52 protein-coding genes are annotated in these 56,940 nt (G+C 60.1%); 25 read left to right on the forward strand and 27 right to left on the reverse strand.

Features of this window, described 5'->3' with window-relative positions:
* Positions 1–21: 21 nt before the first annotated feature.
* Complete coding sequence (locus tag MMS95_RS16795; protein ID WP_033632919.1) at positions 22–2,328, reverse strand: FdhF/YdeP family oxidoreductase; 2,307 nt, start codon at positions 2,326–2,328, stop codon at positions 22–24.
* A 282-nt stretch (positions 2,329–2,610) separates the two neighbouring features.
* On the opposite strand from MMS95_RS16795, the gene dacD reads away from it, so the two are divergent.
* Positions 2,611–3,780, forward strand: coding sequence for a serine-type D-Ala-D-Ala carboxypeptidase DacD (gene dacD / locus MMS95_RS16800; protein WP_242141981.1), 1,170 nt, complete (start codon positions 2,611–2,613; stop codon positions 3,778–3,780).
* A gap of 65 nt (positions 3,781–3,845) precedes the next feature.
* Positions 3,846–4,751: a LysR family transcriptional regulator gene (locus MMS95_RS16805; protein WP_033632921.1), complete on the forward strand. Its 906-nt coding sequence runs from the start codon at positions 3,846–3,848 to the stop codon at positions 4,749–4,751.
* A 43-nt stretch (positions 4,752–4,794) separates the two neighbouring features.
* Here the strand turns inward: MMS95_RS16805 and MMS95_RS16810 are convergent, their stop codons facing one another.
* Positions 4,795–5,979 (reverse strand): carboxymuconolactone decarboxylase family protein, encoded by a 1,185-nt coding sequence (locus tag MMS95_RS16810; RefSeq protein WP_033632922.1) that lies wholly within the window; start codon positions 5,977–5,979, stop codon positions 4,795–4,797.
* 17 nt (positions 5,980–5,996) lie between these two features.
* On the opposite strand from MMS95_RS16810, the gene MMS95_RS16815 reads away from it, so the two are divergent.
* Positions 5,997–6,254, forward strand: coding sequence for a hypothetical protein (locus tag MMS95_RS16815; protein WP_004930590.1), 258 nt, complete (start codon positions 5,997–5,999; stop codon positions 6,252–6,254).
* Positions 6,255–6,400: 146 nt separating this feature from the next.
* Here the strand turns inward: MMS95_RS16815 and sapF are convergent, their stop codons facing one another.
* The 5 genes from sapF to sapA are packed head-to-tail and all read right to left on the reverse strand — an operon-like array spanning position 6,401 to position 11,695.
* Positions 6,401–7,213, reverse strand: a complete 813-nt coding sequence (gene sapF / locus MMS95_RS16820) for a putrescine export ABC transporter ATP-binding protein SapF (protein WP_004930589.1) — start codon at positions 7,211–7,213, stop codon at positions 6,401–6,403.
* Between the two features lies 1 nt (position 7,214).
* On the reverse strand, positions 7,215–8,207 hold the full coding sequence (sapD, locus tag MMS95_RS16825) for a putrescine export ABC transporter ATP-binding protein SapD (protein WP_016927551.1): 993 nt from the start codon (positions 8,205–8,207) through the stop codon (positions 7,215–7,217).
* Entirely contained in the window at positions 8,207–9,097 is an 891-nt protein-coding gene (gene sapC / locus MMS95_RS16830) for a putrescine export ABC transporter permease SapC (protein WP_004930580.1), read from the reverse strand. The genes sapD and sapC overlap by 1 nt, the downstream gene beginning before the upstream one ends.
* On the reverse strand, positions 9,084–10,049 hold the full coding sequence (sapB, locus tag MMS95_RS16835; protein ID WP_004930575.1) for a putrescine export ABC transporter permease SapB: 966 nt from the start codon (positions 10,047–10,049) through the stop codon (positions 9,084–9,086). The genes sapC and sapB overlap by 14 nt, the downstream gene beginning before the upstream one ends.
* A complete protein-coding gene (gene sapA, locus MMS95_RS16840) occupies positions 10,046–11,695 on the reverse strand; it encodes an ABC transporter substrate-binding protein SapA (RefSeq protein ID WP_076741183.1) in 1,650 nt (549 codons plus the stop codon). Before sapA ends, sapB begins: the two co-directional genes overlap by 4 nt.
* 204 nt (positions 11,696–11,899) lie before the next feature.
* Here sapA and folE2 point away from each other — a divergent pair, with 204 nt between their 5' ends.
* The 3 genes from folE2 to zigA are packed head-to-tail and all read left to right on the forward strand — an operon-like array spanning position 11,900 to position 14,574.
* Complete coding sequence (gene folE2 / locus MMS95_RS16845; RefSeq protein WP_099982200.1) at positions 11,900–12,826, forward strand: GTP cyclohydrolase FolE2; 927 nt, start codon at positions 11,900–11,902, stop codon at positions 12,824–12,826.
* Positions 12,816–13,376: a carbonic anhydrase gene (locus MMS95_RS16850; RefSeq protein ID WP_015378014.1), complete on the forward strand. Its 561-nt coding sequence runs from the start codon at positions 12,816–12,818 to the stop codon at positions 13,374–13,376. Before folE2 ends, MMS95_RS16850 begins: the two co-directional genes overlap by 11 nt.
* A 10-nt stretch (positions 13,377–13,386) precedes the next feature.
* The gene (gene zigA / locus MMS95_RS16855) at positions 13,387–14,574 is read left to right on the forward strand and encodes a zinc metallochaperone GTPase ZigA (RefSeq protein ID WP_044031137.1); all 1,188 of its coding nucleotides are present in this window, start codon (positions 13,387–13,389) and stop codon (positions 14,572–14,574) included.
* Positions 14,575–14,767: 193 nt separating this feature from the next.
* On the opposite strand, the gene pspF is transcribed toward zigA, so the two are convergent.
* On the reverse strand, positions 14,768–15,775 hold the full coding sequence (pspF, locus tag MMS95_RS16860; RefSeq protein ID WP_242141982.1) for a phage shock protein operon transcriptional activator: 1,008 nt from the start codon (positions 15,773–15,775) through the stop codon (positions 14,768–14,770).
* Between the two features lie 184 nt (positions 15,776–15,959).
* Here pspF and pspA point away from each other — a divergent pair, with 184 nt between their 5' ends.
* From pspA to pspD, 4 genes are all read left to right on the forward strand, one after another.
* Positions 15,960–16,625, forward strand: a complete 666-nt coding sequence (pspA, locus tag MMS95_RS16865; RefSeq protein ID WP_004930555.1) for a phage shock protein PspA — start codon at positions 15,960–15,962, stop codon at positions 16,623–16,625.
* 63 nt (positions 16,626–16,688) lie between these two features.
* Positions 16,689–16,916, forward strand: a complete 228-nt coding sequence (pspB, locus tag MMS95_RS16870; protein WP_004930553.1) for an envelope stress response membrane protein PspB — start codon at positions 16,689–16,691, stop codon at positions 16,914–16,916.
* Positions 16,916–17,275, forward strand: coding sequence for an envelope stress response membrane protein PspC (pspC, locus tag MMS95_RS16875; protein WP_015378011.1), 360 nt, complete (start codon positions 16,916–16,918; stop codon positions 17,273–17,275). The genes pspB and pspC overlap by 1 nt, the downstream gene beginning before the upstream one ends.
* Positions 17,276–17,369: 94 nt before the next feature.
* On the forward strand, positions 17,370–17,633 hold the full coding sequence (gene pspD / locus MMS95_RS16880) for a phage shock protein PspD (protein WP_072008383.1): 264 nt from the start codon (positions 17,370–17,372) through the stop codon (positions 17,631–17,633).
* Between the two features lie 20 nt (positions 17,634–17,653).
* On the opposite strand, the gene MMS95_RS16885 is transcribed toward pspD, so the two are convergent.
* Entirely contained in the window at positions 17,654–19,501 is a 1,848-nt protein-coding gene (locus MMS95_RS16885; RefSeq protein WP_242141984.1) for a hypothetical protein, read from the reverse strand.
* A gap of 308 nt (positions 19,502–19,809) precedes the next feature.
* Between MMS95_RS16885 and MMS95_RS16890 the strand changes: the two genes are divergently transcribed.
* From MMS95_RS16890 to tyrR, 3 genes are all read left to right on the forward strand, one after another.
* On the forward strand, positions 19,810–21,207 hold the full coding sequence (locus MMS95_RS16890; protein WP_033632929.1) for a YcjX family protein: 1,398 nt from the start codon (positions 19,810–19,812) through the stop codon (positions 21,205–21,207).
* Positions 21,204–22,265 (forward strand): YcjF family protein, encoded by a 1,062-nt coding sequence (locus tag MMS95_RS16895; protein ID WP_156865963.1) that lies wholly within the window; start codon positions 21,204–21,206, stop codon positions 22,263–22,265. The genes MMS95_RS16890 and MMS95_RS16895 overlap by 4 nt, the downstream gene beginning before the upstream one ends.
* A gap of 313 nt (positions 22,266–22,578) precedes the next feature.
* Positions 22,579–24,150 carry a transcriptional regulator TyrR gene (tyrR, locus tag MMS95_RS16900; RefSeq protein ID WP_004930541.1) on the forward strand — a complete coding sequence of 524 codons (1,572 nt, stop codon included), beginning with the start codon at positions 22,579–22,581 and terminating at the stop codon, positions 24,148–24,150.
* Between the two features lie 60 nt (positions 24,151–24,210).
* On the opposite strand, the gene tpx is transcribed toward tyrR, so the two are convergent.
* On the reverse strand, positions 24,211–24,714 hold the full coding sequence (gene tpx / locus MMS95_RS16905; protein WP_004930536.1) for a thiol peroxidase: 504 nt from the start codon (positions 24,712–24,714) through the stop codon (positions 24,211–24,213).
* Between the two features lie 225 nt (positions 24,715–24,939).
* On the opposite strand from tpx, the gene ycjG reads away from it, so the two are divergent.
* Complete coding sequence (gene ycjG, locus MMS95_RS16910; protein ID WP_156865964.1) at positions 24,940–25,914, forward strand: L-Ala-D/L-Glu epimerase; 975 nt, start codon at positions 24,940–24,942, stop codon at positions 25,912–25,914.
* 3 nt (positions 25,915–25,917) lie between these two features.
* Here ycjG and mpaA read toward each other — a convergent pair whose 3' ends face one another.
* The gene (mpaA, locus tag MMS95_RS16915; RefSeq protein WP_004930517.1) at positions 25,918–26,625 is read right to left on the reverse strand and encodes a murein tripeptide amidase MpaA; all 708 of its coding nucleotides are present in this window, start codon (positions 26,623–26,625) and stop codon (positions 25,918–25,920) included.
* 206 nt (positions 26,626–26,831) lie between these two features.
* Between mpaA and MMS95_RS16920 the strand changes: the two genes are divergently transcribed.
* Positions 26,832–27,182 (forward strand): hypothetical protein, encoded by a 351-nt coding sequence (locus MMS95_RS16920; RefSeq protein WP_156865965.1) that lies wholly within the window; start codon positions 26,832–26,834, stop codon positions 27,180–27,182.
* A 160-nt stretch (positions 27,183–27,342) separates the two neighbouring features.
* A complete protein-coding gene (locus tag MMS95_RS16925; protein ID WP_198525010.1) occupies positions 27,343–28,977 on the forward strand; it encodes an ABC transporter substrate-binding protein in 1,635 nt (544 codons plus the stop codon).
* A gap of 159 nt (positions 28,978–29,136) precedes the next feature.
* On the opposite strand, the gene MMS95_RS16930 is transcribed toward MMS95_RS16925, so the two are convergent.
* The 3 genes from MMS95_RS16930 to MMS95_RS16940 all read right to left on the reverse strand — a co-directional run bounded on the left by MMS95_RS16930 (position 29,137) and on the right by MMS95_RS16940 (position 31,324).
* Positions 29,137–29,385, reverse strand: coding sequence for a hypothetical protein (locus MMS95_RS16930; RefSeq protein WP_004930507.1), 249 nt, complete (start codon positions 29,383–29,385; stop codon positions 29,137–29,139).
* 194 nt (positions 29,386–29,579) lie between these two features.
* Positions 29,580–30,671, reverse strand: coding sequence for a hypothetical protein (locus MMS95_RS16935; protein WP_156865967.1), 1,092 nt, complete (start codon positions 30,669–30,671; stop codon positions 29,580–29,582).
* Entirely contained in the window at positions 30,623–31,324 is a 702-nt protein-coding gene (locus tag MMS95_RS16940; RefSeq protein WP_156865968.1) for a hypothetical protein, read from the reverse strand. The genes MMS95_RS16935 and MMS95_RS16940 overlap by 49 nt, the downstream gene beginning before the upstream one ends.
* A gap of 154 nt (positions 31,325–31,478) precedes the next feature.
* On the opposite strand from MMS95_RS16940, the gene zntB reads away from it, so the two are divergent.
* Complete coding sequence (gene zntB / locus MMS95_RS16945; RefSeq protein WP_044031144.1) at positions 31,479–32,462, forward strand: zinc transporter ZntB; 984 nt, start codon at positions 31,479–31,481, stop codon at positions 32,460–32,462.
* Between the two features lie 217 nt (positions 32,463–32,679).
* On the opposite strand, the gene MMS95_RS16950 is transcribed toward zntB, so the two are convergent.
* From MMS95_RS16950 to nifJ, 3 genes are all read right to left on the reverse strand, one after another.
* Entirely contained in the window at positions 32,680–33,078 is a 399-nt protein-coding gene (locus MMS95_RS16950) for a VOC family protein (protein ID WP_004930496.1), read from the reverse strand.
* Positions 33,079–33,224: 146 nt separating this feature from the next.
* The gene (gene ttcA, locus MMS95_RS16955; protein ID WP_004930494.1) at positions 33,225–34,163 is read right to left on the reverse strand and encodes a tRNA 2-thiocytidine(32) synthetase TtcA; all 939 of its coding nucleotides are present in this window, start codon (positions 34,161–34,163) and stop codon (positions 33,225–33,227) included.
* 229 nt (positions 34,164–34,392) lie between these two features.
* Positions 34,393–37,926, reverse strand: a complete 3,534-nt coding sequence (gene nifJ, locus MMS95_RS16960; protein ID WP_242141986.1) for a pyruvate:ferredoxin (flavodoxin) oxidoreductase — start codon at positions 37,924–37,926, stop codon at positions 34,393–34,395.
* A gap of 238 nt (positions 37,927–38,164) precedes the next feature.
* Between nifJ and ssmE the strand changes: the two genes are divergently transcribed.
* Positions 38,165–38,497 (forward strand): multidrug efflux SMR transporter SsmE, encoded by a 333-nt coding sequence (gene ssmE / locus MMS95_RS16965; RefSeq protein ID WP_004930487.1) that lies wholly within the window; start codon positions 38,165–38,167, stop codon positions 38,495–38,497.
* Between the two features lie 477 nt (positions 38,498–38,974).
* On the forward strand, positions 38,975–39,229 hold the full coding sequence (locus MMS95_RS16970) for a DUF333 domain-containing protein (RefSeq protein ID WP_004930482.1): 255 nt from the start codon (positions 38,975–38,977) through the stop codon (positions 39,227–39,229).
* A gap of 24 nt (positions 39,230–39,253) precedes the next feature.
* On the opposite strand, the gene hslJ is transcribed toward MMS95_RS16970, so the two are convergent.
* A complete protein-coding gene (gene hslJ, locus MMS95_RS16975) occupies positions 39,254–39,682 on the reverse strand; it encodes a heat shock protein HslJ (protein WP_242141988.1) in 429 nt (142 codons plus the stop codon).
* Between the two features lie 50 nt (positions 39,683–39,732).
* The gene (locus MMS95_RS16980; protein WP_015377997.1) at positions 39,733–40,725 is read right to left on the reverse strand and encodes a 2-hydroxyacid dehydrogenase; all 993 of its coding nucleotides are present in this window, start codon (positions 40,723–40,725) and stop codon (positions 39,733–39,735) included.
* 467 nt (positions 40,726–41,192) lie between these two features.
* On the opposite strand from MMS95_RS16980, the gene MMS95_RS16985 reads away from it, so the two are divergent.
* Genes MMS95_RS16985 through MMS95_RS16995 form a run of 3 tightly spaced genes read left to right on the forward strand, consistent with a single transcriptional unit; the run spans position 41,193 to position 44,331 of the window.
* The gene (locus MMS95_RS16985; protein ID WP_156865972.1) at positions 41,193–43,805 is read left to right on the forward strand and encodes a YdbH family protein; all 2,613 of its coding nucleotides are present in this window, start codon (positions 41,193–41,195) and stop codon (positions 43,803–43,805) included.
* On the forward strand, positions 43,802–43,999 hold the full coding sequence (locus MMS95_RS16990; RefSeq protein WP_004930472.1) for a YnbE family lipoprotein: 198 nt from the start codon (positions 43,802–43,804) through the stop codon (positions 43,997–43,999). The genes MMS95_RS16985 and MMS95_RS16990 overlap by 4 nt, the downstream gene beginning before the upstream one ends.
* 8 nt (positions 44,000–44,007) lie before the next feature.
* The gene (locus MMS95_RS16995) at positions 44,008–44,331 is read left to right on the forward strand and encodes a YdbL family protein (protein ID WP_015377995.1); all 324 of its coding nucleotides are present in this window, start codon (positions 44,008–44,010) and stop codon (positions 44,329–44,331) included.
* A gap of 118 nt (positions 44,332–44,449) precedes the next feature.
* On the opposite strand, the gene azoR is transcribed toward MMS95_RS16995, so the two are convergent.
* A complete protein-coding gene (gene azoR / locus MMS95_RS17000; protein WP_015377994.1) occupies positions 44,450–45,055 on the reverse strand; it encodes an FMN-dependent NADH-azoreductase in 606 nt (201 codons plus the stop codon).
* A 269-nt stretch (positions 45,056–45,324) separates the two neighbouring features.
* On the opposite strand from azoR, the gene hrpA reads away from it, so the two are divergent.
* A complete protein-coding gene (gene hrpA / locus MMS95_RS17005; RefSeq protein ID WP_076606792.1) occupies positions 45,325–49,212 on the forward strand; it encodes an ATP-dependent RNA helicase HrpA in 3,888 nt (1,295 codons plus the stop codon).
* 96 nt (positions 49,213–49,308) lie between these two features.
* Here hrpA and MMS95_RS17010 read toward each other — a convergent pair whose 3' ends face one another.
* The 3 genes from MMS95_RS17010 to asr all read right to left on the reverse strand — a co-directional run bounded on the left by MMS95_RS17010 (position 49,309) and on the right by asr (position 50,691).
* Entirely contained in the window at positions 49,309–50,121 is an 813-nt protein-coding gene (locus tag MMS95_RS17010) for a serine protease (protein ID WP_033632938.1), read from the reverse strand.
* Between the two features lie 127 nt (positions 50,122–50,248).
* Entirely contained in the window at positions 50,249–50,380 is a 132-nt protein-coding gene (locus MMS95_RS24250) for a hypothetical protein (protein ID WP_016927581.1), read from the reverse strand.
* A 35-nt stretch (positions 50,381–50,415) separates the two neighbouring features.
* Positions 50,416–50,691 (reverse strand): acid resistance repetitive basic protein Asr, encoded by a 276-nt coding sequence (gene asr, locus MMS95_RS17015; RefSeq protein WP_004930450.1) that lies wholly within the window; start codon positions 50,689–50,691, stop codon positions 50,416–50,418.
* A gap of 184 nt (positions 50,692–50,875) precedes the next feature.
* On the opposite strand from asr, the gene MMS95_RS17020 reads away from it, so the two are divergent.
* On the forward strand, positions 50,876–51,781 hold the full coding sequence (locus MMS95_RS17020) for an alpha/beta fold hydrolase (RefSeq protein WP_156865973.1): 906 nt from the start codon (positions 50,876–50,878) through the stop codon (positions 51,779–51,781).
* A 166-nt stretch (positions 51,782–51,947) separates the two neighbouring features.
* Here the strand turns inward: MMS95_RS17020 and MMS95_RS17025 are convergent, their stop codons facing one another.
* From MMS95_RS17025 to folM, 4 genes are all read right to left on the reverse strand, one after another.
* Positions 51,948–53,447 carry a carboxypeptidase M32 gene (locus tag MMS95_RS17025; protein ID WP_015377988.1) on the reverse strand — a complete coding sequence of 500 codons (1,500 nt, stop codon included), beginning with the start codon at positions 53,445–53,447 and terminating at the stop codon, positions 51,948–51,950.
* Positions 53,448–53,481: 34 nt separating this feature from the next.
* Positions 53,482–54,786, reverse strand: a complete 1,305-nt coding sequence (gene rstB, locus MMS95_RS17030; protein ID WP_031299665.1) for a two-component system sensor histidine kinase RstB — start codon at positions 54,784–54,786, stop codon at positions 53,482–53,484.
* Positions 54,783–55,508, reverse strand: coding sequence for a two-component system response regulator RstA (gene rstA, locus MMS95_RS17035; RefSeq protein WP_004938307.1), 726 nt, complete (start codon positions 55,506–55,508; stop codon positions 54,783–54,785). The genes rstB and rstA overlap by 4 nt, the downstream gene beginning before the upstream one ends.
* A 75-nt stretch (positions 55,509–55,583) precedes the next feature.
* Entirely contained in the window at positions 55,584–56,306 is a 723-nt protein-coding gene (folM, locus tag MMS95_RS17040) for a dihydromonapterin reductase (RefSeq protein ID WP_016927586.1), read from the reverse strand.
* Between the two features lie 184 nt (positions 56,307–56,490).
* On the opposite strand from folM, the gene MMS95_RS17045 reads away from it, so the two are divergent.
* On the forward strand, positions 56,491–56,901 hold the full coding sequence (locus MMS95_RS17045) for a hypothetical protein (protein ID WP_033632942.1): 411 nt from the start codon (positions 56,491–56,493) through the stop codon (positions 56,899–56,901).
* Positions 56,902–56,940: the final 39 nt, after the last annotated feature.

Consider the following 56,940-nt stretch of genomic DNA (forward strand, 5'->3'; position numbering starts at 1 on the left):
GCGTGAACCGGGCGCGCGTTTTCAGGCAATACGCAGCGACGGCTGCTGCTCGCTGCGGCGAATCACCACCGGGATTGACTTCGACGTCGGGGTGCCGGTGCCGTCGCCGAAGCTCGCCAGCGGCACCAGCGGGTTGGTTTCCGGGTAGTAGGCCGCCAGATTGCCACGCGGGATGTCGTAACTCACCAGCTTGAATCCATCCACCTTACGCACCACGCCGTCGTTCCACAGGGTTTCTATCTCTACCCGTTCGCCATCCTGCAGGCCCAGCGCCGCCAGATCTTCCGGATGGATGAACAGCACTTCGCGCTGACCGTAAACGCCGCGGTAGCGGTCATCCAGACCATAGATGGTGGTGTTGTACTGATCGTGCGAGCGCAGCGTCTGCAGGGTAAACGGCGCTTGCACGTCGCCCAGCTGCGGGAACAGAGTAGTCGGCAGCGCGGCGTCGCTGAATTCCGCCTTGCCGCTCGGCGTGGCGAAGCGCAGTTCGGCGGCGGCATTGCCCAGGTAGAATCCGCCGGGCTGCTCGCAGCGCCGGTTGAAATCCTCAAAGCCGGGAATGGTGGCGGCGATATGATCGCGGATCAGCGAGTAGTCGTCGGCCAGTTCCAGCCAGTCCAGCTGCTGTGTGCCCAGCACCGCGTCGGCGATGCCGCAGACGATCGCCGTTTCCGAACGTTGCGTATCCGCCAGCGGTTTGCCGATGCCTTCCGAGGCGTGAACCATGCTGAAAGAATCCTCGACCGTGATGTACTGTGAGCCGCTGGCCTGCATGTCCAGTTCGGTGCGGCCGAGCGTCGGCAGGATCAGCGCGTCTTTGCCGGTCACCAGGTGGCTGCGGTTAAGTTTGGTGCTGATGTGCACCGTCAAATCGCAGTTGCGCAGGGCGCGGGCGGTGCGCTCGGTGTCCGGCGCCGCGGCGGCCAGATTGCCGCCCAGCGCGATCAGCACTTTCACTTCGCCGCGCAGCATTGCTTCGATCGCTTCCACCGTGTTGTGGCCCACCGCGCGATTGGCGGTGAAGTTAAAGTGGCGTTCCAGACTGTCGAGCAGCGCTTTGGGCGACTTCTCATCGATCCCCATGGTGCGGTTGCCCTGAACGTTGCTGTGGCCGCGTACCGGGCACAGACCGGCGCCCGGTTTGCCCAGTTGCCCGAACAGCAGCTGCAGGTTGGTGATTTCACGCACCGTCGCAATAGAGTGCTTATGCTGAGTCACGCCCATCGCCCAGGTGCAGATCACTCGTTCAGCGCCCTGGTAGGTGGCCGCCGCCTGGCGCAATTGCGCTTCGCTCAGACCCGATTGCGCGGTAATGGTCCGCCACTCGGTGGCGTCCACCTGCGCCAGGTATGCCTCCACGCCGACGCTGTGCCGCTCGATAAACGCCAGGTCAAACAGGGGGGGCTCACCGGCGGCCAGCCGCTGGCGGTGGGTTTCAAGCAGCGCTTTCACCATGCCGCGCACCGCCGCCATATCGCCGCCCAGATTCGGTTGGTAATAGGAGGAGCTGATCGGCGAGGATTTTGGCGTCAGCATCTGCACCGGATCCTGCGGATCGGCGAATCTTTCCAGCCCACGCTCGCGCAGGGTGTTAAAGCTGACGATGCGCGCGCCGCGTCGGGCGGCGTTTTTCAGGCTGTGCAGCATGCGCGGGTGGTTGGTGCCGGGGTTTTGACCGAACACGAAGATGGCATCGGCCTTTTCGAAGTCATCGATGCGGATGGTGCCTTTGCCGACGCCGATGCTCTGTTTCAGCCCAACGCCGCTCGCCTCGTGGCACATATTGGAACAGTCGGGGAAGTTGCTGGTGCCGAGCATGCGGCCAAACAGCTGATAAAGGTACGACGCTTCGTTGCTGGCGCGGCCCGAGGTATACAGCTCGATCTGGTTCGGGTTGTCCATGCCGTTGATGTGTTTGGCGATCAGCGCCAGTGCGTCCGGCCAATGAATAGGCTCATAGTGGTCGGTTTCGGCGTTGTAGCGCATCGGATGGGTGAGGCGCCCCTGGTATTCGAGGAAATAGTCGCTTTGCTGCTGCAGGGTGCTGACGCTGTGGGCGGCGAAGAACTCAGGCTCCACGGCGCTGCGCGTCGCTTCCCAACTGACCGCTTTGGCGCCGTTTTCGCAAAAGCTGAAGGTGCTGTGATTATCGTCGCCCCAGGCGCAACCGGGGCAGTCGAAGCCGCGCGCCTTGTTGACGCGCATCAGGTTGCGCATGTTTTTTAGCGTTTGTTTACTGTCGAGGACAAAGCGGGTGGTGGCTTCAAGCGAACCCCAGCCGCCCGCCGGGCCGGTATAAGGCTTGATTGACGGTTTGAATTTCATGGTGACACTTCGCAGGTGGTTGTAGCTAAAAAGTAAACGCTTTTTTATGCGTTTTGCGTATTTATGTCACAAGTTTAGGGGCGCGGCAGGCGGGCGTCTAATCGAATGGTGCAATGGCGGCATAGAGCATATCTATCGCAGATGGATGTTGACCTAAACAAATGGTTGCATAAAGACACCCGCTGCAAAAGAGTAATGGTTTCGCCTGAAATTGAATTCATGCAGTCTATCTCGCGGATTATATTGGCATTTTATTTAGCCTGCGGGCCAGAGGAACACAGCGTGAAGCGTTCAGTATCAGTAGTGATCGGCGGTATGTTACTGCCTTTGGCGGCGCAGGCGGCGGAAACGGCGTCCCATTTTCCCGCCATGACTCCGCCAGCGATAGACGCCGCCTCTTACGTTTTGATGGATTACACCACTGGCCAGGTGTTGGCCGCCGGCAATGCCGACGAGCGGCGCAATCCGGCCAGCCTGACCAAACTGATGACCGGGTTGGTGATCGACCATGCGCTCGATGAGCATAAGATTGGCCTCGACGATGTCGTCACCGTGGGGAAAGACGCCTGGGCGCAGGGCAACCCGGTGTTCAAAGGATCCTCGCTGATGTTTCTGAAGCCAGGTGACAGGGTCACGGTTCGCGATCTCAGCCGCGGCATCATCATTGATTCCGGCAACGACGCGTGCGTGGCGATGGCGGACTATGTCGCCGGAAGTCAGGCCAACTTCGTCAAGCTGATGAATGAGAAGAGCGCCCAGCTGGGATTGCAGAACACCCATTTTGAGACGGTGCACGGGCTGGATGCGCCAGGGCAGTTCACCACCGCCGGCGATCTGGCGGTGATCGCGCGCGCCATCATCATGAGCGAGCCGGCGGAATACCACATGTACAGCGAGAAATCGCTGACCTGGAACGGCATCACGCAGCAGAACCGCAACGGCCTGCTGTGGGATAAGACTCTGCACGTCGACGGCCTGAAAACCGGGCACACCGCCTCGGCCGGCTTCAACATCATCGCCTCCGCCACCGAAGGAGATCGCCGCCTGATCGCCGTGGTGATGGGCGGCAAAAGTTCCAAAGGCCGCGAGGAACAGGCGCGTAAGCTGTTGACGTGGGGGCTGCGCGACTTTACCACGGTGCACCTGTTCAGCGCCGGCCAGAGCCTGGGGGAAGAGCCGGTCTGGTACGGCGAAAGCCACCGCTTGCCGGTCGGCAGTGCGCAGGACCAGTCGCTCAGCCTGCCGAAAAGCGAGGCGGACAAACTGAAGGCGCAGTACGTGATCAATGCTGCGCGGCTGGAAGCGCCGGTCAACAAAGGACAAACCGTTGGCGAGATCCGCATCAGCGATAATGGCCAGGTGGTGAAAACCCTGCCGCTGGTGGCGCTGCAGGCGGTGCCGCAGGGCGGCGTGTTCTCACGCCTGATGGATTACATGAAGCTGAAGCTCTGACTCACCGGGCGAGCGACGACGCCCGGTGGTATACTGAGCGCGAATGCCGATCATTGAGCCGCGCTATGGATATTAAACAACTGATTTATTTGTGTAATTTAGAACGGGAACGCCACTTCGGCCGGGCGGCGGAGGCCAGCTTCGTCAGCCAGCCGACGCTGTCCATGCGATTGAAAAACCTGGAAAAAGAACTGGGCGTTTCGCTGATTAACCGCGGCAACCATTTCGGCGGTTTTACCGCCGAAGGCGAGCGGGTGCTGGCGTGGGCGCGTGAGATCGTCTCGGTTTACCAAGGGCTGAAGCTGGAGGTGGAGTCGCTCAAGCACGGTTTGCACGGTACGTTGCGCCTTGGCGTGGTGCCGCAGTGCAGCATCTCGGTGGCGGAAATGCTCAAGGCGGTCAGCGAGCGTTATCCGCATCTTGATTACCGGCTGGCGGTGCTGAGCGCCGATCAACTGTTGGAGGCGTTGACGGCGCATACCGTCGACATCGGCATCGGCTTTTTCGAGCTGTCGACGCTGAAGGAACTGCATTTTCAATCACAACCGCTGGTGGAAACCGGCGTCGAGCTGGTATTTCATCCGCAACACTTCCCTAAGCTGGTGGGCGACACGCCGTTGCCGCTGGAGGCGGTGGCCGCCTTGCCGCTGTGCCTGGCCGAGCCGACACGGTATTTTCGCCGCTATCTCGATCAGCACTTCCGCGACGCCGGGTTGACGCTGCACCCGCGGCTGGAGACTGCCTCTATCTTCCAGCTGCTCGAGGGCATTTTCGTTGGCTTGGGCTGCGGACTGTTCCCGCGCGGCCAGTTGCAATCGCCGCTGATGCCGGAACTGCAGCGGCGGCCGGTGGCCATCGCCGCCATGCCGCGCCATGCGGCGGTGGTGGTCGATATGGCGGAGCGCGCCACGCCGTTGGCGCAGAAGTTTTTCGATGCCGCCAGCGAGTGGTTGCGGCGGCAAAATATCTGAAGGAAGAATGTATTGCGTCCAGTAATTAGCCGCGTAGTGGTATTCAGTCGGTAGCGCTGAAAGATTCCGCATCGCCCAGCGTTTGGCGCAGGCGATTTTCCCAGGCGTAGAGCGCGGCGGTGAGGATCACTTCCAGCGCCTGCGCCTGATTCAGGCCGCTGTTGAACAACGGCTGCACGCTCTGCGGGGTAAATTTCTCCGGTGCGCGCGTCAGTTCGGCGGCGGTGTGGATCACCGCGCGTTTGACGGCATCCTCGGTAAATGCCAGCCCCTGAGGCAGCCCGGTGAACAGCGCCTGGGCCAGTCCGTCGTCCTGGAGCTCTTGCGTCACCGTGGATGCGCAATAGCGGCTGCCGTTGATGCGTGAGACCGCCAGCGTCGCCAGCGCCTTGAGGCGACTCGATAACCCATATCCTTCGGCATTGATGCCGTTGAACACCCCGTTGCGCTCGCGCAGTGCGGCGGCATCGTGCGCCAACAACAGATAATAAGATTCGGCGCGCGCCTGCGGGTGGCTCTGATCCAGCACGTCAAGCTGTTCGGCGGCGGCGGCTTCCGTGTCGATTGGCGGCAGACGCGCGGTCCAGCTTAACTCTTCGGCACTGAACGCGACGCCATCGGCGTCTTCGACGTTAGGGAAACCGGGCACCACCACTGCCGGCCGGCCGGCCAACGCCGCGACGCCCGCGACCACGCGCGCCTGATAGCTGACAAAACCGATGATTTGCGAAAAGGTGACGATATCCGCCGGGCTCAGCCCGACGTCGCCAAGCTGTTGCAGCGCCTTGCGGCAAATCAGCGTGGGCTGGCTGGCAAGCTGGCGGGCGTATTGGGTGATCTGGGCGAGGCGGATATTGCTTTCCCGGGAAGCGTCCGGGCTGTGCAGCGGGGCGAGGCGGGCGGCATAGTGGCTACAGAGCGACTGCACGCCCGTCACCTGGGCGACGGTCAGCGCGGTGCTAAGGCGATCGTAAGGTGACAATGTCACGTATCGTGATAATGGCACCTGATCGGGAAACAGGGCGTGGTAGCTGGCCAACGAGGCGCTGAACACGCCGGCGCGAGCGCGTAGCGCAGCGTTTAACGCTTCATCGGCGAAGGCGCCCAGCCCCAGCAGAAAGCGATCGCGAAGGGTGGCCGCCTGCGGTTCCAGCGGCGCATCGCCCCGCACGCTGCTTTGGGTTTCGTGATACCACTGGGCATTATGTTGTCGACGGAGTCGTTCCATAGGGTCAATCCTTAATCATGATCAACAGCCGCCGCTGCGCGCGGCAGCGTCGGCTGGACAAAGAGGCAACATGCCCGCAGGCGGGGCGAAAGGCGGTTTTAGCGCAGCTCATCACAGCAGAGGGCGTGGCCGTAAACAGAAAAACCGGCTGCCAGCGTGAGCAGAAACTGCGTAAGGCGGCGATGGCGAATGCTGTTCATCAGTGCGATATCCTGTCGTATGAGAAGTGCAACGTAGGGGATATCCTCACCGATCGCCCTGGCGAGATAAAATAATGTTACGGACTAATCAATAACTGAAAGGAATAAAATATAAGGATATATAACAAGAATGTAATTTGCATGTGCGCTTTCTCGCTAAGCGGCAGGCGCGCAAGGTGATAAAAAACCCGCCGCAGCGGGTTTGTAGGTGAAGGTGTGACTCAGAAGCGGCCGCCGTCGCGCCGCCAGGCATCGGCGGTCAGCGCCTCGCCGAAGTGGCTGGCGATAAGGCGCTTGGTCAATTCGTGCAGCGGCGCCGCCAACACCTCCGCGGTGCTGCCGCGTTCGACGATTTCCCCTTCGTGCATCACCAGCACCTGGTCGCTGATATGCTTCATCATGCCGAGGTGCTGGGTGACGTAGATATAGGAAATACCGTGTTTTTCCTGCAGCTCCAGCATCAGGTTGATGATTTGCGAGCGCATCGACATGTCCAGCGAGGCCAGCGCCTCATCGGCGACGATCACCTTCGGTTGCAGGATCAGCGCACGGGCCAGCGCGACGCGCTGTTTTTGCCCGGAGGCCAGCATGTGCGGATAGTAGTAGGCGTGATCCGGCAGCATGCCGACCTGGCGCAGCGTCTGGTTGATACGCTGCTCGCGCTCGGCGGGCTCAAGATCGGTGTTCAGCCGCAGCGGCGCGTCCAGCAGCTGGCCGATGCGCTGGCGCGGGTTGAGCGAGGTGCTCGGATCCTGAAAAATCATGCGAATGCGCTGGCTGCGGTAGCGATAGTCGCCGAATTCCAGCGGATGATCGTCGATCAACAGTTCGCCGGCGGTCGGTTCTACCATGCCGGAGAGCATCTTCGCCAGCGTGGATTTGCCGGAGCCGTTCTCGCCGATCACCGCCAGCGTCTGGCCTTCGCGCAGGGTAAAGCTGACCGATTTCACCGCCTCGACGTGCTGGCGGCGGAACAGCCCGGTGCGATAGCGGTAGGTTTTGCTCAGGTTGCGCACTTCCAACAGCGTTTCCATGTTATTGCTCCTCCATGTTCAGCGGGAAGTGGCAGGCGAAGAAGTGGTTTTTGACCGGGCGCAGGCGCGGCGTTTCGATGCACTTCTTCTGCGCGTAAGGGCAGCGCGGCCCCAGGCGGCAGCCGATCGGCAGGTGTTCCAGCGAAGGAATGGCGCCCGGCAGCGTATTCAACCGGCTTTTGTGCGGCAGCGAGCGGCCGAAGTCCGGCATGGCGCGGATCAGCGCCTGGGTGTAAGGGTGGTGCGGCGCCGCCAGCAGTTCTTCGCACTGGGCGCTTTCCACCGTTTGCCCGCAGTACAAGACGTTCACCCGGTCGGCCCACTTGCTCATCATCTGCAGGTCGTGACTGATCAGCAGAATGGTGGTGTTGTTGTTCTGGTTGAGACGCGCCAACAGGCGGAAAATCTGCGCCTGCGTGGTCGGTTCCATGGCGTTGGTCGGCTCATCGGCGATCAGCAGGCGCGGTTGGTTGGCCAGCGCGATGGCGATCATCACTTTCTGGCACTCGCCTTCCGTCAGCTCGTAGGGGAAGCTGCCCATGATGTCGTCGTGATCCTTGATGCCGACGCGGTGCAGCAACTCGATGGCGCGGCGTTTGCGCCAGTTGAAGCGCTGCCACCAGTGGCCCTTGTAGGTCCAGCCCGGGATGGCCTGCGCCAGCTGGCGGCCGATGCTCTCGGAAGGGTCGAGACAGGACTGCGGTTCCTGGAAGATCATTGAGACGTTGTGGCCCACCAGCTTGCGCCGCTCGCGCGGGCTCAGCTGCAGCAGATCGATGTCGTCGAAGCGGAAACGATCGGCGGTGACGCGCCAGTTGTCTTTGGTCACGCCGCAGATGGCCTTGGCGATCAGGCTCTTGCCGGAGCCCGATTCGCCCACCAGGCCGCGCACCTCGCCCTCGGTCAGCGTCATGCTGACGCGATCGACCGCCTTGACCGGCCCTTCGGCGGTCATAAATTCAATCGTCAAATTGCGGATATCGAGTAACGGCATTATTCCACCCCGGCATTGATTGCGCGGCGCATACCGTCGCCTAACAGGTTAACCAGCAGCACGCTGACGAGGATGGCCGCGCCGGGCAGCATCACCGTCCAGGGCGCGACGTACACCAGCTCGAGCGAATCGCCGAGCATCGCTCCCCATTCCGGCGAAGGCAACTGCGCGCCGAGATCGAGGAAGCCGAGCGCGGCGATATCCAAAATGGCCATCGACAGCGCGCGGGTGAACTCGGTCACCAGCACCGCCGCGATGTTCGGCATGACCGCGTACCACAGGATCTGCAGCGTGGAAGCGCCGTCAAGCCGGGCCGCCACCACGTACTCTTTCTCCAGTTCGTCGTGCACCGCGCTGTAGATGGTGCGCACCATGCGCGGCAGCAGAGCCAGCCACACCGCCAGCATGGCGTGTTCGAGTTTGGGGCCGATAAACGCCACCACCACGATCGCCAGCAGCAGCGACGGAATCGACAGCAGGGTATCGAGGATATGGTTGAGCACCGCCGAGCGCAGCCCGTGGGTTACGCCGGCGAACACGCCGAGGATCACGCCGCAGAACGCCGCGGCCAGCGTCACCGCCAGCGCGGAACCGAAGGTGGCGGCGGTGCCGGTCAACAGGCGGCTGAGGATGTCGCGCCCGAGATCGTCGGTGCCGAGGAAGAACGACACGTTGCCGTAGCGCGACCAGGACGGCGGCAGCAGTTGATAGCCGAGGAACTGCTGATCCAGCGCGTAGGGCGCCAGCAGGCTGCCGAACAGCGACAGCAGCAGCAGGGCGATCACGCCGTAAAAACCGATCATCGCCAGCGCGTCGCCGTAGAAAATCCGCCAGGTGTAGCGCAGCGGGCTCGGCATCTTTTTCTCGCGGTATACGTTATCGAAGGGCATACCATTCCTTATGTTTCAGCGGGTTGGTTGCCGCACCCAGAATGTCGGCCAGAACGTTAATGGTGATCACCAGCGTGCCGACCACCATCACGCCGGCGGAGATCGCCGCATAGTCCTGCTGGCGAATGGCGTTGATCAGCCACCGGCCGAGGCCCGGCCAGCTGAATACCACTTCGGTGATCATCGCCAGCGTAAGCATGGTGGAGAACTGCAGCCCCAGTTTGGGCACGATCGGCGGCAGCGCGTTGTGCAACACGTGGCGACGAATGATGGTAAAGCGCGACAGGCCGCGGGTGGCGGCGGCCTTGATGTAGTTTTGGCTCAGCACGTCATCGGTACTGATGCGCATCAGCCGCACCACTTCGGTGGTGGGCGCCACCGCCAGCGCGGCGATCGGCAGGATCATGTGGCGCAGCGCGCTGCCGATCATCTCGGCGCGGTACGGCGAGTCCGACAGCCAGGCGTCGATCAGCGCGAAACCGGTGATGGGTTTCACCTGATACAGCAGATCGAAACGGCCGGAAACAGGCAGCCAGCCGAGATGCAGCGAGAAGAACAGCATCAGCAGCAGCGCCAGCCAGAACACCGGCATCGAAAAGCCCAGCAGCGCGAAGGTGCTGATGGCGGTGTCCTGCCACTTGCCGCGCAGCACGCCGGCGATGATGCCCAGCGGAATGCCGATAAACAGCGCCAGGGCGAAGGCCAGCAGGCACAGTTCCATGGTGGCCGGGAACACTTCGCGCAGCTGTTCGCTGATCGCCTGGCCGTTGATGCTGGAGACGCCGAAGTCCCAGTGCAGCAGGCTGACGAAGTAGAACTGATAGGCGTCCAGCAGGGCGGCGCCGTTCAGCGGCGCGCGCGGCGTGAAATAGCTCAGGCTGAAGCTGACCAGCGTCAGGAAGAACAGCGTGATCAGCAGCAGCAGAATGCGGCGCAGGGTAAAGATAATCACTTTTTCACCTCCGGCGCGGATTCACGGTATACCCCGGCGAACGAGGCGTTGCCGAACGGGCTCAGCACCAATCCCTTGATGTCGTAACGATAGGCCTGCAGGCGCAGGGAAGACGCCAGCGGCAGCACCGGCAGTTGCTGCTCGAGGATTTTCTGCGCCTTGCGGTAGTTGTCGATGCGCTGAGACAGTTGCTGCGACAGCAGCGCGTTCTGCAGCACTTCGTCAAAGCCCGGATCACACCAGTGAGCATAGTTGGTTTGCGAACGGATTGCCGCGCAGCTCAGCAGCGGCCGGAAGAAGCTGTCCGGATCGTTGCTGTCGGTGGCCCAGCCGGTCAGGGTCAGATCGTGGTTCATCTCCATCAGGCGCGCTTCCTGGAAGCGGCCCTCCACCGGCACGATGGTGACGTTGATGCCCACCTGGCCGAGATCGGCCTGGATCAGTTCGGCGGTTTTCAGCGGGCTTGGGTTGTAAGACTGCGAGGCGGTCGGCACCCACAGCTTCAGGTTCAGCTGGCTGACGCCGGCCTGCCGCAGCATCTCGCGAGATTTGGCCGGATCGTACTCGGTGACGTGCGCGTCGTTGTCATAGGCCCAGGAGGCGCGCGGCAGGATCGAGGCGGCGGTTTCCGCCGTGCCGTAATAGATCGACTGCATCAACCGCTGGTTGTTGATCGCCAGCGAGATCGCCTGGCGCACATTGAGGTTGTCGAGCGGCGGTTTACGGGTGTTGAACGCCAGATAGGCGATGTTCATCCCCGGGCGCAGCGTCAGGCGCAGGCGCGGATCGTCGCGCAGAATCGACAGCTGGCTGGCCGCCGGATAGGCCAGTACGTCGCACTCGCCGGTCAGCAGCTTGGAGAGGCGGCCGGTGCCGCCGGCGCCCAGGTCGATCACCACCTGCGGCATGCGCGGCAGGCCTTTCCAGTAGGCGGCGTTGCGCGCCAGGCGAATATATTGCCCCGAGCGGTATTCGTTGAGCAGGAACGGGCCGCTGCCGACCGGCTCGCGATCGATCAGCTCCTGATGGCCTTCGCGCGTCAGCAGATCGGCGTATTCGGCGGACAACACCGGCGCGTAGTGGGTGGCCAGGTGCCACAGGAACGAGGCGTCCGGCGACTGCAGGCGAATCTCCACCGTGTAGTCGTCGAGCTTTCTCACGCTCTGCACCGAATCACCGAACTGCAGGCTGTCGAAATAGGGGTATTCGCCGCCGTTCACGTCGTGATACGGGTGTTTCTGATCGAATACGCGCGCAAAGCTGAACACCACGTCGTCGGCGTTCATCTTGCGGGTGGGCGTGAACCAGGCGGTGGTCTGGAACGGCACGTCCTTGCGCAAATGGAAGCGGTAGGTGGCGCCGTTATCCAGCACTTCCCAGCTTTGCGCCAGCTCGGGGATCAGGCGATAGGTGTAGGGATCGACGTCCAGCAGGCGATCGTACAGCTGGGCGGCCAGGGTATCCACCGTCAGGCCGCTGCTGGCCATTTGCGGGTTGAAGGTATTCAGTATGCCGCTGACGCAATAAACAAAGCCGCTTTGGCGAATGTCCGGTAGCGGCGCCGCGGTGGGCGCGGGCGGTGTTGTCGCGGCCAGGGCAGAGCCCGTCAGGCACAACGACAGTATCCAAAAGGGTAAACCACGCATAGAGGCTCATGGGTTAATCAGCAATAGCGTTAGTGTATCGCACTCTGACCATCAGCCCAATCCATTGAGCAAAATCGCTGAGTTTTCTGCGACTTGATTAATCAGCCCGTTCAGCGGCAAGAAAAAAGTTTTTCATGTTATGTTATAATATAACAAAATCATGTTACCGTTCCCCGGCAAAGTCACCATAACGCAAGGGGATGTATGAACGAAGTTGCACTTCCACCACGCCGTTCGCTGCCGGACGCTCAGGCATGGCGCGGCGAAATGAGTGATGTCGGGCTCGATTGGGTCGGGATGCAAGGGATCGCGCTGCCGCTGGAGCTGGCCGGCAAGCCATTGATGGCGAAGGTCGACGCCGGTATCAACCTGCGCGCCGAAGCGGCGGGCGAGCGCGGCATTCACATGTCGCGGCTGTATCTGGCGCTGGACGAGTTGACGCAGGGCGAGCTGACGCCGCAGCGCATCGGCCGAACGCTGCAGGCCTTTTTGGCTTCGCAGCCGGAACACAGCGATCGCGCCAGCTTGTCGATCAGTGGCGAGCTGTTGCTGTCACGCCCGGCGCTGCTGTCGCCGCAGCGCGGCTGGAAAGCCTATCCGCTGCGCATCGAGGCCACCCTGACGGACACGCTGACGCTGGTGCTGACCGTCGGCGTGCCTTATTCCTCCACCTGCCCGAGTTCGGCGGCGCTCAGCCGCCAGCTGGCGCAGCAACAGTTCCAGTTTGATTTTGAACAGGAGGCGGAGCGGGTCAGCCAGCGGCAGGTGAGCGAGTGGCTGTTGGAGCAGGGAATGCCGGCCACGCCCCACAGCCAGCGCAGCTGGGCCTGGATCACCGTAACGCCCGAGAATGAACGGGCGTTCGAACCGGTAAAACTGATTGACCGCATCGAACATGCGCTGGGCACGCCGGTGCAAACGCTGGTGAAACGCCGCGACGAGCAGGCCTTCGCGCTGGCCAACGGTCAGAACCTGATGTTTTGCGAGGATGCGGCGCGGCGCCTGTACCGCATGCTGCGCAGCCAGTGCGACTACCGCGCTTTCTCGCTGCGCGTCGAGCATCAGGAGAGCCTGCATGCCCACAATGCGGCGGCGGAGCTGAGCTGGCGGGGAGAACACCATGCTGCGTAAAAATCCCAGCGGCCATCTGCCGCAGGTCTCGCCGCTGGCCTACATCGATCCCACCGCCATTATTTGCGGCCGGGTGATCGTTGAAGATTTCGTTTACGTCGGCCCGTATGCGGTGATCCGCGCCGACGAGTTGAACGCCGCCGGCGACATGGAGCCGATCGTCATCGGCTCGCACTCCAATATTCAGGACGGCGTGGTGATCCACTCCAAGAGCGGGGCGGCGGTCACCATCGGCCGTTACAGCTCGATCGCCCACCGCGCCATCGTCCATGGCCCGTGTCGCATCGGCGATCGGGTGTTTATCGGGTTCAACAGCGTGCTGTTCAACTGCCACGTTCAGTCCGGCTGCGTGGTGCGCTACAACGCGGTGGTGGACGGCGTGACGCTGCCGGAAAACCGCTATATCCCCTCGACCGAACGCGTGGGCGCCGACAGCGATCTGTCGCGCTATCGCCAGGTCGATCGCGGCGCGCTGCAGTTTTCGGAAGAAGTGGCCGCCACCAACGTCGAACTGGTGCGCGGTTACCAGGCATTACGCAATGAATTTTAATGAGGTTTCCATGAAACAACTTCCCGTGACCGTGCTTTCCGGCTTTCTCGGCGCCGGCAAGACCACGGTGCTGAACCATATCCTGAACAACCGGCAGGGCATGCGCGTGGCGGTGATTGTCAACGACATGAGCGAAGTGAACATTGACGCCGCGCTGGTGGAGAATGAAGTGCATCTCGATCGCCAGGAAGAGAAGCTGGTGGAGATGAGCAACGGGTGCATCTGCTGCACGCTGCGCGAAGACCTGCTGGTATCGGTGCGCGAACTGGCGCAGGACGGGCGTTTCGATTACCTGTTGATCGAATCGAGTGGCATCTCGGAGCCGCTGCCGGTGGCGGAAACCTTTACCTTTGAGGATGAAACGGGCGAAAGCCTGTCCCAATTCGCCCGGCTGGATACGCTGGTGACGGTGGTCGACGGGGTGAATTTCATTCAGCAATACCAGCAGGCGCAAAGCCTGCAGGAGGCCGGCCAAAGCCTGGGTGAGGACGATCTGCGCAGCGTGGCGGACCTGTTGATTGAGCAAATTGAATTTTGCGACGTGATCCTGGTCAGCAAGACCGATCTGTTGACGCCAACGCAGCAGGGCGAAGTGATGGCGCTGCTGGCCAGCCTGAATCCCGACGCCCGCATTGTGCCGATCGCGCCGGGCAAACTGCCGCTGGAGGCGGTGCTGAATACCGGCAGCTTCAGCTTTGAAAAGGCGCAGCAGGCGCCCGGCTGGCTGAAAGAGCTGCGCGGCGAACACGTGCCGGAAACGGAAAGCTACGGCATCAGCAGCTTTGTCTATCAGGCGCGGCGGCCGTTTGCGCCGGACAAGTTCTACCGCGTGATCAACGGCGATTGGGGCGGCGGCAAGCTGCTGCGCTCGAAAGGCTTCTTCTGGCTGGCGACGCGGCCGCGGCAGGCCGGGCAGTGGAGCCAGGCTGGCGGCATCGCCCATTACGGCCTGGCGGGCACCTTTTGGCGCGCGATCCCGCAAGATAATTGGCCGCAGGATCCGCAAACGCGGGCGCATATTCAGGAGAAATGGGTGGAGCCGTTCGGCGACATGCGCCAGGAGCTGGTATTTATCGGCCAGCACTTGCAACAGGCGGCGATCGTGCGTCTGCTGGACGACTGCCTGCTGAACGACGACGAAATGGCCGCCGGCGTGGACTATTGGCTGGAGATGGCAGACCCGTTCCCTGAGTGGTAATTGCGCAATCTTCGTGTGGTAATGAGAAAAATTCTCAACAAAGTGCTTTACAGACGATACTGATAACTATTATCATCGCCTGGCAGTTCACGGAAGGCCACAGTTTGCGGCTCTGATGTGGAAGGCACGACATTGCTCACATTGCTTCCAGTGTTTTTTAAGCCAGCTCGGGTGCTGGCTTTTTTTTTGCCCGCTATTCCTCGTCCGTTTCGCCGTTTTGCAGCAGCGCATGCTTTTTCAGCATACCGCGTAGCTGATGGTAGGTGAGCCCCAGCAACTGCGCCGCCTTGCGCTGGTTGAATCGCCCTTGCTGCAGCGCTGCCTCGATCAGCGCCTTCTCTTGCTCCAACTGCCAGTTTTTCAGCTCGAGCGGCAGCGACGGCAACACGCCGGCGCCTTCAGGGGCGGGCGCAAGCGGCGTGGCCTCGCGTGGTGCAAACGGGTTGATGACGATCTCATCCAGCGGGTTGTCGCTGTCGCCGTGACGATAGACCGAACGTTCCACCACGTTTTTCAGTTCGCGCACGTTGCCTGGCCAGCCGTAGTTGAGCAACGTCTGCCTGGCGCGTTCGGTAAAGCCGGGAAACAGCGGCAGTGCCAGCTCACGGCACATTTGAATGGCGAAGTGCTCGGCCAGCAACATGATATCGGGCCGGCGTTGGCGCAGCGGCGGCAGCTGCACCACGTCGAACGCCAGCCGATCCAGCAGATCGGCGCGAAACTTGCCCGCCGCCGCCAGCGCCGGCAGATCGTCGTTGGTGGCGCACACCAACCGCACATCCACCCGCAGCGGCTGGCTGCCGCCCACGCGTTCCAGCTGACCGTATTCGATCACCCGCAGCAATTTCTCCTGCACCAGCATCGGCGCGGTCGCCAGCTCATCGAGGAACAGCGTGCCGCCGTCGGCACGCTCGAAGCGGCCCAGATGACGTTTCTGCGCGCCGGTAAAGGCGCCGGCCTCGTGGCCGAACAGCTCGGAGTCCAGCAGGTTTTCATTCAGCGCCGCACAGTTGAGCGAGATGAACGGCCCTTGCCAACGGTTGGAGAGGTAGTGCAGACGATGGGCGATCAGCTCTTTGCCGGTGCCGCGTTCGCCGAGCACCAGCACCGGTTTGTTCAGCTTTGCCACCTGGGAGACTTGCTCCAATACTTCGACAAAGGCGTTTGCTTCGCCCAACAAATTTTCTGGCTGTTCGTTCATGATGAAATTCGCCAATGTTTGGTGAAAATAATCACTCTACAGCAAGCGCGCAGAGAGTCAAAAATAAAGAGTTGTTGTTTTTCAATGGTATAAAAGTTGGCACGGGTTTTGATTATCTCTTTGGGCAAGCTGTACGACTTAACGCGGCGCTTCAGACGCCATCAGAACCAAGAGGAAGTGAATTATGGGTATTTTTTCTCGTTTTGCCGACATCGTGAACGCCAACATCAACACCCTGCTGGACAAGGCGGAAGATCCGCAGAAGCTGGTGCGGTTGATGATCCAAGAGATGGAAGACACGCTGGTTGAAGTCCGTTCTACGTCGGCGCGCGCGCTGGCGGAGAAAAAGCAGTTGCTGCGTCGCATCGAGCAGGGCGAAAGCCAGGTAAGCGACTGGCAGGAAAAAGCCGAACTGGCGCTGCGCAAAGATAAAGAAGACTTGGCCCGCGCGGCGCTGATCGAAAAACAAAAGGTTGCCGACCTGATCGCCACGCTGACGCAGGAAGTGGCGACCGTAGAAGAAACGCTGGCGCGCATGAAGAGCGAAATCGGCGAGCTGGAAAACAAGCTGACCGAAACCCGCGCGCGGCAGCAGGCGCTGGCGCTGCGTCATCAGGCCGCGTCTTCTTCCCGTGAAGTACGTCGCCAGCTCGACAGCGGCAAGCTGGACGAGGCGATGGCGCGTTTCGAACAGTTCGAACGCCGCATCGACCACATGGAAGCCGAAGCGGAAAGCATCAGCATCGGTAAAAAGAAGTCGCTGGACCAGGAGTTTGCCGAGCTGAAAGCCGACGACGCCATCAGTGAGCAGCTGGCGGCGCTGAAAGCCAAGATGAACCGCTCAGAGTAAGGCGAACCGCGGCCACACACCGGAGGTGGCCGCCAATCCAGGACCCGATAAGAAGGAATAACAATGAGTGCTTTATTACTTGCCATTCCGCTGACAATTTTCGTGCTGTTTGTCGCGCCGATTTGGCTTTGGCTGCATTACAGCAATCGGCAACAGACTGGCATCCAGCTGAGTCAGCAAGAAATGCAGCGCCTGGCGCAGCTGGCGGAAGACGCCAAACGCATGCGTGAACGCATTCAGGCGCTGGAAGAGATCCTTGATGCGGAACACCCGAACTGGAGACAGTCCTGATGAGTAATACGCTGGGCAGTAAAAAGCTTTATCGCGTACCCGAAGAAGGCATGGTGAAAGGCGTCTGCGCCGGTTTGGCCCACTATTTCGACGTGCCGGTGCGCCTGATCCGCGTGATGGTGGTGCTGTCGCTGTTCTTTGGGCTGTTCTTCTTCACGCTGGTGGCCTATATCGCGCTGGTGTTCGTGTTGGACGAGGCGCCGGCCAGCCGCTTCGAAGGCGAGCATCAGAAGACGCCGCGCCAGCTGCTCGATCAGCTGGAGTATGAGCTGGGCAGCGGCGAGCAGCAGCTGCGTCAGGTCGAGCGTTACGTGACGTCCGACACCTTCGGCGTACAGAGCCGTTTCCGCAAGCTGTAACCCTTCTTGCGAGACCCGGCCTGCGCAGGCCGGGCATCTTCGCCGCCGTTATCCCGTGAATAACCTTAATCGTCTTGTGCCGGAGGGCATTGTCATGAATAAAATCGATGTCGCGAACACCGCCAGAACGGGTGGATTTAAACGAGGAGCGGCGGCAATGTTGAAGACATTGGCTAAAGTCATCATCATAGCGTTATTGAACTATGGCCCGGCGGGCGCCGCCGGCTGGCTGTTGAAAACCGTCGGCCGCAAACCGGTGCGCTTCGTGCTGGCGCTGGTGCTGGAACCGCTGTTCCGTAAAGGCCTGAACAAGGCTTTCGGGCGTTACGTGGCGGGAGAGAAAATGCCGCCCAAGTAGGGCGGCATGATATCGTTCATTCAATTCGCTGCGGTGACTTTTGTCCCCGGGGTTGCCAAATAGACCCAATTCGAACCGTTACTTATGATTGCCTGTGCCGATGGATTTGCTGCGGTATTGGTGCAAAAAATAGCAGTGCCTTTGCAAACATTCGCAGCAGGAAGTTGAGCAAATGTCATGGAAGATAAGCTCGTGCCGAAACGACTGATGCGACTGGAGGGGCGCCACCCGTTAGTCGTTTTCACCCAGCTATAGATGGCACCTTCTTCGTCACCGGCCACAGCAGTATTGAACCATTCGGAACCAATGGGGCGCATTACGCCGCCGAGCTCTTTGGGGCCGTCGGCGATCCGTACTGCGGTATAGTTGGATTTTCCAGGCTGATATGAACAGCCGTAACTGGTGCTGATGGTCGTGTTGCCTTCAACGTCAACGTCAATGACCGAGCCTGCCCCTGATCGCGAGACATAGTAAAAATCTCCCGAGCAACGCCCGCCGAGGAAACGTAGATTGCTGGTATTGCTTTTCACGCTGCCATACTGGCAGTCGACCAAATCGATACGTGGGTTGGCTCCATCTTCTGTCAGAGCAACGTTGCCGGAAAAGTGGGTGTCCGAAATAGTACTTGGATAAGCAGGGTATCGCCAGGTCAAACTGGCTAGTCGGCAATTGCTGATCATGGCTTTTACACTGGATGAAAAGTCCATATCCTGAAGCCAGCACCCATTTATGAACACATTGAATTTTTTTCCTGATGCTGCGTGAGTAATATTCCCTCCTCGATTAATATTTGTAGCATATAAAACACCGTATCCAGAGCTATAGACTAAGTGTTTTATCTCTGATGCCTGAACTTCATTGAGGTAAACTTCGCCAGAATTATTCATATATAATAGACAGCTGGCATTGGGATTGTTGCCTATCAATTTTTGAAGCGGGCCGGATCGATGTTCCATATGTAGGTTTTTAAACCAAAGTCCTATTCCGCCATTAACATAGATAGTCGGGCTTATCAAATTGGCTTCCCATTGACAATCTTCGAATCGTAACATGTTGCAGTGGTCATTTTGCATTGTTGATGTTAAATGAATGGGGGCAAGAAGCATCTTATTGAAGTCAGTGATGTCCAGGTAGTTATCATAATCTCCCGACGTTCTGCCGCAGCCTTGAACCTCGACGAATTTGAAGTAACTATCCTGGACCTTATCCAAATAAAGACCTGCTCCCCGACAGTAAAGAATGCTTACATTCTGGGCATGCACATAGCTTGCGTATTTTATACTCAGTCCGCAAATCGTCTTGTTATTTCCCCTTAGCTGGAAGTTTCTGAAACTGACACCGCTATAGGTTATTTCTCCCTGAGCGGCGCCGATGGTTATAATTCCTTTTATATCAGTCTGTTCTGCCGAATCTTGTCCGTTGTAGACGAGCACGGCACGACCGTTGTAACTGCTTTCACCGTAAAGGGAAATTCCACTGTTGGCTGGAAAGACGACCGGTGTTTTAATATTCCAATAGCCGCTTGGAATCTTTACGGAGCGTTCACCTCTGATCAGCGCAATGTTTTGAATCAGGGGGCCATTATCGTCAAGAGTAAGATCACATCCCCCGTCGTATAAAGAAAGTTGGGTTAAGTCATTACGATACCACGCTGCTGGGGATTGATTGACTTTAAGCGTCGAATAGCCACCGTCGTCAATAGCATTTACCGCGTTGGTGTGTCCTGTAAATACACCGCCACCTTTACCCTTTCCTTGATAATACTCGGTTAAGATTATGCGTTGACCGTCATATTCTGGTTGGGTGTTTTTTAGTGTTGCTATCGAATTTATAATGGTCAGGCTGCGTTCGAAATTAATTGTGCTCATCGGATTCTCCGGTTAATATTCGTATTGACATAAACGTTTTGATGAAGGGTTTGTATCGTTAGTACGAGTGATTGTGATTATTCCTGTGGGGGTAATGCTATCTCGTCTTTGTATAGGGGGCGATATTAGGTTGCTCGGCTATGTCTTACACAAAGCGTTGTCGGTTAAGTTGAGAAGGTGGCAGTTTTCATCTGTGGCAAATCTCACTCTGCTTATGGCTATAATAGTGAGCATAGGCCATGTGGTTAGCGAAGTGTTACCGTGTAACTGCATGTTTTAGTGAATAAAAGGATGTGACTCCAGGCAAAATGAAACGACTGCAAAATGAGTTAACCTCGCTGGTCAACCGCGGAATGGATCGCCATCTGCGCCTGGCGGTGACCGGCCTGAGCCGCAGCGGCAAAACCGCCTTTATCACCGCTTTCGTTAACCAACTGCTGCATGTGCACAGCGGCGCGCGCATGCCGCTGTTTTCACCGGTGCGCGAAGAACGCCTGTTGGGCGTTAAACGCATCCCGCAGCGCGATCTCGGCATCCAGCGTTTCACCTATGACGAAGGGCTGGCGCAGCTGTACGGCACGCCGCCGGCCTGGCCGACGCCGACGCGCGGCGTCAGCGAAATTCGTCTGGCGTTGCGCTACCGCTCCAACGACTCGCTGCTGCGCCACTTCAAAGACACCTCAACGCTGTACCTGGAGATCGTCGATTATCCTGGTGAATGGTTGTTGGATCTGCCGATGCTCGAACAGGATTACCTGGCCTGGTCGCGCCAGATGACTGGGCTGCTGCAGGGCGAACGCGCCGAATGGGCCAAGCCCTGGCTTGAGCTGTGCAAAGCCTGCGATCCGCTGGCGCCGGCCGACGAAAACCGCCTGGCGGCGATCGCCCAGGCCTACACCGATTATCTGCTGCGTTGCAAGAGCGAAGGGCTGCACTTCATTCAGCCGGGCCGTTTCGTGCTGCCGGGCGACATGGCTGGCGCGCCGGCGCTGCAGTTTTTCCCGTGGCCTGACGTGGCCGCGATCGGCGAGTCGAAGCTGGCGCAGGCCGACAAGCATACCAACATCGGCATGTTGCGCGCTCGCTTCAATTACTACTGCCAGTCGATCGTCAAGAACTTCTACAAAGAGCATTTCGTCCGTTTTGATCGGCAAATCGTGCTGGTCGACTGCCTGCAGCCGCTCAACAGCGGCCCACAGGCATTCAACGACATGCGTCTGGCGCTGACCCAGCTGATGCAGAGCTTCCATTACGGCAAGCGCACGCTGTTTCGCCGCTTGTTCTCGCCGACCATCGACAAACTGATGTTCGCCGCCACCAAGGCGGACCATATCACCGCCGATCAGCATGCCAATCTGGTGTCCTTGCTGCAACAGCTGGTGCAAGAGGCGTGGCAGAATGCGGCGTTCGAAGGCATCAGCATGGATTGCGTCGGCCTGGCCTCGGTGCAGGCGACCGAGAGCGGCATCGTCGATCATCAGGGGCAGCGTATCCCGGCGCTGAAGGGCAACCGCCTCAGCGACGGCGCGCCGCTGACGGTGTTCCCTGGCGAAGTGCCCGCCCGCCTGCCGGGGCCGGCGTTCTGGCAGAGCCAGGGGTTCCACTTCGATGAATTTCGTCCGCGTGCCATGAGCGTGGACACACCGTTGCCGCACATCCGCCTGGATGCGGTAATGGAGTTTTTATTGGGAGACAAATTGCGATGAGCGAGCCGATCAAACCGCGTATCGATTTTGACGAGCCGCTGCAGCCGCCGCAGGAACCGGCGTTGCGCGCCGGCGTCGCTTTCGACGCCGAGCAGGCGGAGAGCTTCTTTCCGGCGGCGCCGGAGCTGCAGCAGGAGGAGGAAGAAGGGCGCGCCGAAGGCATCATTAACGCCGCGCTGAAGCCGAAACGCAGCCTGTGGCGCAAAATGGTGACCGCCGGGCTGGCGCTGTTCGGCGTCAGCGTGGTGGCGCAGGGCGTGCAGTGGGTGCATAACGCCTGGGTGCAGCAGGACTGGATCGCCATGGGCGGCGGCGTGGCCGGCGGCCTGATCGTGTTCGCTGGCGTCGGTTCGGTGGTCACCGAGTGGCGGCGTTTGTATCGGCTGCGCCAGCGCGCGGAAGAGCGCGACGTGGCGCGCGAGCTGTTGCACAGCCACGGGCTGGGGCAAGGGCGCGAATTCTGCGAGAAGTTGGCGCGCCAGGCCGGGCTGGATCAGGGGCATCCGGCGCTGCAGCGCTGGCAGGCCTCGCTGCATGAAACGCAAAACGATCGTGAAGTGGTGGAGCTGTACGCCAAACTGGTGCAGCCGGTGCTCGACAACCAGGCGCGGCGCGAAATCAGCCGCTCCGCCGCCGAGTCGACGCTGATGATCGCCGTCAGCCCGTTGGCGTTGGTGGATATGGCGTTTATCGCCTGGCGCAACATCCGTTTGATCAACCGCATCGCCGCGCTGTACGGCATCGAACTGGGTTACTTCAGCCGCATTCGTCTGTTCCGGTTGGTGCTGCTCAATATCGCTTTCGCCGGCGCTTCCGAGCTGGTGCGCGAAGTGGGCATGGACTGGATGTCGCAGGATCTGGCGGCGCGGCTGTCGGCGCGCGCGGCGCAGGGCATTGGCGCCGGGCTGTTGACCGCGCGACTGGGCATCAAGGCGATGGAACTGTGCCGCCCGCTGCCGTGGCTGGAAGGGGAAAAACCGAAGCTCGGCGATTTCCGCAGCCAACTGATTGGCCAATTGAAAGATACGCTGAAAAAGGGCGACGGCAAGGCCAAATAACCCCGCGACGGCGCTCTCAGGAGCGCCGTTTTCTGAGCGGCGCCGGCGCCGGACGTAATCGAGACTTGACGACAGCCGATCCCCCTGTGATTGCGTGATAAATCTCTGCAAAATTAATTATGGTTGTGATAACTCTCTGTTTGTAGGCTAAAATGACGCCGATGCTGTTATTCACTTGCGTTTAAAATCAGCAACCACGGCAATAAATCAGAGTTCTGTCAACTTTTGCTGACAGATCGCTTCTACCGCCCGGTGCGAGGGAGTATCATCATCGTCAACGATCCCCGCACTTGCAGAGATAAGGCCAACACTGATGCGTTTGGAAGTATTTTGCGAAGACCGCCTCGGTCTCACTCGAGAATTACTCGATCTTTTGGTATCGCGCAGCATTGACTTACGTGGCATCGAGATCGATCCCATCGGCCGCATTTACCTCAATTTTTCCCAGCTGGACTTCGATACTTTCCGCGCGTTGATGGCGGAGATCCGTCGCATCGCCGGCGTGACCGACGTGCGCACCGTCAGCTTTATGCCTTCCGAACGCGAGCATCGCGCGCTGCGTGCGCTGCTGGAGTCGATGCCGGAGCCGGTGTTCTCTATCGACATGAAGGGCAAGGTCGAGCTGGCCAACCCGGCGGCGCAGGCGCTGTTCAGCCTGAGCGAAGACAAGATCCGCAACCAGACCGCCGGGGCGCTGATCGGCGGCTATAACTTCAGCCGCTGGCTGGAGAGCGAGCATACGGCGCCGCACTCAGAACGGGTGGTGATCCGCAGCCAGGACTTCCTGATGGATATTACGCCTATCTATCTGGAGGACGAACAGCAACAGCCGGCTGCGGTCGGCGCAGTGGTGATGTTGAAGTCCACCGCGCGAATGGGCCGCCAACTGCAAAATCTGTCGGTGAACGACGATACCGAATTCGACCACATCGTCGCGGTGAGCGCCAAGATGCGTCACGTGCTGGAGCAGGCGCGCAAGCTGGCGATGCTCGATGCGCCGCTGCTGATCGTCGGCGATACCGGTACCGGCAAGGATATTCTGGCCCGCGCCTGCCACCTGCGCAGCCCGCGCGGCAAGCAGCCGTTCCTGGCGCTGAACTGCGCCGCGCTGCCGGATGACGTGGTGGAGAGCGAGCTGTTCGGCCATGCGCCGGGCGCTTATCCCAACGCGCTGGAAGGCAAGAAAGGCTTCTTCGAGCAGGCCAACGGCGGTTCGGTGCTGCTGGACGAGATCGGCGAAATGTCGCCGCGCATGCAGACCAAACTGCTGCGTTTCCTCAACGACGGCACCTTCCGCCGAGTCGGCGAAGAGCATGAGGTGCACGTCGATGTGCGCGTGATCTGCGCCACCCAGAAAAACCTCACCGAGCTGGTGCAGCGCGGCGAATTCCGTGAAGACCTCTATTACCGCCTCAACGTGCTGACCATCACCATCCCGCCGCTGCGCGAACGTCCGCAGGACATCATGCCGCTGACCGAACTGTTCGTGGCGCGCTTCGCCGATGAACAGGGCGTAGCGCGGCCCAAGCTGGCGAGCGATCTGGGCGGCTTCCTCAGCAAATACGGCTGGCCGGGCAACGTGCGCCAGCTGAAAAACGCCATCTACCGCGCGCTGACGCAAACCGAAGGCTACGAGCTGCGGCCGCAGGATATCGTGTTGCCGGAGTTCGAGGTGGAAATGTCGCTGGGCGACGAGGTGCTGGACGGCTCGCTGGACGACATCAGCAAGCGTTTCGAGCGCTCGGTGCTGACGCGCCTGTATCGCACCTATCCCAGCACCCGCAAGCTGGCGAAGCGCCTGGGCGTTTCCCATACCGCCATCGCCAACAAGCTGCGCGAGTATGGCCTGAGCAGCCGTAAAGGCGGCGCCGAGGGCGAAGAATAAGAAAGGCGCCTTGCGGCGCCTTTAGCGTGTTTCCAAAGCCGGCGAACGCCGGCTTTGTTATTATTTCAGCGCTGCCAGCGCCGCGTCGTAATCCGGCTCGGTGGTGATTTCGTTCACCAGCTCGCTGTACAGCACGTTGTCCTGGCCATCCAGCACCACGACCGCACGCGCGGTCAGGCCCGCCAATGGACCTTCGGCGATTTCAACGCCGTATGCCTGTTTGAACTCGGCGCCGCGCAGGGTGGACAGGGTGACCACGTTGCTCAGGCCTTCCGCGCCGCAGAAACGCGACTGCGCGAACGGCAGATCGGCGGAAATGCACAGCACCACGGTGTTATCCAGGCCGCTGGCCAACTGGTTGAATTTACGCACCGACGTCGCGCAGACGCCGGTATCGATGCTTGGGAAGATGTTCAGGACTTTGCGTTTACCCGCGAAGCTGCTCAGCGCTACGTCTGACAGGTCTTTGGCAACCAGCGAGAAGGCCTTGGCCTGTTCGCCCTGCTGTGGCAGTTTGCCCGCTACGCTGACCGGATTGCCTTGAAAATGTACTGTCTGAGTCATTGCTAGATTCCTTTTACAGGTGTTTATACAAAGGGTATGAACCTGATGGAACGGCGCGCCGGCGACGGCTGTTAACATCAGGTTCACACCCTGGCGCCAGTTTATGACAAGCGGGGCGGATTGGATATCAAAGTTTGCTAAATAGTTGTATATATTAGGCTGTTCTATAAAACATCACCGGCGCATCAGCCTGCCTGGATGCGCAGTTTTCGCTCAGGAGCCGTTATGAGAGACATGCGTTTTTACCCGGAAGCCTGGCCGCTGCACACCGCCTTCGTGATCGCGCGCGGCAGCCGCACCGAAGCCCGGGTGGTGGTGGTCGAAATCGAACAGCAGGGCGTGCGCGGCGTCGGCGAATGCACGCCGTATCCGCGCTATGGCGAGAGCGAGGAATCGGTGATGGCGCAGCTGGCTGAGATGGCGCCGGCGATCGCGCGGGGCATCACCCGCGAGCAGCTGCTGTCGCAGATGCCGGCGGGCGCGGCCCGCAACGCGCTGGATTCGGCGCTGTGGGATCTGGAGTGTCGTCTGCACGGGCAAAGCCTGTGGCAGCGCAGCGGCGTGACGGCGCCGGCGCAGATCAGCATGGCGCAGACCGTCAGCATCGGCACGCCGGAAGCGATGGCCTTCGCCGCGCGTGAGCTGGAGCGGCAGGGCGCCACGCTGCTGAAGATCAAACTCGACGATCACTATATCAGCGAGCGGCTGGTGGCGATCCGCGCCGCGGTGCCGCAGGCGACGCTGATCGTCGACGCCAATGAATCTTGGCAGGCGGAAGGGCTGGCGGCGCGCTGCCAGCTGTTGGCCGATCTCGGCGTAGCGATGCTGGAGCAGCCGCTGCCGGCCGGTGACGACGCCGCGCTGGAGCACTTTATTCATCCGCTGCCGATCTGCGCCGATGAGAGCTGCCACACCCGTGCCGATCTGCCGCAGCTGGCGCAACGCTATCAGATGGTCAACATCAAACTGGACAAAACCGGCGGCTTGACCGAGGCGTTGGCGCTGGCGCAGGCCGCGCGCGAACAAGGGTTCGCCATCATGCTCGGCTGCATGTTATGTACGTCGCGGGCGATATCCGCTGCCTTGCCGCTGGCGCCGGCGGCGCGCTTCGTCGATCTGGACGGCCCGACCTGGCTGGCGCGAGACGCCGAACCGGGCCTGGCGTTCGAATGCGGGGCGATCGTCGATATCGCCCCGTAGGGATTAATCCGGGTAGGTCAACAACTCGGTCATCGCGTCGATGTAACGCTCGCTGGCGGCATCGGCGGAGATCGGCGGGAATTCGGCGGTGATGCACGGCAGCGACAGATCCGCGCACCAACTGCCGAACGAACCGGGCGTTTCATAGCCGACGCTGGTCACCAGCGGGAGTTCGAACTTGTGCGACAGCCAAACGCCGAGCCGCGAGCTGGCGGGATCTTCGATGCAGGCCAGCGGCTCATGGAACGACACCACCCAATGCGGCTTCAGGCGATGGATCAGATGACACAGCGCCTGGGTTTCCGGTTCGGAGCCGGGGCGCCCGCCGGTGGAGAGCCTGACGTCGCGCACCGGCGCCGCGCTGTTCCAGCGGTAGACGGTGTCGCCGGAGCGCCAGTTGGCGGCCGGGAAGTTGCGGTTCAGATCGACGCCGTTGGCATTGGCGCGCAGCCCCAGCTGACAGCCGTCGGGGTTGACCGCCAGCACCACGTGGTGGCGCAACTGTTCGGGGGCGATGCTGCGCAGCGCGCAGGACAGGGTTACGATGGCGGCGCTCTCATCGCCGTGGGTGCCGGCGATGATCAGCCCGGTCTGCGGGCCGCTGACCGCCGCTGGGAAATAGAGCAGCGGTGCGCCCAGCAGCGAGCTGCCGTAGTTCTCTCCTGCGATGGCCAACTGGCCACGTTCACTGCGTGGTCGATGTTCGGTCATGGTATTGTCCCTGAGTTAAAGGCCGAGAGTCATTGTCATTTTATTCAGTGTATTACGCTTTGAGACATCTTTCCCATCGCAATTGTGCGGCGTTTGCGCGATCTGTGATGCGGTAGCGGCGAAAACGCCAATTAAACCGCACCTGGCCTGAGGCTGTTGTTATACTAACGGCAGAGCTAAGCCAATCACCCGCAAGAGGATTTAACATGCCAGTAGCCAGAATCATCGCCAGCTATAGCGAAAATGAAAATGACACCATCACGCTGCTGTGCGGCGTAGACGCTGAAAACCAGATCCGCCAGGGGGAATGGTTCGGCGTGGTGAAAAACGACGACGGGCGCGGGGACGAATCGAACTATCCGTTCACCCTGCATATCGATTACCAGAAAGATGCCTTCTACCTCGACTACGGTTACGACGACGCAGATGCGCGCCAGCTGCAAAAAACCGATATCTCGGCACGTCCGCTGGCCGAGAAAGGCTTTTTCACCGTGTTCGATGAAGAAGAGGACGAAGAGTTCAGCTACCGCATCAACAGCATCCACCTGTACGACTGACGGTCGCCGCTGCAAACACCGCCCGTGCCGCCCTGTGCCGCACGGGTTTTTTTATCGCCTGAATCGCACTTTTTGCAACTTCTCGGCCGTGAGCGCTAGGCCGGATGGATCTTGTGCTATATGATAAAAAATTCAGATGGTTAACGGGGGACAAATCACAATGACGGGAAAAAAAATGCAACGGGGTTTTCGTTTGGCGCTCTGCGCGGCGGCGATCGGCGCCTGTATAAGCAGCGCCATGGCGGCGCAGGTTCCCCCGGGCACCGCGCTGGCGGACAAACAGGAAATCGTGCGTCACATTAAAGACGAACCGGCCTCGCTCGATCCAATCAAAGCGGTGGGCTTGCCGGAGGCACAGCTGGCGCGCGATCTGTTCGAAGGGCTGGTCAATCAGGACGCCAACGGCAAAGTGATCCCCGGCGTCGCCACCCGCTGGCAGACCAGCGACAACCAGACTTATATCTTCCATCTGCGTAAAGACGCGCGGTGGTCAAACGGTGACCCTGTCACGGCAAAAGACTTCGTTTACAGCTGGCAGCGGCTGGTAGAACCGAAAAATTTGTCGCCGTTCGCCTGGTTCGCGCAGCTGGCGGGGATCCAGAACGCCGAGCAGATCATCAGCGGCAAACTGCCTGCCGATCGCTTGGGCGTATCGGCGCCGGATGACTACACGCTCAAGGTGCAGTTGGACAAGCCGGTGCCGTACTTCGTCAGCCTGACGGCCAACTTCAGCCTGTTCCCGGTGAACAAGGCGGTGGTGGAAAAATACGGCAACGACTGGACCAAGGTCGGCAATCTGGTGGGCAACGGCGCGTTCAAACTGCAGGAGCGGGTGGTGAACGAGAAGCTGGTGCTGACGCCTAACGACCATTACTGGGATCATGCGCGCACCGTGCTGACCAAAGTGACCTTCGTGCCGATCAACCAGGAATCCAACGCCACCAAGCGTTACCTGGCGGGTGACATCGACATCACCGAATCCTTCCCGAAAAACATGTATCAGAAGCTGCTGAAAGACATTCCGGGGCAGGTGTACACGCCGGATCAATTGGGCACCTATTATTACGCGTTCAACACCCAGCGTGCGCCAACCAACGACGTGCGGGTGCGCCAGGCCTTGTCCTATGCCATCGATCGCAAGATTATCGCGGAAAAAGTGCTGGGCACCGGCGAAAAACCGGCCTATCACTTCACGCCGGACGTGACCGCCGGGTTCAAACCCGAGGCGAGCTTGCTGCAACAGCAGCCGCAGGCGGAGCTGGACGCGCAGGCCAAAGCGTTGCTGCAGGCAGCCGGTTACGGCCCGAACAACCCGCTGAAGCTGACGCTGCTGTATAACACCTCGGAAAGCCACCAGAAGATCGCCATCGCCGTGGCCTCGATGTGGAAGAAAAAGCTCGGTATTGACGTCAAGCTGCAGAATCAGGAGTGGAAAACCTATATCGACAGCCGCAATACCGGCAATTTCGATGTGATCCGCGCCTCCTGGGTGGGTGACTATAACGAGGCGTCGACCTTCCTGTCGCTGCTGATCTCCACCCACAGCGGCAATATCGCCAAGTTCAAGAATGCGGACTACGACAAGCTGCTGGCGCAGGCGGGGCGGGAAACCAACCCGGCGGCGGTGACCGCCGATTACAACAAGATGGAACAGATCATTGCCGATCAGGCACCGATCGCGCCGATATACCAATATACCAACGGCCGCCTGATCAAACCGTGGGTAAAAGGCTACCCGATCACCAATCCGGAAGACGTGGCCTATAGCCAAACGATGTATATCATCAAACACTGAGTTGGTTTATTTACCGCCCCCGCGCAATGTGGGGGCGTTATTTTTTTTCGGCGGCGAAACCACGAGACTAATTAATTTTCCACGCGATAAACCCCGTTTAATAATAAACGGGGTTGCCATCATCACATTAATATTGTCTATTTCAGAGAGCGGTTACGCTTACAGACAGTCCCGCATGGCGTCCACCACTACGCGGCCGCTCATATCGGTCTGAGTAATGCGGTAGCTGGTGGGATAAGAACGACGGGTACTGAAACGATCGTGGACGGAGACCTTGCCAATCTGCAGGCCGGCGGCGTTTTTCACCACGAACTCACTGATCTCTTCCTGGCCCTGGTTTTGCAAATGAATATTGCTGATTTTTTCCAGCGTATCGCTGGCGTTTATTTTTAAATGGTCGCGTAACATAACTACCTCCTCGTAGTGAGAAAAGTATATGCCCCTAAAATTTGCGCTGAAACAGCTTTGTGTTGATTTATTATTATCATTTTGAATTAAAATTGATAGCAATATGTTAAGTCATAATAATAACGGCATTACCAGCGCTTTATCGGTGATATTGTCTGATTTATCGGCAAGGGTTTATTTCATTGCCGTTATTATTAGTCTGCATTAATGGGAAACAGCGCCGGCCTGGCCGCCGGCGCGGGAAAGACGCAGGCGACGTTGTGCCCACAGCCGGGCACGATCGTTAACCGATGCGGCTTATCCGGCGCCAGATAACGTCGGTCATAGTCGGCATAGGCCAGGGCGCGCTGCAGCCGATAAGGACCCTGCAGCTGGGCGGCGCAGGATTTGTCGAGTATCCGATAGTAGGCGCCCGGCGCGGTGCCGGTATCATCGGCGGCGGCCAGATAAGTGATATCGGCCGCAGCATAGCGCCTGCGAGCCGCGTCTGCAGTGCGCTGCAGGTGAGCGGGAAGCGCTTCCAGACCGTATTTCCAGCGATTGGCCTGCGGGCAGCGGCCGGCGTCCAGCGTTTGCCAGCGGAAACGGCAGGCTGTTTCAATGCCGCAGCTTCCCCAGCTTGTGGGCAGAGGGCGCAGGCGATCAAAATAGAGCCAGCTGCCGGGATCGGCCACCACATAGCGCAGACGCACTCCGCTTGGCGGATGAGCAAAGCCGACATAATGTTGTACGAACTGGGCGCCGGCGGAAAAACCGGCCACGGTGATCGACTGCAGCGACGGCCAACGCCGTTTCAGATCGGCCAGCAGGTTATCCATGGCGTTGAACGAGCCGGTTTTCCCGCCATTATCCAAACCGCCTGCGATCCACGAGCCGCAGCGCCAGAGAGCGTCACCGTCTTGCGGCTGGGGCAGACCGGCGGAATGGCAGCGGGCGGCGAGTTTCACCGGCACCTGGAACAGCGGGGCGACCAGCAAGCTGTTGTCTCCCGCTCCCTGCGCGGCATCGATCGCCGCTTGCAACGTCTTGGCGGCGTCGCGTGGATGCCCGTGCATCACCACCAGCGCGGTATGCGGCTGGGGGGATCGAGCGCGAGCGACAAAATAAGGCAGGGAACCCGCCGCCGTCGGCGCGTGGTAGGGCGTGGCGAGACGTTCTAACACCGGTTCTGCGCGAACCGATTGGCCGAACAGCAGCAGAGTGGCCATGGCGATGCAGCGCAGGCGGCGGCGCCTCGTCAGGTTCGGCGCAGCACCGTGCGCAGTTGTCTCAGGACTTCCCTGCATCGTTGTTCCTCACGCGCGCGTTGATAGTAGCGATAAAAGGCGCGTTCCGAACTGAGGTTACCCGCGCGTGCCAGCTGCCTGAAGGTCAGGAATGCCAGGCTGAACATAATCATAATAAATAATAGGCCGGGGAACAGCAGCTGCCAGCCGTCGGTGATGCGCGCATTAGGCAGATAGTGGAGTGAATGGGGCGTGATCAATACCCCAAACTGCTGCAGCCCCCATTGAGTCAAAGCGGGGAACAGCACCAGCAGCGTAACGAACACCAAATACAGCAAGAAATAGCGGCAGGAAAGCAGGAAACGTTTGAAAGCGTTATTGGCGCTTGGCCGCAACACGAAGCCAGCGGACGTGGCGCGCAAGATTTGCTGGCGGCCACCGGTGAAGCGATAGCGTTCCAGCGCCGCTACGCTGTCCGGTAACGCCAACAGCAGCTGCAGCGCAGTGAGGCTGGCGCTGCTGTTGCCGATATAGTCGCGAAAGCGTAACAGGCGTATGGGGGCGCTTTGGGGCTTCTCGACGGATTCGAGCAGGTTTAGCAGCTTATCGTGGTTTTCCCGCCGAATGCGGAAGGGCATTTTGACGAGGGCGAAAAACATCGCGCCAAAGGCCCCTACGGTGGGTACGACGATGTCCAGAAAAGTTTTTAGCATGGCGATCTCCTGCGGTTCTCCGTTCGTTCCTTGCGGCAGAAGTATAGATCACGTTTATGGGACAACGAGAAAACTGGCGTTACAGCTTGGCCTTTGATCTCCAAGGCGTTAACGCTAGACTCAGCAACATAAGCAAGACTGAGGGGATAAATGAATGGATGTGATTGAGGGGAGCGAGCTGCAGGTCGCCGATGCGGTTTACGCCTACCAGCTCGACGGCAAGGGGGGCGTCACGCCGATCGAGCGGGATGACAAGATCACCTGCGAGGCGCCGTGCTGGCTGCATCTTGATTACGCGCACCCGGCCAGCGCTGAATGGCTGAGTACCACGCCGCTGCTGCCGGACTCGGTGCGTGAAGCGCTCTCCGGCGAAAGCTCGCGGCCGCGCGTCAGCCGCCAGGGCGAAGGCACCATGATCACCCTGCGCAGCATCAACTTTAACGCTAATTCCCGGCCGGATCAGCTGGTCACCATCCGCGTATATATCACCGACAAGCTGATTATCTCCACCCGGCACCGCAAGGTGTATTCCATCGATCAGGTGGTGAACGATCTGCAAAGCGGCGCCGGGCCGACCAACAGCGGCAGCTGGCTGGTGGAAATTTCCGATGCGTTGACCGATCACACCAGCGAATTTATCGAGGATCTGCACGACAAGATTATCGATCTGGAGGACGCCTTGCTGGAGCAGCAGGTGCCGGAGCGCGGCCAGCTGGCGCTGATCCGTAAACAGCTGATCGTGCTGCGCCGTTACATGGCGCCGCAGCGCGACGTCTTCGCGCGGCTGGCCAGCGACCGCCTGCCGTGGATGAGCGATGACGATCGTCGGCGCATGCAGGATATCGCCGATCGCCTGGGACGGGGATTGGACGATCTGGACGGCAGCATCGCGCGCACCGCCATCTTGTCCGACGAAATCACCACGGTGATGGCCGACGCGATGAACCGCCGCACTTACACCATGTCATTGTTGGCGATGGTATTTCTGCCCACCACTTTCCTGACCGGGTTGTTCGGGGTCAACCTTGGCGGTATTCCGGGCGGCGGTAATCCTTTCGGTTTCGCGGCATTTTGCCTGATGCTGGTCGGATTGGTGCTTGGCGTCGCCTGGTGGCTGAAGCGCAGCCGCTGGCTGTAGGCAAAAATGACGAAAACCCGGTTAACATTGAGCAATATCAACATTTAGCCGGGGGAAATGGGGCATGATCTCTCTCGCAGGTGAATGCAACGTCAAGCGATGGGCGTTGCGCTCCATAATTGTCTTACTTTCTTATTTTTGAATTACTGCATAGCACATTTGATTCGTACAATGCCGGTTTAATCACCGGCATTTTTTTATTCGATTTCCTTCTTCTTCAGGCCGCGCTTTCATCCCAGAAGCTGGCTTCAATCTTGTGCCCATCCAAATCACGGACAAAGCAGCCGTAGTAAGCCTCGCCGTAATGCGGCCGCGAACCGGGCGCGCCTTCATCGACGGCGCCGGCCAGCAGCGCCTGGCGATGGAATTCATCCACCTGTTGCTTACTGGTAGCGAAAAAACCGACGTGCGTGCCATTGCCGGGCGAGGCCGGCCGGCCGTCGATCGGCACCTGCAGCCAAAACTCCGGGTAGTCGCGGCCGTAGCCAATGGCGCCGGGATGCTCCAGCACGCGTCGGCAACCCAAAGCGGCCAGCGCACGATCGTAAAAGGCGGCGGCGGCCTCGAAATCGTTGGAGCCCAGCGAGACGTGGGACAGGCAGGGGGTGATGTTCATTGCGCGATCTCCATATGACTGTATAAATAAACAGTATAGGGTAAAAACGGCACTGCCCAGCAAATTTTGCGCAAACTGTGAACAGGATCGAGATCGTCGGGAAAGAGAAATGTCGCCGCTCGCAGGATGGCAAGCGGCGAGGGGGCTTATTTGATTTCCAGCACGTTCAAACGCTCTGGCGCAGGCGCCGCGTCGTCCGAGTCTTCCGGCTGCCAGCCGACCGGCTGCATCGGGATGTCTTCGCGATCGAAGGCCAAATCGCCGCCGTCCACCACCGCGCTGCCGTGGTGAATGCCTTTGAAATCGAACAGGTTGATATCGCTCAGGTGCGAAGGGACCACGTTCTGCATGGCGCTGAACATGGTTTCCAACCGGCCTGGGTAACGCTTGTCCCAGTCGCGCAGCATGTCGCCGATCACCTGGCGCTGCAGATTAGGCTGCGAGCCACACAGATTGCATGGAATGATCGGGAACGCTTTGGCGATCGAGAAACGCTCGATGTCTTTCTCGCGGCAATAGGCCAGCGGGCGGATGACCACGTGTTTGCCGTCGTCGCTCATCAGCTTGGGCGGCATGCCTTTCATCTTGCCGCCGTAGAACATGTTGAGGAACAGCGTCTGCAGAATGTCGTCGCGGTGGTGGCCCAGAGCGATCTTGGTGGCGCCCAGTTCGGTGGCGGTGCGGTACAGAATGCCGCGGCGCAGGCGCGAACACAGCGAACACGTGGTTTTCCCTTCCGGGATCTTGTCTTTAACGATGCTGTAGGTGTTTTCTTCGACGATCTTGTACTCCACCCCCAGGCTTTCCAGATAGGCGGGCAGAATGTGCTCCGGGAAGCCGGGCTGTTTCTGATCGAGGTTCACCGCCACCAGCGAGAAGTTGACCGGCGCGCTTTGCTGCAGATTGCGCAGGATCTCCAGCATGGTGTAGCTGTCTTTGCCGCCGGACAGACAGACCATGATGCGGTCGCCTTCTTCAATCATATTGAAATCGGCGATCGCTTCGCCCACGTTGCGGCGCAGGCGCTTTTGCAATTTGTTCAGGTTGTACTGCTCTTTTTGGCTAACGGATTGCTTTTCTGACATTTAAATCGTGCTCATTCTCAATGGGGGGCACTAGGGGCATGGCGTTATAGACCGCGAGTTTACCATTCAACCGGCCGATTTTGATCATTATTCATCATCCAGCCGCCACGCACCCGACGCGAGGCCTGTATGGTACGGATTGCGCGCCGGAATGCCAGCAGGTTTTGTTGCTGCGATTTACGTCGGCGGTAAAAGAACAGGGCGCGAATCGCTCGCGCCCTGAGGGAGGTTACTCAGCGGCGGACTTTTCCGCCTTGCCGGCCAGCAGGCTGAGGAAATCGTACTTCTCCTTCAGCTCTTTCTCGGCGGCCTGATACAGCGTGCTGGCCACCTCCGGCTGCTGCGCGTTCAGGCGACGGAAACGCTGCTCGTTCAGCAGTGTTTCAGCCAGGCTGCTGTTCGGCGGGCGCGAATCCAGCGCCAATGCGGCCTTGCCCTCGGCGCTGCGGCGCGGATCGAAGCGGTACAGCGGCCAGAAGCCGGTGGCGGTCAGCTGTTTCATCTGATCGTGGCTGAGCGCCAGATCGTAGCCGTGTTCTTCGCACGGGCTGTAGGCGATGATCAGCGACGGCCCCGGATAGGCCTCGGCCTCCTGAATCGCTTTCACCGTCTGGTTGAGCTGCGCCCCCAGCGAAATCTGCGCGACGTAGACATGGCCGTACATCATCATACTGACGCCCAGATCCTTGCGCGCCTTGCGCTTGCCGTGCTCGCCGAACTTGGTCACCGCGCCCAGCGGCGTGGCCTTCGACTGCTGGCCGCCGGTGTTGGAGTAGCACTGGGTGTCGAGCACCAGCACGTTGACGTTCTCCGTCAGGCTGAGCACGTGATCCAAACCGCCGAAGCCGATGTCGTAGGCCCAGCCGTCACCGCCGATCAGCCAGATCGATTTATCCACCAGGTAGTCGGCGTCCGCCGCCAGCTGGCGCGCATCTTCGCCTTCGAAACTCGCCAACAGCGTGCGCAGTTCGGCGATTTGCTTGCGGCGCGGCTCCGGCGCTACGTCGGCCATCTGCAGGGCGTTGACCAATTGCTCCGGCAGCTGCGGCGCCAGTGCGTTCAGCAGACGCAGCACTCGCGCGCGATGTTGATCGACCGTCAGGCGGAAGCCCAGGCCGAATTCGGCGTTGTCTTCGAACAGCGAGTTGGCCCACGCCGGCCCGCGCCCTTCGGCGTTGGTGGTGTACGGCGTGGTCGGCAGGTTGCCGCCGTAGATCGACGAACAGCCGGTGGCGTTGGCGATCAGCAAGCGGTCACCATAGAGCTGGGTCAACAGCTTGATGTACGGCGTTTCGCCGCAGCCTGAGCAGGCGCCGGAGTACTCGAACAGCGGCGTGATCAGCTGCGAGGTGCGAATGTCGATGCGTTCCAGCTGCGCCGGATCGATTTCCGGCAGCTGCAGGAAGAAGTCGTAGTTGTCTTTCTCCGCCGTCAGATTATCGAGGCGCGACGCCATATTGATGGCCTTGATTTCCGGGTTCTGGCGATCTTTCGCCGGGCAGACCTCGACGCACAGGTTACAGCCGGTGCAATCTTCCGGCGCTACCTGCAGCACGTATTTCTGCCCGCGCATATCGCGCGCTTTGACATCCAGCGACTGCAGAGAGGCGGGGGCGTGTTCCATCTCCGCCGGCTGCACCACCTTGGCGCGAATGGCGGAGTGCGGGCAGGCGGCGACGCAGTGGTTGCACTGGGTGCACAGGTCGGGCTGCCAGATCGGGATCGCTTCGGCGATGTTGCGCTTTTCCCACTGGGTGGTGCCCACCGGCCAGGTGCCGTCCGGCGGGAAGGCGGAAACCGGCAGCGCATCGCCCAGCCCGGCCAGCATCGCGGCGGTAACGGTTTTGACGAAGTCCGGCGCGGCGTCCGACACCACCGGCGGGCGCATCGGGCTGCTGGCGTCGACCGGCTGCAGCGGGATCTCGGTCAGCGCGGCGCGGGTGGCGCCCAACGCCTGCCAGTTGCGCTCGACGATCTCCTGGCCCTTGCTGCTGTAGCTGCGCGCGATGGCGTCCTGCAGCTGTTGCAGCGCCACGTCGCTCGGCAGGATCTGCGTCAGGTGGAAGAACGCCATCTGCATTACGGTGTTGATGCGCGCGCCGAGCCGGCATTCACGCGCCAGCTTGGCGGCGTTGATGATATAGAAACGCGCCTGGCGTTGGTGCAACAGCGCCTGAGCCTCCTGCGGCAGGCGCGACCAGACCTCATCGGCACCGTAAGGGGTATTGAGCAGGAAGGTGCCGCCGGGCTTCAGGCGTTCGACCATCTGGTACTTATCGATAAACTGCAGCTGGTGGCAGCCGACGAAGTCCGCGTGGCTGACCAGGTAGGCCGAATTGATCGGCTGCTCGCTGACGCGCAGGTGCGACACCGTCAGGCCCCCGGCCTTTTTGGAGTCATAGACGAAATAACCCTGGGCATACAGCGGCGTGGCGTTGCCGATGATTTTGATGTTGTTCTTGGTGGCAGAGACCGAGCCGTCGCTGCCCAAACCGTAGAACAGCGCTTCCAGCGAGGCGCGCTGCGGCAGGATTTCGTCGCTCAACGGCAGCGAAAGCCCGGTGACGTCATCGAAGATGCCGACGGTAAAGCGCGGTCGCGGCTGCGGCAGGGCCAGCTCGCGGAACACCGCCAGCGCGCAGTCCGGGCCGAACTCTTTCGACGACAGGCCGTAGCGGCCGCCGATCACCCGCGGCAGCGTGGCGCGCTCCCCCCGGCTGTAGGCTTCCGCCAGCGCGGTCATCACGTCCAGATACAGCGGCTCGGCCAGCGCGCCCGGCTCTTTGGTGCGATCGAGCACCGCGACGCTGCGCACGCTGTCCGGCAGCGCGCCGAGCAGATGCTGGGCGGAGAACGGCCGGAACAGCCGCACCTTCAGCACGCCGACTTTCTCGCCGCGGGTCAGCAGGGTGTCGATCACTTCTTCGCAGGTGCCGGCGGCCGAACCCATCACCACCACCACGCGTTCGGCCTGCGGGTGGCCGTAATAGTCGAACGGCCGATAGCGGCGGCCGGTGAGGGCGGCGAAGGCTTCCATGGCGTCGATCACGTGTTGGCCGGTGGCGTCATACCACGGGTTGGTGGCTTCGCGCGACTGGAAATAGGTGTCCGGGTTGGCGGAGGTGCCGCGCACCACCGGATGATCCGGCGACAGCGCCCGGCTGCGGTGAGCGTCGATCGCCGCCTGCGGCAGCATCTGCCGCAGCGTATCGTCGCTCAGCGGCACAATCTTGTTGATCTCGTGCGAGGTGCGGAAACCATCGAAGAAATGGATAAACGGCACGCGCGCGTTGAGGGTGGCGGTCTGCGAGATCAGCGCGAAGTCCTGCGCCTCCTGCACGTTGCCGGCACACAGCATGGCGCAGCCGGTTTGGCGCACCGCCATCACGTCTGAATGGTCGCCGAAGATGGACAGCGCGTGCGTGGCCACGGTGCGCGCGGCGACGTGCAGCACGAACGGCGTCAGCTCGCCGGCCAGTTTGTACAGCGTGGGGATCATCAGCAGCAGACCCTGCGATGAAGTGAACGAGGTCGACAGCGCGCCGGTTTGCAAGGCGCCGTGCACGGTGGCGATCGCGCCGCCTTCCGACTGCATTTCCACCACCCGCGGAATATCGCCCCAGATGTTTTGCCGGCCATCGCCGGACCAGGCGTCCGCCTGCTCCGCCATGGTGGAGCTTGGCGTGATAGGGTAGATGGCAATCACTTCGTTGGTGCGATAGGCCACGGAAGCGACTGCATTATTACCATCTGTAGTTATCATCAGCGTTACCTTTTCATTGCTCACAAAGCCGCGAAAGCGCACTTTCGCAGTAATGGAAAAAAGTCTAACAGAGGGGGCGAACGCGGCTTTATCGCGTTTGTGTGGCGGGTGATAAATCGTCAAAGGCATATTTCCTCGCCGATTAGGGGCCGGCGGCAATAAATTGTTTTCACCGTTTAAAGACAATTTATTTCCGGCGCGTCATAATTGCGCATCGGCAAATTGACAGAAGAAAACCATGAGCGCATTTATGTATTTGACGATGGCGATAGTCGCGGAAGTGATCGCCACCACCATGTTGAAAGCCTCTGAGGGCTTTACCCGCCTGTGGCCGTCGCTGCTGGTGGTGCTGGGTTACGGCGTGGCGTTTTGGGGGCTGTCGATGGTGGTCAAGAGCATGCCGCTGGGCATCGTGTATGCGATTTGGTCGGGCATGGGGATTGTGCTGGTGTCGGTCGCCGCGGTGTTCGTTTATCAGCAAAAATTGGATTGGCCGGCGATCGTTGGCATGGGATTAATTATTGCCGGCGTGCTGGTGATTAATTTACTGTCGAAAGCCTCGGTGCACTGAGTGTTATTTTGATGTAAAAAAAGCCGGCGTGACAGCAAGTCGCGCCGGTTGAAGAATTCAGTCATCATTCACTGAAAATAGTGGAATGCTAATTACTTAGCGCCGCCAGCATAGACACAAATATCGTTCTCTCCGGTAGCAAAAAATGCGCCGCTGCAATGAAAGCACACGAAGATAATTAATACCGCTGTCGCGGGAAAAACTTCCTCGATGGCCGCGGTGACGTTATCACTTTTTTGCGTGCGGCCAGCGCCTGACAGCGCGTGGCGCCGTCACGGAAATATTCTGCAAACAAAATAAATGTTCGGCCGGCGCAAAAAAACGACAAATAATGGCTGGAATATATTTTCATTATTTATATATCGAGCTAGATTAAACAAGTTTGCATCAAAGATAGCGAAACGTGTCCGCCAAGTGACGCGCGTTATCAGCAATGGCGATTTTACACAGCGCAGTTCCGGGTTCAGGAGTGGGATAATGACGACATCAAAATGGCTGCTTGCCAGCGCCGTGCTGCTTTTAGCCGCCTGCAGCAGCAATAACGAAGAGCCAGTACAGCAGGGCAACAGTGCCAGAATCAATACGTTGCAGACCAGCGCCGGTTGCGCGGCGGTCGGCGGCGTTACCACCATCGCGCACAACTTGAACGGTGAAGCGCTGCGAATGTGCCAGATGCCGAACGGCAAGCAGTGCGAAGAACGTACGCTGGCCCTGGGCAGCTGCGCCGGGTAAGCCCGCGGCGCCTGGCCTGCAGGATCAATACACCCAATCGAGCAGGGTATAAATAAGCGTGTGGCCGCTGCCGGTGAGCGTCAGCTGCTGTGCGTTTAGCGTCACTTCGGCGCCGTTTTCCAGCACGGTGCCAATCACCCGATCCCAGCGGTTGCGCGGCTCATCAGGGCACATCTTGCGCGTGGTGGCCAGCGATTTCACCGTCAGCACGCCGTCGCGTAATTGCCCCTGGCCGAAAAAGCGGTTGCACATCGTGCCGGAGACATGCAGGTTCTCGCCGAACTCCAGATTGAGCAGGCCGCCGCCCGCCGGTGATTTTGCCGTTTCGCCATCCACGCTTTGCAACACGAAGTTGTGATGCAACAGATCGCCTGGCGTGACGGCCGTGTGTGGTTTCATGCTGCACCCCGCTAAGGCCAGCGCCGCAAGGGCGGCTACCGTGGTTTTTCTCATCGCGTTCTCTCAAATAAACAGGGCGCCGCAAGGGCGCCCCGAGGTTACGCTCAGGCGTTCAACTGGTTCGGGCAGGTTTCGCCGCGATCCAACTGGCTGATGTTCTGCAGCGTGGTTTGTGAAATGCTGGTCAGCGCCTCTTCGGTCAGGAAAGCCTGATGGCCGGTGAACAGCACGTTGTGGCAGGCCGACAGGCGGCGGAACACGTCGTCCTGAATCACATCGTTAGACTTGTCCTCAAAGAACAGATCGCGTTCGTTCTCGTAGACGTCCATCCCGAGGGCGCCGATTTTTTGCTGCTTCAGCGCATCGATGGCGGCGGTGGAATCGATCAGCGCGCCGCGGCTGGTGTTGATCACCATTACGCCGTTTTTCATCATCGCGAAGGCGTCGGCATTCAGCAGGTGGTGGTTCTCCGGCGTCAGCGGGCAGTGCAGGGTGATCACGTCGGATTGCGCGTACAGCGTCTTCAGATCGACATACTCCGCGCCCAGTTCCAGCGCCTGTTCGCTCGGGAACGGATCGTAGGCCAGCAGTTTCATGCCGAAGCCTTTCAGAATGCGCATCGTCGCCACGCCGATTTTACCGGTGCCGATCACGCCGGCGGTGCGATTGTGCATGTTAAAACCGATCAGCCCTTCCAGCGAGAAGTTGGCGTCGCGGGTACGCTGATAAGCGCGGTGAATACGGCGGTTCAGGCACATCATCATGCCGACCGCGTGTTCTGCCACGGCCTCCGGCGAGTAGGCCGGCACGCGCACCACCTTGATGCCCAGTTCTTTGGCGGCGTCCAGATCGACGTTATTAAAACCGGCGCAGCGCAGGGCGAGAATTTCGACGCCCAGTGCCGCCAGTTCTTCGAGCACTTCACGGCTGCCGTCGTCGTTGACGAAGATACACACCGCCTTGCAACCGGCGGCCGTTTTGGCGGTTTTTTTACTGAGTAAAAAGTCGAAGAATTCCAGCTCATAGCCAAACTGCTGATTCACCAGTTCGAGGTATTTACGGTCATACTGTTTGGTACTGTATATCGCCAATTTCATCGTGGTTTCTCCACCGTGATTTTGTGATCAATTTAACAGATTTTAGTAAATTCGACAATTGGTTAGCCCGTTTCGACATGGCCGAAATCGCTGCTGCAAGGCTGCGGTGGGTCTGGATACGATGGAGGGAAGACGACGGTGGCGACAGGCGGCAAAAAAATCCCCACGGGGGTGTGGGGAATGGCTTCTCTAGTACACAGTTAGCTAGCAGCTAAACTTTTATTAGAATGGTTGCAAGACTATTAATCATCAACGGTAACAACAATAACAAAAGTCTGAAAACTGTCCTGTTTATGTGATGTATATGTAACGAAAATCTACAACCCCGCACACGTTTGCGCCAAAAAGGTGCAAATCGCTTCTGCGAGCCCGCTCGGCTTCACCCTATGTCAAATTCGTGCCATCATTATTGTCAATTCAGGCATAGACTTAACCAATGCCTAACTCAGGAACGAAGCAATCATTTAATGACCAAGCGATTGAAAGTATTCATAGGGACGGTGGCGGGCTGCGCAATCCTGGTGCTGGCGTTGTGGCAAACCTTGCCGCGCTGGCTGCCGGGGGTGTTATCGCATTGGTTGCCGGCGGGGAGCCGCCTGGAATTGCAGGGCAAATTGCACTGGCGCCAGGGCGGCCTGGCGTTGGCGGGGGCGCGTTTCACTGCGCAAGATTGCCTGTTGACCAACGTCGGGCCGACGCGGCTGGCTTACCGCCAGGGCCGCTGGCAGCTGTCGAGCGATAAGGTCAGCATCGATAGCGCCTGTTTGTCAAAACTGCCGAGCGGCGACGCCAACAGTGCGCCGCTGGCGCTCGATCAGCTGCAGCAACAGCTGCCGCCGCTGGATCTCACCATTAATGACCTGACGCTCATTCCCTGGCAGCGCTATGCCGGCAAGCTGCAGCTCTCCTCCGGCCCCGACGGGCAACGTCTGCATTATCGGGGCCCGAATCTCAGCGCCGAGGCGCAGCTGGATGAAAAACAGCAGCTGACGTTGCAGAGCCTGACCGTGGTTCCGCCCAACAGCGCACAACCTTTGCACCTCGCCGGCAAGATCACCATCCCGTTGGATCTGGCCAGCCTGCCGACGCAGGGCGCGTTGCAGGGGGAAATGCAAACCGCCTATCTGGAAAAACCGGTATTGCTGGACATGCGCTGGCAACAGCAGCAGGGCGTATTGACGGTGAGCGAGAAAGGCGACGATCGCCCGCTGGCGGTGTTGCCGTGGGAAGTCTCGCCGCAGCGGGTCAGCATCAAGCAGGGCGAGTGGCGTTGGCCGTACAGCGAGCAGCCGTTGAACGGCGGGCTCAGCATCGCGCTGCACGATTGGAGCAAAGGGCTGGATGAAACGGAGATCAGCGCGCGGCTGAACGTGATCACCGCGGGTCACAACGGCAAGGGCAATGCGGTGCTCACCCTCGGGCCGGGCAAGGTGGGGTTGACCGACAGCGATCTGCGCTTCCAACTGACCGGCCAGGCCAATCTGGCCGACTTTTCCACTACCGCGTCGATCCCGGGTGTGATCGGCGGCAGCATTCTCAACCCGACGCTGGTGCTGCAGCCCGGTTCGCTGCTGCGCTTGTGGGGCAAGGTGACGCCGGAAATGACGCTGGAAGAGGCGCGTTTGCCGCTGGCGGGCGTGAAGGTGACCGCCGCCGGCATCACCGGCCGCCTACAGGCGATTTTGAGCGCCAGCGACAGTTACTGGGGCCGCTTCAAGCTGCACCTGGACGGCCAGGCACAGGATTTCTGGCCGGACAAGGGCCACTGGCAATGGCGTTACTGGGGCAATGGCCGCTTGCCGCCGCTGCAGGCCGCCTGGGACGTCGCCGGCAGCGGCCGTTGGCGCGACAGTGAGTTGGTGCTCGACAAACTTTCCACCGGCTTCGATAAGTTGAAGTACGGTCTGGTGACGGTCGCCGCGCCGCGCCTGAGCCTCAATCAGCCGCTGCGCTGGCGGCGTGATGAACAAAGTCCGCAGTTCAACGGCGAGTTGCAGCTGGCGGCGGATAAGGTCAGCTTCAGCGACGGCGGCTATCTGCCGGCGCCGGTGCTGGCGCTGCAGGTGAACGGCCGTTCACCGGGCAGTTTCCAGCTGCAGGGCAAACTGCAGGCGCAACAGATTGGGCCGATCGCGCTGCGCGGCCGTTGGGACGGCGAACGTCTGCGCGGCGAAGCTTGGTGGCCGAAACAGTCGCTGAAGGTGTTCCAACCGCTGCTGGCGCCGGATCTCAATCTCACGCTGCGCGACGGCGAGTTTTACGCGCAGTCGGCGTTTTCCGCCGCTCGCGAACAGGGGTTCGAGGCCGGTGGCCACTGGGTGGTGAAAAACGGCGGCATGTGGCTGAAGGACGGCGAGATGAGCGGCCTGGATTTTATCCTGTCGTACCGGTTCAAGCAGCATCAGTGGCAATTGGGGGCCAAACAGCCGGTGTCGCTGCGCATCAAGTCTTTCACCAACCTGTTCGAGATGCAGAATATTTCCGCCGATCTGCAGGGCACCTATCCTTATAGCGAAAGGCAGCCGCTGACGTTGAGCAACGTCGGCGTGGACATGCTCAACGGGCATATCAGCCTGTCGGCGCTGCGGTTGCCGCAGCATGACGCCGCGGTGCTGAAGCTGGACAAGGTCGATCTCAGCGCGCTGTTCACCGCTCTGAAACCGAAGCAGTTCGCCATGTCCGGCCGGGTCGACGGCGAACTGCCGCTGTTCCTGAATCACCCGAAATGGCTGGTGCAAAACGGCTGGATCGCCAACGCCGGCACCCTGACGCTGCGCCTGGACAAAGACATGGCCGACGCCATCGGCAGCAACAACCTGGCGACCGGCGCGGCGATCGACTGGCTGCGCTACATGGAAATCAACCGTTCGCACGCCCGGGTCGATCTCGACAACCTGGGCGAGCTGACGCTGAGCGCGCGCATCGACGGCATCAACCCGCAGAAAAGCGCCAAGCGCGAGGTGATCCTGAACTATCGCCATCAGGAAAACGTGTTTCAGCTGTGGCGCAGTTTGCGCTTCGGCGACAATTTACAGGAGTGGCTGGAGCAGGCCCTCTCACAACCTGGGGAGCAACAATGAAAATCATGAGTGTGTCGGCGCTGGCAGCGGTGCTGTGCGTTTCGCTGCTGAGCGGCTGCGTGCCGCGCATCGAGGTGGCGACGCCGAAGGATCCGATCACCATCAATATGAACGTCAAGATCGAGCATGAGATTCATATCAAGGTGGATAAGGACGTCGAAAACCTGCTGAAAACCCAAAGCGGTCTGTTCTAGGAGCCGACATGAAAAAACGTTATGTGTGGCTGGCCGGCGCCGCCTGGCTGTTCAGCAGCGTGGCGATGGCGCTGACGCTGGATGAGGCGAAGCAGCAAGGGCGGGTGGGCGAAACCCTGAGCGGCTATATTGCGCCGGTGAAACAGGATGCGGAAACGCTGGCGCTGGTGAAGCGCATCAACGCCGGCCGCGCCGAGAAGTATCAGGAAGTGGCGGACGGCAACCATATCGCCGTCGACGAAGTGGCACGCATGGCGGGGCAGAAGCTGGTGACGCGTGCGCAGAGCGGCGAGTATGTGCGCGGCATCAACGGACAATGGTTGAAGAAATAAAAAAAGCGCGCCGTCTGGCGCGCTAAATGATACGGATAGATGATTATTATGAGGGTAGTGCAGGTTTGACAGGACTTGCCTTTTGTCCGGCAGGGGCACAGCGCCCCTGCGCAGGGTCTTAGGCAGCAACCACCTGAGACAGGGCCGCTTTGGCGTCTTCCTGGGCTTTGGTCGCCACTTCCGGGCCATAGGCGATACCTTCCGCGAAGACGAACTCCACGTCGGTAATGCCGATGAAGCCCAGGAACAGACGCAGGTAAGGTTCTACCAGGTCGGTTGGGGTGCCTTTATGGATGCCGCCGCGGCTGGTCAGGATCACGGCGCGTTTGTTTTTCACCAGGCCTTCCGGACCGTTTTCGGTGTAGCGGAAGGTCACGCCGGCGCGGGCAACCAGATCGAAATAGTTTTTCAGCTGGGTCGGGATGTTGAAGTTGTACATCGGTGCGGCAATCACGATGACGTCATTGGCCTGCAGCTCGGCGATCAGCTCGTCCGACAGCGCCAGCGCTTCTTGTTGACGCGGGGTTAACGGCGCATCGGAAGGACGCAGCGCGCCAACCAGTTCGCCGTCCAGCACCGGGATTGGCTGTGCGGCCAGATCGCGCACGGTGATGGTGTCGCCGCTATGGGCGTTGCTCCATTGCTCTACGAAGAAATCGGCCAGTTGGTTAGACTGAGAGTAGGTCGCCAGGATGCTTGATTTCAGAACCAATACGTTGCTCATCGATAATTCCTTACGTTGTGACAGTGACATCAGGACTCAGCGTCCCTTGCATGAAGTACATGCTATTCACATTCCTCCAACAGTGATAGCGCAATATTTCGAGATCTTCGTTCGATTTTATTGAATGACATGCCGAGGTTTTGCTCGTGGAAGTAGGGCGAAAAAGCCGTTTGTGATAGGCTGTGCGGCTAAAGCAAAAAAATCGCTAAAAAAACATTAAACCGTTGCTAAGCCTGGTCTTGGCGGCGAAGAAACAAGGAACACTGAACGTGAAATCTCCGCTCGAGGCACTGCCGGCCCAACTGGGCGAGCTGATGCTCCGCGATCAACAACGCCTGCGTCGTCGCCTGCAGGGCGCACGAAAAATCAAAAATCCCGATGCCCAGCTGGCGGTCGCCGCCGAAGTGGAAAGCGACATCGCGGCGGCGCGGCAAAAAGTGCTGGCGCGCGCCGCGTCTTGCCCGCGCATTACCTATCCGGAAAGCCTGCCGGTCAGTCAGAAAAAGCAGGACATTTTAAACGCTGTCCGCGATCACCAGGTGGTGATCGTCGCCGGGGAGACCGGCTCGGGGAAAACCACCCAGTTGCCGAAGATCTGTCTGGAGCTGGGGCGTGGGGTGAAAGGGCTGATCGGCCACACCCAGCCGCGCCGCCTGGCGGCGCGCACCGTCGCCAACCGCATCGCCGACGAGCTGGAAACCCCGCTCGGCGGCAGCGTCGGTTACAAGGTGCGCTTCAACGATCAGGTCGGGGAAAACACCCTGGTCAAGCTGATGACCGACGGCATCTTGCTGGCGGAAATTCAGCAGGATCGCCTGCTGATGCAGTACGACACGCTGATCATCGATGAAGCGCACGAGCGCAGCCTCAACATCGACTTTATTCTCGGCTACCTGCGTGAACTGCTGCCGAAGCGCCCGGATCTCAAGGTGATCATCACCTCGGCGACCATCGATCCGCAGCGCTTCTCGCGCCACTTCAACAATGCGCCGATCATCGAGGTTTCCGGCCGCACTTACCCGGTGGAGGTGCGTTACCGCCCGGTGGTCGACGACGGCGACGATACCGACCGCGACCAGCTGCAGGCGATTTTCGATGCGGTGGACGAGCTTGGGCGCGAAGGGCCGGGCGACATTCTGATCTTCATGAGCGGCGAGCGAGAGATCCGCGACACCGCCGACGCTCTGAACCGCCTCAATTTGCCGCACACCGAAGTGCTGCCGCTGTATGCGCGCCTGTCGAACAGCGAGCAGAACCGGGTGTTCCAGTCGCACCATGGTCGCCGCATCGTGCTGGCCACCAACGTGGCGGAAACCTCGCTGACGGTGCCGGGCATCAAGTACGTCATCGATCCGGGCACCGCGCGCATCAGCCGCTACAGCTTCCGCACCAAGGTGCAGCGCCTGCCGATCGAGCCGGTGTCCCAGGCTTCCGCCAACCAGCGTAAAGGGCGCTGCGGCCGCGTATCGGAAGGGGTGTGCATTCGCTTGTATTCCGAACAGGACTTCCTGTCGCGGCCGGCGTTTACCGATCCGGAAATTTTGCGCACCAACCTGGCGTCGGTCATTCTGCAGATGACCTCGCTGGGGCTGGGCGACATCGCCGCGTTTCCGTTCGTCGAAGCGCCGGATAAACGCAACATTCAGGATGGCGTGCGCCTGCTGGAAGAACTGGGGGCGATCGCCACCGCCGACAACGGCCACTATCAGCTGACGCCGCAGGGCCGTCAGCTGGCGCAGTTGCCGATTGACCCGCGTCTGGCGCGCATGGTGCTGGAAGCGCAGAAGAGCGGCAGCGTGCGCGAGGTGATGATCATCACCGCCGCGCTATCGATTCAGGATCCGCGTGAGCGCCCGATGGACAAGCAGCAGGCCTCGGACGAAAAACACCGCCGCTTCGCCGACAAAGACTCCGATTTCCTGGCATTCGTCAACCTGTGGGATTATCTGCAGGAGCAGCAAAAGGTGAACTCTTCCAGCCAGTTCCGTCGGCTGTGCCGCAACGATTTCCTCAACTACCTGCGGGTGCGCGAGTGGCAGGATATCTATACCCAGCTGCGCCAGGTGGTGAAAGAGCTGGGGCTGCCGATCAACAGCACGCCTTCCGACTACCGCAGCGTGCACACCGCGCTGCTGACCGGCTTGCTGTCGCACATTGGCCAGAAGGATACGGACAAGCAGGAATACACCGGCGCGCGCAATGCCCGTTTCTCGATCTTCCCCGGCTCCGGCCTGTTCAAGAAGCCGCCGAAGTGGACCATGGTGGCCGAACTGGTGGAAACCAGCCGCCTGTGGGGGCGCATCGCCGCGCGCATCGAACCGGAATGGATCGAGCCGCTGGCTCAGCATCTGGTGAAACACAGCTACAGCGAGCCGCACTGGTCGAAGTCGCAAGGGGCGGTGATGGCCAGCGAAAAGGTCACGCTGTTCGGTTTGCCGATCGTCGCGGCGCGCCAGGTCAATTACGGCGCCATCGATCCATTGCTGTGCCGTGAGCTGTTTATCCGCCATGCGCTGGTGGAGGGGGACTGGCAGACGCGCCACGCCTTCTTCCGTGAAAACCAAAAGCTGCGCGCCGAAGTGGAAGAGCTGGAGCATAAATCGCGCCGCCGCGACATTCTGGTGGACGACGAGACGCTGTTCGGCTTCTACGATCGCCGCATCCCCAACGACGTGGTTTCCGGCCGTCATTTCGACAGCTGGTGGAAGAATGCCGCCAAACAGCAGCCCGACCTGCTGAACTTCGAAAAAGAGATGCTGATTAAGGATGGCGCCAACAAGATCAGCGCGCTGGACTACCCGAACTTCTGGCATCAGGGCAATCTCAAGCTGCGGCTGAGCTACCAGTTTGAACCGGGCACCGACGCCGACGGCGTGACGGTGCACATTCCGTTGCCGATCCTCAATCAGGTGGAGGAGCAGGGCTTCGAGTGGCAGATCCCCGGCATCCGCCGTGAGCTGGTGATCGCGCTGATCAAGTCGCTGCCGAAACCGGTGCGCCGCAACTTCGTGCCGGCGCCGAACTACGCCGAAGCATTCCTCGGCCGCGTTACGGCGCTGGAATTGCCGCTGCTGGACGCGCTGGAGCGCGAGCTGCGGCGCATGACTGGCGTGACCGTGTCACGTGATGACTGGCAGTGGGATCAGGTGCCCGATCACCTGAAAATGACTTTCCGCGTGGTGGGCGAGAAGAACCAGACGCTGCGCGAAGGCAAAGACCTGGCCGCGTTGCGCCTGCAGCTGAAAGAGAAGGTGCAGGAGACGCTGTCGGCGGTGGCCGATGACGGGCTGGAGCAGAGCAATCTGCATGTCTGGAGCTTTGGCCAACTGCCGGCGTTCTACGAGCAGAAGCGCGGCGGCTATTCGATGAAGGCCTACCCGGCGCTGGTGGATGAGAAGGACAGCGTGGCGATCCGCCTGTTCGACAGCGAAAGCGAGCAGCAACAGGCGATGTGGCAGGGCACGCGCCGCCTGCTGTTGCTGAATATTCCTTCGCCGATCAAATATCTGCATGAGAAGCTGCCGAACAAGGCCAAACTGGGGCTTTATTTCAACCCGTACGGCAAGGTACTGGAGCTGATCGACGACTGCATTTCGTGCGGCATCGACAAGCTGATCGCCGAACACGGCGGCCCGGTCTGGCAGGAAGAAGGCTTTGCGCGTTTGCAAGAGCAGATCCGCGCCGAGCTGAACGACACGGTGGTCGAGGTGGCCAAGCAGGTTGAGCAGATCCTGACGGCGGTCTTCAATATCAACAAGCGGCTGAAAGGCCGGGTGGACATGTCGTTGGCGCTGGCGCTGTCGGATATCAAGACCCAGCTCGGTGGCCTGGTCTACCGTGGCTTCGTCACCGGCAACGGATGGAAACGCCTGCCGGACACGCTGCGTTACCTGCAGGCGATCGAGCGCCGGCTGGAGAAACTGGCTATCGATCCACACCGCGATCGCGCGCAGATGCTGCGGGTGGAGCAGGTGCAGCAGGCGTGGCAGCAGTGGCTGAACAAGCTGCCGCCGAAGCGGCAGCAGGAAGAAGAGGTGAAAGCGGTGCGCTGGATGATCGAGGAACTGCGCGTCAGCCTGTTCGCGCAGCAGTTGGGCACGCCTTACCCGATCTCCGACAAGCGCATTCTGCAAACCATCGAACAGCTTTCGGGCTAAGCTCAGGCGCGCCGGCCGGCAAGCGGCCGGCGCAGCGCAAGTTGAAATTCAGGGAACAGATAAACAGCAACGGCGCTTGATGCGCCGTTGCGAGAGCTACTTGCCCGCCGCCAGGGCGTCCAGCGCGTCGCGGATGCCGGGCACCGCCAGGGCGCGGTTATCGGCGCGATAGCGATCTTTCGCCGCCGGCGCCGAGCTTTGGATGGCGATCAGCTGCCAGCCGTCGGCGGTTTTCAACAGCAGCGGTGAGCCGCTGTCGCCGGGCAGGGTATCACACTGGTGCGACAGTACGCCTTGCTGGGCCCAGCCGGTGACCTTGCAGTTTTGGTGGCTGTAGAGGTCATCCAGATGATCCTCCGGGTAACCCGCCTGAGTGATCAGCCGTTTGGCCTGTTTCAGGGCCTGGGTCAGCGCCTTGCTGTCGCCTTGCCACAGCGGCAACGGTGCGATCGGCAGCGGCTTTTTGTCTTTCAGACGGATCAGCGCAAAATCATAAGCGGCCGCAGCGGGCGGGACGATCCAGCCATCGCCGTCCGGCTTCAGCTTTTTGCCCAGCTTGCTGTCGACCAAGGTCTCGATATCGCCGGTTTGATACTGCCAGGATTTATCGCCTGCCACAAAGCGCAGAGCGATGGCTTTATCCAGTTGCCCGGGCGGCGCCAGCACGCAGTGGCCGGCGGTCAGCGCCAGGTGCGGGGAGATCAGCGTGGCGGTACACAGATTGCCGCTGGCGGTTTCGACCTGGCCGATGGCCTGCCACGGCTGGGCGGCGGTATCCGTGACCTTGATTCGTTCATCTTTGCCGAAAAACAGACGCGTTTGCTCGGCCTTGGACGGGCCGTCGGCGCGTGCCGCCTGAGCAGCGATGAGCGGGAGTGAGCACAGCAACAGTAAAACGGATATGCGCATAGATCTCTTGCCTGACAAATACGGATCATCCATAAACACACTGAATGCTAACTATAGACTGATTTAGCAGCCATGTGGATGGGCAATAATTGATTTTTCAATAATTTCCCGCCGGCGACGCGGCAGGCTACAGGTAAAAAAAGACGGCGATCAGTCCGCAAAGGATCAGGGCGGTCAGAACGATCTCGAACAGGTAGCGGCGCAGCATCAATGAGAACCCCCCGATGAAAAAACACCCGGCGAACCGGGTGTCGTACACGTCAAGCCTGAAGCGGTGAGGGGACCCTCACGTCATTACGCTTTTTTGTGGCTGGTTTTCTTGTGGTGCTTTTTAGCCGCCTGGGCTTTTTGCGCCGGGGCTTTCTTCACGGCTTTTTTGTGATGCTTCTTGGCCGCCTGCGCTTTCTGTACCGGCGCTTTCTTGCCGTGGTGTTTCACCTGAGCTTTAGCCGGCGCAGCGGTGGCGGTGGTTGCGGTTGCCGCAGGTGCGGTGGTGGCAGCCTCGGCAGCGAAAGCCACGGAAGACAGACCCATTGCAGCGGCAACAACCAGAGCTAATACTTTTTTCATCGTAGAATCCTCAACATGACTTTTGGGTATCAACCCCACTGCGGGGCCGTTGAAATGATAGTAGGCAAACGGCGCCCGGCTTTCCGTGAGTGATTGGTTTCGGCATGTAACCTAATGTACAGGGCGACGGCGGCGAGGGGATTGCTGCTATAATGACCACCAGGCGCGATAAAAGGGATTTAAAATGAACGAGATAGTGATTCGTTATGGCGTAACCGAACAGGGCGAGGTGCCGCTGGCCTATGAGGACTGGGGCGATGAGGCGCACCCGCCGCTGCTGCTCATCATGGGCATCGGCGCGCAGCTGTTGCTGTGGCCTGATGACTTCTGCCGCGCCCTGGTGGCTCAGGGGTTTCGGGTGATCCGTTATGACAACCGCGATGTCGGCCTTTCCGGCAAAACGCAGGCGCAACGCACGCAGCCGTTGTGGCTGCTGATGCTGTGCGCCCAGCTCGGTTGGCAAACGCCGGTGCCTTATACCCTGGCGGACATGGCGACGGACGCGGCGCATCTGCTCGATCATTTACGCATCCCGCAGGCTCACGTACTTGGCGCTTCGATGGGGGGGATGATCGCCCAGGTGCTGGCCGCTGAATACCCGCAGCGCGTCGCCTCGTTATGCATCTTGTTCTCCAGCACCAATCAGCCGCTGTTGCCACCGCCGGCGCCTTCGCTGCTGTGGCTGTTGGTGCGCCGGCCGGCGGCCGATTTGACGCTGCAGCAGCGCCACGAGGGAATGAAGGCCTTCCTGCGCGCGCTCGGTACCCGGTTTTATCCGCCGGAGGAGGCGGAGCTGGATGCATTGGTGAATCGGTTGTTGAAGCGGGGCGTGGATCCCGAAGGCGTGCAGCGGCAACTTTCCGCGTTGCTCGGCAGCGGCGATCTGCGTCGCTACAGCCGGCGCATAGCCGCGCCGACGCTGGTCATTCACGGCGATCGCGATCGGCTGGTACGCAAGGCGGGTGGAGTGGCGATCGCCCGCGCGGTCGTCAACGCCAAATTGCATATTATGCCGGGCATGGGGCATGACCTGCCTGCGCCGTTGAGGCTGCAGCTGGCGGCGATGATCGCCCGTCATGCGCTGGGATGATAAGCCGGATCGCCAGCGTTTTGGCTATTTTAGTTACAACATACTAATGGTGGGTCGCCACCCGCCGCTCTGTAGCCAAGGCGATGTCGGCACAGAACGTGCGTTATGAAGCATTATCCGGTCTTGCAGGTGGGAAAAGGGCGCGGCAGAGCCGCGCCAGGGGAGATTACAGGTAGCGGTTTTCCAAATGCTGACGGAAATAGCGTGGGTTGAGCGCTTCGCCGGTTGCGTTGGCGATCAGCGTCTCGGTCGGGAAACGGCTGCCGTGGCGCCAGATGTTGTGCTGCAGCCAGTGGAACAGCGGCTGCAGGTTGCCGGCGGCGATATCTTCGTTCAGCGAAGGCAGGGCCTGACGCACGCTGTGGAACAGCTGCGCGGCGTACATCGCGCCGAGGGTGTAAGTCGGGAAGTAGCCGAAGGCACCGTCGGTCCAGTGAATATCCTGCATGCAGCCGTTGCGGTAGTTGCCGATGGTGTCGAGGCCGAGGTAAGCACTCATCTTCTCATTCCACAGCGCCGGAATGTCTTCCACTTCGATATCGCCTTCGATCAGCGCTTTTTCAATTTCGTAGCGCAGGATGACGTGAGCAGGATAGCTCACTTCGTCGGCGTCGACGCGGATCAGGCCCGGTTTAACGCGCTGGTTGAGGCGAATGAAGTTGGTCTCTTCCAGCGCCGGCTGTTCGCCAAACTGCGCGGTGACTAACGGACGCAAGATTTTCAGGAATTCATTGCCGCGCGCCAGCTGCATTTCGAACAGCAGGCTCTGTGATTCGTGGATAGCGGTAGAACGGGCCAGGGCGACCGGCTGGCCAAGCAGATCGCGCGGCAGGTTTTGCTCGTAGCGGGCGTGGCCGGTCTCGTGCACGATGCCGAGCAGCGCGGTCAGAAACTCTTTCTCGTTGTAACGCGTGGTGATGCGTACATCTTCCGGCACGCCGCCGCAGAACGGGTGGGCGCTGACGTCGACGCGGCCATTGTCGAAGTTGAAACCGAGCAGTTTCATCACGCTCAGGCTCAGCTGACGCTGGGTGTCCACATTGAACGGGCCTTGTGGCGCCTGGCAGGGCTCATTAGCTTGTTTGGCCACCACGCGTTGCAGCAGATCCGGCAGCCAGGTTTTCAGATCGCCGAAGATGCGGTCGAGATCGCTGCTGCGCATGCCCGGCTCATACAGGTTGAGCAGAGCATCGTAACGGCTTGTGCCGGCCGCCTGCGCGCGGATCTGCGCCTCTTCCCGGCTGAGCTTGACCACCTCGCGCAGGTTGTCGGCGAAGCCGTCCCAGTCGTTGGCCGGGCGCTGGGCGCGCCAGGCGTGTTCGCAGCGCGCACCCGCGAGCGACTTGGCCTCGACCAGCGATGCCGGCAGCAGCACGGCGTCTTCATATTGGCGGCGCATCTCGCGCAGGTTGGCGCGGTCGAGTTCGTCCAGCGTCTCTTGCTGCGCGCGATCCAACAGCGCGCCGGTGCTTTGTGCCGTTAAAATCTGGTGCTGCAGCACGCTCAGCTCGGCCAGCGCTTCGGAGCGCGCCTTGCTGCCGCCCGGTGGCATCATGGTTTGCATGTCCCAACCGGCGATGGCGGACAGGTGGCCGAAACGCGACAACCGGCTGAACAGGGCGCGCAGGTGATCGTAAGCAGACGTGTTGGAATGTGCAGATGTCATTATTATTCGGCTCCAATGAGAAGGTCTGGCGGCATTATGCCAGATCGGCTTTTAAACTGAATGTCGGCTTTACCGGCCAGCAGAAACGGAAACTGGCGCCGCCGAGCGAACTGCCTTCGACGAACACCTGCCCCTGGTAGGCGACGGCGATGGAATGGACGATGGCCAGTCCCAACCCGCAGCCGCCGGTAGCGCGATCGCGGCTGGGGTCGAGACGGACGAAAGGTTCAAACACCCGTTCACGCTCTTCCGGCGGAATACCCGGCCCGTCATCCTCGACCTGCAAGCAGGCGAGGTCGCCGTCAAACCACAGGCCGACGCGCAGACGCTGTTCGGAATAGCGCAGCGCGTTGTTGACCAGGTTGTCGAGCACGCGCTCCATCAGGCGCAGATCGACGCCGCCGAAGTCGCCGACGTGTGGGATATCGAGCTGGATGTCGCGTTCCTGATGAATAAGACGGATATCATCGACCTTGTCTTCAAGCCATTTTGGCAGATCGATGGGTTCAATGTTTAACGCAACCTGCGGCCGATCCAAACGGGCATAGGTCAGCAGCTCGTCGATCAGCGACTCCAGCTGGCCGATATCGCGGTTCAGCGCCTGCTGCTCGCTTTCGGACAGATTATCGCTCATTTCGAGCCGGTAACGCAGGCGCACCAGCGGCGTGCGCAGCTCGTGCGCGATGCCGTCGATCAGCTGTTTCTTGCTGGCGATCAGGGTGTTGACGCTGTCGGCCATTTGGTTGAACGCCACGCCGAGACGGCTCAGGCTGGAGGTGGGATCGAAGTGGGTGCGCTCATCCAGATGCCCGGCGCCGAGCCGCTGGGCGGCGTTTTCCAATTTGAGCAGGTCTTGCCAGTGCGGCCGCATCCACAGAAACACCGGCAGCGCCAGCGACATGCCGATAAACACCAGCAATACCAGATCCAGCAGGCGCATCTGGTGCAGGTAGAACAGATAAGGAATGGGGCCGACCACTAACACGTAGTGGCTGCGCGGAATGCGCTGCATAAAGGTGTACTGATCGTCGAGGGCGATGATTTCCCCCAGCCGCAGCCGTTTTTTCAGATCCTCGCTCAGCGCCTGTTTGCCGAGCGGTTCGATATGCAGTTTGAACGACAGATTGAGATCCAGCGTGGCGATGGTCTTGTTCCAGTCCTTCAACGGGATTTCGCGCAGCTCGCTGCGCATCAGGTACAGCGAACTTTTCATCAGATCGTCCATCGACTGGCGGCCGGCGCGCTCGGCGGTCACCTTGTACACCAGGCCAACCAGCATCGCCATCACCAGAAAACAGACGAACAGCAACAGGAAGAACTGGACGAAAAGTTTTCTCATTGTTGCACCGATGCCCAGGCGTTAGGGGCGAACAGATAGCCTTTATTGCGCACGGTCTTGATGCGGAACGGTTCTAGCGCGTTATCGTACAGCTTGCGGCGCAGGCGGGAGATCGCCACGTCGATGCTGCGATCCATGCCGTCATAGCTTACGCCGCGCAGGTTTTGCAGCAACGCCTCACGATCCATGATCTGGCCGGCGTGGGTCGCCAATTCCCACAACAAATCGAAATCCGAGGTGGACAGGGTGATCGTTTCTTCGCCCAGCGTGACCTGCCGGTTGACCGGATCGATGCACAACAGCCCGAAATGCAGCGCGTTGTGCTGGGTGAGCGGCTGAACCGACTCTTCTTTCGGCTGCTGGCTGTGTTGGCGCAGGTGCAAACGCAGGCGGGCCAGCAACACCGCCGGCGGCGTGGTTTTCAGGATATAGTCGTTGGCGCCCATCTCCAGCGACAGAATATGGTTCATGTCGCTGTCGAGCGAGGTGAGCAGCACGATCGGGCCGGGGAAGGTAGGGCGCAGATCGCGGCACAGCGTCATGCCGTCTTTGCCGGGCAGCATAATGTCCAGCAGCACCAAATCGGGTTGCTCGCGCTCAATGCGCGCCTGCGCGCTGTCGCCGCGCGGTTCGATCAGCACCTCGATGTCGTGTTTGCCCAGATAGGCGGCGATCAGCTTGCCGACTTCAGGATCGTCTTCCACAAAAACAATTTTATGCATATGCCCGTGTTTTAATAAGAAAAGCGGATTTCAGCATAGCGCGGCCTACAGCGATGCGCCATGCGGATCTTTGCCTCAGCGCAGCGGCCGCCCGCCGTCGACGCCGTGGGTGCGGCCGGTCACGTAACGGCTCTCCAGCAGGTAGTTCACCAGATTGACCACTTCGCTCTCGCCCGGCGCGACCTTCATCAGCGATTTCGCCAGCGCTTGTTGGCGGTAGGCCTCATCGTCGCCCGGATTGAAGATGATCAGCGCCGGCGCGATGGCGTTGACCTTCACCTCCGGCGCCAGCTTGCGGGCGAACGATCGGGTCATATTGTCCAGCGCGGCCTTGCTGGCGGCGTAGGCGATATGTTTGTCGCTGCCTTTTTCCACCACGTAGTCGGTCAGATGGATAATGTCAGCGCCTGCCTGGCCCTGGCCGGTCAGGCAAGATTCGAGCAGTTGGTTGAGCAAATAGGGCGTATAGACGTGAATTTGCAGCATCGCCGCCATCACTTGCTCCGGCGGCACTTCTGCCGACTCGGCCTGCCAGGCGCTGGCGTTGTGGATCACCGCGCGCAATTTGGGCGCCACCTGCCGCACCTGGTCGGCGAAACGGTAGATACCTTCGTGCGTGGAAAAATCGCCTTGAATACAACTGGCGCCCAAGGCTTTCAACTCGGTCATCGCCGGATATTCGCTGCGATAGGCGATGATGACGGGAACGCCGCGCTGGAGAAACGCTCTGGCGAGCGCCAGCCCGATGCGCCGCGCGCCGCCGGTAATCAGTACCGGGGCAGAGTTGGGGTGTTCCATTGATTAAAGCTCCTGGACAGACTGGCAAACAATAGGGGAATTATGCCATCATACGGCGGAAAGTCGTTAAAGCTTCGCATGATTATCCATTTCTGGATGTAAGATCCCCAATGCGTTTCAGGTTGCCGCCCGGCGGCGGCTTGAAAGACCACGGGTTAACACTGGCCATGAGAGGAATGAGGGGATGAACAGCAATCACCTTGCATCCATCGCGCGCAGTGAGAAAATCTGTTTCGACTATATGGATTTTCTGTCCGCATCGTGCAGGAAGCACTGGCGCTTTGTTGATGCTATTTATGGTGTGATGCCGATCTTCGGCATGGTGTTGAAATCGCGCGTGACCACGTCACAAACGCGCAAAGAGCAGTTGAAAGAGCTGGCGCTGCAAGTGGTGTCGACACAGGTCAGCGATGAAACCAATATCGTGCGCCTGATTGACCTGGCGCAGCAGCAGGGCCTGACGGTGTTTGATATTCAGTTGCCCTATGCGCTGGAAGCGCAACAGCTGGCGGCCATTCAAAAAGAGTGCGAGAAAGGCATTGCGATCGCCCTGGTGGGTGAGCGCATGACCATCACCATTCCCCCTAAAAGCTGACCGTGTGTACCGACCCGGCCGCCCGTTCATGGTTAGGCA

The organism is Serratia sp. PGPR-27, assembly GCF_022678525.1.
Taxonomy (GTDB): Bacteria; Pseudomonadota; Gammaproteobacteria; order Enterobacterales; family Enterobacteriaceae; genus Serratia; species Serratia nematodiphila.

Coding starts and splice junctions, on each gene's coding strand:
- tyrR (WP_004930541.1), top strand. CDS start 22,579: ATGCGTTTGGAAGTATTTTGCGAAGACCGCCTCGGTCTCACTCGAGAA.
- MMS95_RS16950 (WP_004930496.1), bottom strand. CDS start 33,078: ATGAACATCACCCCCTGCCTGTCCCACGTCTCGCTGGGCTCCAACGAT.
- hslJ (WP_242141988.1), bottom strand. CDS start 39,682: ATGAGAAAAACCACGGTAGCCGCCCTTGCGGCGCTGGCCTTAGCGGGG.
- MMS95_RS16935 (WP_156865967.1), bottom strand. CDS start 30,671: ATGCAGGGAAGTCCTGAGACAACTGCGCACGGTGCTGCGCCGAACCTG.
- MMS95_RS16930 (WP_004930507.1), bottom strand. CDS start 29,385: ATGTTACGCGACCATTTAAAAATAAACGCCAGCGATACGCTGGAAAAA.
- tpx (WP_004930536.1), bottom strand. CDS start 24,714: ATGACTCAGACAGTACATTTTCAAGGCAATCCGGTCAGCGTAGCGGGC.
- sapA (WP_076741183.1), bottom strand. CDS start 11,695: ATGCGTGGTTTACCCTTTTGGATACTGTCGTTGTGCCTGACGGGCTCT.
- MMS95_RS16885 (WP_242141984.1), bottom strand. CDS start 19,501: ATGAGCACAATTAATTTCGAACGCAGCCTGACCATTATAAATTCGATA.
- ycjG (WP_156865964.1), top strand. CDS start 24,940: ATGAGAGACATGCGTTTTTACCCGGAAGCCTGGCCGCTGCACACCGCC.
- MMS95_RS17020 (WP_156865973.1), top strand. CDS start 50,876: ATGAACGAGATAGTGATTCGTTATGGCGTAACCGAACAGGGCGAGGTG.
- zntB (WP_044031144.1), top strand. CDS start 31,479: ATGGATGTGATTGAGGGGAGCGAGCTGCAGGTCGCCGATGCGGTTTAC.
- folM (WP_016927586.1), bottom strand. CDS start 56,306: ATGGAACACCCCAACTCTGCCCCGGTACTGATTACCGGCGGCGCGCGG.
- MMS95_RS16895 (WP_156865963.1), top strand. CDS start 21,204: ATGAGCGAGCCGATCAAACCGCGTATCGATTTTGACGAGCCGCTGCAG.
- MMS95_RS16980 (WP_015377997.1), bottom strand. CDS start 40,725: ATGAAATTGGCGATATACAGTACCAAACAGTATGACCGTAAATACCTC.
- azoR (WP_015377994.1), bottom strand. CDS start 45,055: ATGAGCAACGTATTGGTTCTGAAATCAAGCATCCTGGCGACCTACTCT.
- rstB (WP_031299665.1), bottom strand. CDS start 54,786: ATGAGAAAACTTTTCGTCCAGTTCTTCCTGTTGCTGTTCGTCTGTTTT.
- pspC (WP_015378011.1), top strand. CDS start 16,916: ATGAGTAATACGCTGGGCAGTAAAAAGCTTTATCGCGTACCCGAAGAA.
- sapD (WP_016927551.1), bottom strand. CDS start 8,207: ATGCCGTTACTCGATATCCGCAATTTGACGATTGAATTTATGACCGCC.
- MMS95_RS16815 (WP_004930590.1), top strand. CDS start 5,997: ATGATCAACAGCCGCCGCTGCGCGCGGCAGCGTCGGCTGGACAAAGAG.
- ttcA (WP_004930494.1), bottom strand. CDS start 34,163: ATGTCAGAAAAGCAATCCGTTAGCCAAAAAGAGCAGTACAACCTGAAC.
- MMS95_RS16890 (WP_033632929.1), top strand. CDS start 19,810: ATGAAACGACTGCAAAATGAGTTAACCTCGCTGGTCAACCGCGGAATG.
- sapC (WP_004930580.1), bottom strand. CDS start 9,097: ATGCCCTTCGATAACGTATACCGCGAGAAAAAGATGCCGAGCCCGCTG.
- MMS95_RS16920 (WP_156865965.1), top strand. CDS start 26,832: ATGCCAGTAGCCAGAATCATCGCCAGCTATAGCGAAAATGAAAATGAC.
- pspA (WP_004930555.1), top strand. CDS start 15,960: ATGGGTATTTTTTCTCGTTTTGCCGACATCGTGAACGCCAACATCAAC.
- zigA (WP_044031137.1), top strand. CDS start 13,387: ATGAAACAACTTCCCGTGACCGTGCTTTCCGGCTTTCTCGGCGCCGGC.
- mpaA (WP_004930517.1), bottom strand. CDS start 26,625: ATGACCGAACATCGACCACGCAGTGAACGTGGCCAGTTGGCCATCGCA.
- MMS95_RS16970 (WP_004930482.1), top strand. CDS start 38,975: ATGACGACATCAAAATGGCTGCTTGCCAGCGCCGTGCTGCTTTTAGCC.
- pspD (WP_072008383.1), top strand. CDS start 17,370: ATGAATAAAATCGATGTCGCGAACACCGCCAGAACGGGTGGATTTAAA.
- MMS95_RS16795 (WP_033632919.1), bottom strand. CDS start 2,328: ATGAAATTCAAACCGTCAATCAAGCCTTATACCGGCCCGGCGGGCGGC.
- MMS95_RS17010 (WP_033632938.1), bottom strand. CDS start 50,121: ATGCGCATATCCGTTTTACTGTTGCTGTGCTCACTCCCGCTCATCGCT.
- folE2 (WP_099982200.1), top strand. CDS start 11,900: ATGAACGAAGTTGCACTTCCACCACGCCGTTCGCTGCCGGACGCTCAG.
- MMS95_RS16995 (WP_015377995.1), top strand. CDS start 44,008: ATGAAAAAACGTTATGTGTGGCTGGCCGGCGCCGCCTGGCTGTTCAGC.
- MMS95_RS16940 (WP_156865968.1), bottom strand. CDS start 31,324: ATGCTAAAAACTTTTCTGGACATCGTCGTACCCACCGTAGGGGCCTTT.
- MMS95_RS16990 (WP_004930472.1), top strand. CDS start 43,802: ATGAAAATCATGAGTGTGTCGGCGCTGGCAGCGGTGCTGTGCGTTTCG.
- pspF (WP_242141982.1), bottom strand. CDS start 15,775: ATGAACGAACAGCCAGAAAATTTGTTGGGCGAAGCAAACGCCTTTGTC.
- rstA (WP_004938307.1), bottom strand. CDS start 55,508: ATGCATAAAATTGTTTTTGTGGAAGACGATCCTGAAGTCGGCAAGCTG.
- MMS95_RS16850 (WP_015378014.1), top strand. CDS start 12,816: ATGCTGCGTAAAAATCCCAGCGGCCATCTGCCGCAGGTCTCGCCGCTG.
- nifJ (WP_242141986.1), bottom strand. CDS start 37,926: ATGATAACTACAGATGGTAATAATGCAGTCGCTTCCGTGGCCTATCGC.
- asr (WP_004930450.1), bottom strand. CDS start 50,691: ATGAAAAAAGTATTAGCTCTGGTTGTTGCCGCTGCAATGGGTCTGTCT.
- MMS95_RS17025 (WP_015377988.1), bottom strand. CDS start 53,447: ATGACATCTGCACATTCCAACACGTCTGCTTACGATCACCTGCGCGCC.
- MMS95_RS16985 (WP_156865972.1), top strand. CDS start 41,193: ATGACCAAGCGATTGAAAGTATTCATAGGGACGGTGGCGGGCTGCGCA.
- ssmE (WP_004930487.1), top strand. CDS start 38,165: ATGAGCGCATTTATGTATTTGACGATGGCGATAGTCGCGGAAGTGATC.
- pspB (WP_004930553.1), top strand. CDS start 16,689: ATGAGTGCTTTATTACTTGCCATTCCGCTGACAATTTTCGTGCTGTTT.
- MMS95_RS16810 (WP_033632922.1), bottom strand. CDS start 5,979: ATGGAACGACTCCGTCGACAACATAATGCCCAGTGGTATCACGAAACC.
- sapF (WP_004930589.1), bottom strand. CDS start 7,213: ATGGAAACGCTGTTGGAAGTGCGCAACCTGAGCAAAACCTACCGCTAT.
- MMS95_RS16925 (WP_198525010.1), top strand. CDS start 27,343: ATGACGGGAAAAAAAATGCAACGGGGTTTTCGTTTGGCGCTCTGCGCG.
- MMS95_RS17045 (WP_033632942.1), top strand. CDS start 56,491: ATGAACAGCAATCACCTTGCATCCATCGCGCGCAGTGAGAAAATCTGT.
- MMS95_RS16805 (WP_033632921.1), top strand. CDS start 3,846: ATGGATATTAAACAACTGATTTATTTGTGTAATTTAGAACGGGAACGC.